We start from the raw sequence: 57,671 nt of genomic DNA, 5'->3' as shown, positions 1-57,671 counted from the left end.
CCAGCGGCGTTGCTACGGTAAGGAACATATTCTGCTGATAATCCGCTACGTCTGCCTCCAGTTCAAAATAGTCCGGAATGTCAATATCCTGCAGCAGTTCTGTCTCGTCCAGCTTCAGGCTTTCTGCCATTCCCGGCATTCCGATGCCGATCACGATGTTCCGCTCCCCGTCCGAGATCGCTCTGCCGTTTTCTACCGAAACATTAGAAAAGGTATCCTGCGGTAGTACGGCTCCGGTGACCATCAGAAACGGCGTATATACGGAACCGGATTTTTCGTGATTTTCAAACTGATACCGGATTTTTACATGTCCGCTTTTGCCCTCAAGCTCCTGCGCAGAAATTTCTTTTCCATCCAGATAATAGGTAACGTGAATGGAGATGGGAAGCGCTTTGTCCGTTGTCCCCTGATAATAAATATCATTTCCCTGCGCGCTCCAGACCAGATCCTCTCCGTCCTGTGAAAAAGTCTCCTCTCCCTTTACATTTTCAATATTGCTTAAAGAGGAGTGATCCGAAAGGCTTTCCTGTCCATCCTCATTTTTCAGCCAGTCGCTGACGATCACCTCCTGCTGTGCGCCGGACGCATCGGTTTTTACATAAACCGTCTCTTCCTTTGCCTGCGCGCTCTCCTGTGCCGCAAAGGCCACTGTGCCAAGGGACTGCACTGCGACAGCGCCTGCTACCGCGATCGCCATTGTTTTCGTCAGATTTCTATTTTTGTTCATGATGAAGTGCCTCCTTAAAATTCTTGCTTGTTTTACAGATCACCCCGTCCAGAAGCATAAACATGGACGGAAGTACACACAGAACCACGACCATACTGATCAGCGCGCCTCTCGCCATCAGATTGCACAGGGCGCTGATCATGTCAATATCCGAATACAGACCTACGCCGAAGGTTGCTGCGAAAAAGCTGATCGCACTGACTATAACAGACTTCATGCTCGTCCGGTGCGCGATCGCTATCGCCTCTTTTTTGCTCTTCCCGCTGCACCGTTCTGTCTCATAGCGTCCGGTCATCAGGATCGCATAATCCACGGTGGAGCCAAGCTGTATCGTCCCGATGACGATCGAGGCAATAAACGGAAGGCTCGTACCCGTCAGATACGGGATACCGAGGTTAATAAAAATAGCAAACTCAATGACAGCGACCAGAACGATCGGTATAAACCACGATTTAAAGACAAACAGAATGATCACAAAGACCGCAAGGATCGATACGCTGTTTACGACCTTAAAATCCTTGTCTGTGATCGTGATCAGATCCTTTGTACAGGGCGCTTCGCCGACCAGCATTCCGGACGGATCATGCTTTTTGAGTATCGCATTAAGCGCCTCAATCTGCCGGTTCACCTCCGGAGAAGCGGTCTTATACTCGTTGCTGATCATCAGGAGCTCATAATTCTCACTTTCCATCACATCCCTGATCGACTCCGGGACCATACTTTCCGGAACCTTGCTGCCAAGGATCGTCTCCATCCCGAGGACCGATTTTACGCCGTCCACCTCTTCCATTTCACTGATCATGTCCCGCACCTCTTTGGAGGGGAGGCTGCTGTCGATCAGCAGCATATGCAGCGCGCCCATCTGATAATCATTCTGAAGTCTTTCATTTGCCTGCGTGCTCGGCAGATAGTCAGGAAGCGTTTCATCCAGGTTATAATAAACAGAAGCGTTCTTCTGGCAATAGGCTGCCGGCACGATCAGGAGCACCAAAAGCAGGGCAAACACCCGATAGTGGCGGGTGATAAAACCCGATAACCGGTCCATATCCGGCAGGAAGGAACGGTGCGAGGTCTTTTCCAGGACGCGGTCAAATATCATGATCATAGACGGAAGCACTGTGACACAGCAGATCACGCCGATGATGACTCCCTTCGCCATGACGATCCCCAGATCCAGACCGAGCGTAAAGCTCATAAAGCAAAGGGCCGCAAAGCCTGCCACAGTTGTCAGGGAGCTTCCGACTACGGATTTTACCGTCTTTTCAATCGCATGAGCCATTGCCTCCTTGTGATCTTCATAGATTCCCATCTGCTCCTGATAGCTGTGCCAGAGGAAAATAGAGTAGTCCATCGTCACTCCAAGCTGCAGCACTGCTGCCAGGGCCTTTGTAATATAAGAAATCTCTCCCATAAAAATATTGGTGCCCAGATTATATACAATGGCAAAACCGATACCGAGCAGGAAAAGGACCGGAATAAAAAACGATTCCATACATACCGACAGCACGATCGCTGACAGGATCACTGCGATCACCACATATGCGAGGACCTCTTTCTCCGCAAGATCCTTTGTATCTGTGACAATGGCAGACATACCGCTTAAAAAGCACTGCTTCCCTGCCAGCGCGCGAAGCTCCCTGATCGCCTGCATCGTCTCATCTGCGGAGGTCGTCGTATCAAAGATAATAAACATCATCGTAGAATCTTCCGAATTGAAAATATCCAGCACCTTTTGCGGGAGCATTTCCATCGGCATGCTCAGATCAAAGAAGGAATCATACCAGATGACCTCGTTTACGTGATCGACCTGCTCCATTTTTTCCTTCAGCCCCGCTACATCCTTGTTGCTCATTCCCTCGCAGACAAACATGGAATAAGCGCCTGTTCCAAACTCATCCGCCAGGATATCCTGCCCTTTCATCGTCTCGATCTCACCCGGGAGGTAGGAAAGGACGTCATAGTTCACGCGCGTATGGATATACCCCCATGCCGCCGGCGCCAGCAGCAAAATACTTAACACAAAGATCGCTGCCCGATATTTCACGACCTTTTTTCCAAATTTCAACATGTTTCTTTCCTCCTAGTCATACTCATTTCTTTTCCTTCTCCGGGTCGTCTGCACCGTGTAAAGCACAACCAGAAGATTCTGGATGCCATCCGCCACGATCGTGACACCGAGCAGGATCATCATCGCTGCCGCACCCTCAAACGGATTGAGCACCAGCAAAAGCCCGAAGCCGCCGGAGACCACCGCAAGCAGCATCACCATCCACCAGGCCTTCAGCCCGAACTGTCTTGCATCCAACGCTGTCTGTATTTTAAATACTCCGTCCAGCATGACAAAAATCCCCATGATCACAGGTACGCATGCGATCAGATTGTACGGGTGGATCGCGATGACCAGGCCAAACAGTACAGAGAGGATCCCGAGTGCGAGATCAAACTGAAAAGCCAGCCGGTAGAGATCCTTTGAAAAATAGCCGAACAGCTTTACCACTCCGAATACAACCATGGCGATCCCTGCTACTGTGCAAAAAACAGCCAGTGAGGTTTTCGGCCAGATGATCAGGCAGCTTCCGATAAGCAGCATCAAAACGGATACCGCGATGTAGGCGTCCTTTGCCCTTTTGATCAGTTCCATAAAGGTTCACCCCCTCTTTTTTACCGTAAACAGTATGCGCCCGATCTGTATTCTTTTCTATGGATAAAAAATACGCAGTGCACAATTTTTGTACACTGCGTAAAAGTTGTCTGGTTTTTTATGATAAATCCTTCTTTGGTACGTCCTGCGGTCGTCTTGCCATCCTTTGTAATATGCTGCTGATATTCCCTTCCATCAGCACCGTGATCCGGCTGACAAACGCTTCCGTCTCTTCCTGCATCCCACGGTCCATCCACTCCAGAAACAGACCGGCAAACGCACATTTATAAAAGTCCGCGATCAGTCGGATGTCCTCCTCGCATGCCTGATCTGCTCCCTCCTGTTTTTGTACAAAGTCCAGCGTGATCTTTCCTATCACATCATAAAGATACTTTTCGATATCCTGACGGTTGATGGAATTGTACAGGTGGTAGGCAGCCTTTTTATTCTGGCGGACAAAATCCGTCGCCTCCAGGATAGCCTCCTGCCATGTGTTATAATCGTGCACACAGGAAGCCGCCCGTTTCATCTCCTCCGCGAGTATCTCCCGGAGCAGCCCGTAGATATCCTGATAATGATAATAAAAGGTATTGCGATTGACTCCGCAGTCCCTGACGATATCCTTCACGGTAATCTTGTCAAAGGCCGTCTGGTTGAGCAATTTCATAAAGGACTGCTGGATTGCTTTTCTGGTTAATTGCGACATAGCTTCTCCCCCCGCAGACGCAAAGCCATACCGTCAAAACTCTCAGATCTGCTTCAGCGCCTTCTTAAACTGGAACGTAAACAGCACTACCGTAAATGACACGGCAAAGAAATCTGCTACCGGCTCTGCCAGATAGACTGCCATAGTCTGATTTGCCTTCCAAAGCTGCGGCATGATATAGATCAGCGGAAGCAGCAGGATAAATTTACGCATAACTGCTACAGCGATCGATGCCTTTGCATTTCCCAGAGAGGTAAATGTCATCTGGCAGGCGATCTGGATACCAAACAGCACCATGCACGCCATGTAGATGCGAAGCGCGTTCTTCGTAAACAGCAAAAGCTGTGCGTCTGAAGTAAACATGCCTGCAAATACCTGCGGGAAAAGCTCCACGCCGGCCCACAAAAGCGCCGCATAGCAGAGGCTGACCTTGAGCAGAAGCTTGAAGGCGTCCTTGACCCGCTCCTTGTTTTTTGCGCCGTAATTGTAGCTGATGATCGGCTGTGCCCCCTGCCCAAGCCCCTGCAGCGGAAGCATCGCAAACTGCATGACGCTTGTGAGGATCGTCATCGCGCCGACTGCCACATCCCCGCCGTATTTCAGAAGGGAAGAATTAAAGCAGATCGAGATAACGCTCTCACTTGCCTGCATGATAAAGGTAGACAGACCAAGTGCAAGACTCGGCAGTATGACCGCCTTCTCCAGTCTCATATTTTTTGCACGTATCTTCAGTGTCGTCCTCTTTCCGAAGAGGAAGGAAACGACCCAGATACAGGACAGAGCCTGAGAAACAATCGTAGCTAAAGCTGCGCCCTGTACTCCCATATTAAACACGAAAATAAAGATCGGGTCAAGTATAATATTGGAAACCGCTCCGATCAGGATCGAGAGCATTCCCGTTTTTGCAAAGCCCTGCGCCGTAATAAACATGTTCATACCGAGTGTGAGCTGTACAAAGATCGTACCAACGGCATAAATGTTCATATATTTTACGCCATACTCGATCGTATTCTCGCTCGCACCGAATGCCAGCAAAAGATCTCTGTTCCACAGAAGCAGCACTGCAGTCAGCACAGCCGAGATGATGATCTGCGTAGAAAAACAGTTTCCAAGCGTCTTTTCTGCGGAATCCCGATCACCCTTTCCCATATAAATAGAAGCTCTCGGCGCTCCGCCGCAGCCGACCAGCGCGGCAAATGCGGACACGATCATAATAAGCGGCATACACACGCCCACACCGGTAAGAGCCAGAGCTCCCACCTTGGGGATACGGCCAATATAGATCCTGTCTACGATATTGTAAAGCATGTTGATGATCTGTGCGGTAACGGTCGGAAGCGCCAGCTTAAGCAGCAGCTTCCCGACTGGTTCCTTCCCCAGTAAATCTTTGTCGTCCTTCATTTCTGTCCTCTCCTTTTTACTGCATGTTCGATATTTTCCTGCATTTTTTCATTGACCCGGATATACACCTCGCGCTCCTGCGGCGATATCCCGGAAAGTATCTCCTGCTCAAACTGCGCCCACTGCTGATCCATCCTGCCGATCACCGGCTGCGCCTGCCCGGTCAGATACAGATGGATCTTCCTGCGGTCCGCCATATCCTGTTTTCGTTCCAGGTATCCTCTGCGGTAAAGCGTCTCAACCGCCTGAGATACGTTGCTCTTTTGCAGCATGCGCAGCTCCACAATGTCAGCCGCCGTATCACGCCCCGGGTTATTGTGCAGAAAACTGATGATCGTAGCCTCTGTCAGCGTAAGCTCATACTCCTGTCCGATATCCCTGAGCATATTTTCGTGCAGCTTGATCATCCTTCTCGTGCTGACAAGAAAATCAGATGCACCTCCCATTCAAAAACCTCCCTCCGTACAAGTGCTTTCTCATACTTCGCAAAATGAATTTCCGGAAGCACTCCGTTTCCTGCAAATAGTTCTATACAAAACAGTTCTAAATATAACTGTTTCTTCAGTGAACTATTATAGATTGTTTTTCTTATTTGTCAAGCTTTTTTTACCGCACCTTCTTTTTTTATGGTATACTTGCAGAGTCAAAAAAGAGAAAAAAAGAGGAGTAGCTTATGTTTCAATTATTATTAGCAATCATCTATCTGTCCTTTATCAGCCTCGGACTTCCGGATTCGCTGCTTGGATCCGCCTGGCCGAGCATATACCGCCAGTTTGACGTGCCTGTCTCCTACGCAGGTATCGTCTCTGTCATCATCGCCGCAGGCACGATCATCTCCAGCCTCCAAAGTGACCGTATGACAAAAAAGCTGGGCGCCGGGAAGGTCACTGCATTCAGTGTTGCCGCCACTGCCATCGCTCTGTTCGGCTTTTCCGTCAGTGATTCCTTCGCTGTCATGTGCCTGTGGGCGATCCCCTATGGTCTGGGCGCCGGCGGTGTGGATGCTGCGCTGAATAATTACGTGGCGCTGCATTACCCCAGCCGTCATATGAGCTGGCTGCACTGCATGTGGGGTGTGGGCGCATCGGTCGGACCGTATATCATGGGATATGCGCTCACCTCGGGGAGCGGCTGGCATATGGGCTACCGTTATATCTCCCTTCTGCAGATCGTACTGACCGCAGCCCTTTTCCTGAGTCTTCCGCTGTGGAAAACGCGCAGCCTGGAAAATGAAAATGCCGCGGGCGTCCCCACGGCACATCTGACCTTAAAACATATTATACGTATCCCCGGAGCCTGCTCCGTCATGACTGCTTTTTTTTGCTACTGCGCACTGGAGGCAACGGCAGGACTTTGGGCGAGCAGCTATCTGGTATTAAACCGCGGCATAGATGCAAAGACGGCGGCTGCCTTTGCCTCGCTCTTTTACATCGGCATCACGGTCGGACGCGCAGTCAGCGGTTTTCTGACGCTGAAGTTTCATGATACACAGATGATCCGCCTCGGGCAGGGGCTGATCCTGCTCGGTATCGTCCTCCTGCTCCTGCCAGGACGGACAGCCTGCCTCGCAGGACTCATTACGGTCGGACTGGGCTGTGCGCCGGTCTATCCGTGCATCATCCATTCCACGCCGGAACACTTCGGAGCAGACCGTTCTCAGGCGCTGATCGGCGTCCAGATGGCAAGCGCCTATACGGGCACCTGTATCATGCCTCCTTTGTTCGGTCTGATCGCCAACCATATCAGCGTTGCCTGGTATCCGCTCTATCTGCTCGTGATCCTTGCTGTGATGATCTTTATGCACGAGAGACTGGTAAAGGAAACAGCCGGAAAATAAAAATCTTACATCGTAACCTGCTGCCTGCGTAAGAACAGGTAGGAGCTGCCAAGCGCCGCTATGCTAAACAGCACGCCAATGATCCCCCACGCGCCTGCCGGAACCGATGAGACCGCTTTGATACAGGCGTTTGCGAGCCTGCCCAGTACTGAATCGGAAGCTGCATTGACCATCTGCGGAAATCCTATGCACACAATGATCCACACAGTGAGCAGCGCGATGCGCGCAGGTCTGCCAAAGCGCAGGATCAGCGCGCCTCCAAACAGCGTCGCGATCACCAGAAGTATCGCAGCCGGAGCACTCCATCGCAGAAGATACGGAAGTATCTCTAATTTTACCGGAAGCTCCGGATGCAGCGCCCCATTCAGTGCATTTTCCGCCATGCAAAACAGGATCACCATACCTGCCGCGAAAAGACTGGCTGCACACACACAGACCGTATACGACAGAAAAAAGTGTTTTCGTATACATCCCATCGACACTTCTACGTTAAAATACAGACCCATCTGCGTGATCGTAAGCGTTGCCGCGAAGATCGCTCCCGTAAATGCCGCCAGGATCGTGCCAAGTGGGACGTATGCCCCTGTATCCTCTGCAAACACAAGAAGTATCTGATATAAAACAAATCCAAATATACCCATTCCCCAGACAATGCCAACGCACAAAGCAAGCCAGTCGCGCCAGAGAACGCGGCACTGTCTTTTTAATGTCTGTACCATATGACTCCCTCCTCACACCTTAACTTCTGTTTTTGCTGTCGCAAATACTGCAAATACTCCTGCTGCCGCATACACGCAGACGCCTGCCGCAGCGACCGGCCAGAAATTCTTTTCTGCCACGTTTTTGATCAAAAACTCCTGCATGTGGATCAGAGAATCCTTTCCAAACATCGCAAAGCCTGCTCCCGCAAATCCGCCAAGGACTCCAAATGCGATCATCATAATGATCACTCCGAGCTTCCCCCAGCGCACCATCACCACGCCAAACAGGATGCCAAATGTAACGCCGACAAAAAGAATGCCCGTAAAAAACGGAAGCAGACCTCTCACTGCATCATCGCCTGCAGACTCCGGCAAGATCATCCAGATACCTCCCGCCAGCAGCAGGATCAGAGCTGACGCAGCTCCCTGCGACAGGACAATGCCGCATACGGCGCCCCGTCTCGTCACATTCACCGATACCAGCACCGGAAAGGTCGCCTGAAACATCGTAATCCCAAAGATCAGTAAAACAAGCGTTCCCATGATCAGCAGATACATCGGAAACAGCGCCAGATATGTCACCCCGTCTCCCTGTACATACGTATTGATCCCAAGGAGCTGGAGCATCCCCATGAAAACCGATACGGCGATGCAGCTTGCCACCCATACGAGCACCTCTCTTCCCCAGTAGCAAAGGCTGCGCCGCAGGCGGCTTTTGCGCACAGCAAAAGCCATCTGTCCCGTCTGCTCCTCCTGCATCTTCCATTCTTCTCTCATACATCATTCCTCCCCGCACAGCGCTACAAATATCTTCTGGAGACTGGGCTTTTGTATACTCACATCATACTGCTCCGGCAGCTTCTGTCCTTTCTCAAGCAGTACCGTCACGCCGCGGCTTCTTCCCAGGCGCTCCTCATGGTGACGCTCCAGTCCGGCGGTCGCCCGCTCCACCTCGTCCTCGTGGCCGCTCACATGGTAGCTGCGCTCCAGAAGCTCCTGCGTATTCTCCTTGAGCAGGATCCTGCCCTGATCTACCATGATCACTTCCTCGAACACATCTGCAGCCTCCTCGATAATATGCGTAGACACGACAAATGTGCGCCCCGTCTCTGACAATTCCTCGACAAGCAGTTCATAAAACCGCTCTCTCGCCACCACGTCAAGCCCCGCTACCGGCTCATCCAGAAATGTAAACTCTGCCTTGCTGGCCAGCGCCACGATGATCGTAACCATCGACAGCATTCCCTTTGACAGCTTGCTGATCCGCTTTTTCACATCCAGATGAAACTCCCCGACAAGCCTCTTTGCCATCTCCTTATCCCAGTACGGGAAAAACGTCTCTGCGATCTTCAGGTATTCCTTCACCTTCATAGGATTCGCATTATTTCCGGTCATGGGATTCAGCTCTCTGGAAAAACACAGATGAGAAAGCACGGACGGGTTTTCCCAGACGGTTTCTCCGTTGTACGTCACGCTCCCCTGCGTCGCAGGATTCTGTGCCGTCAGGATCGACAGAAGCGTAGTCTTTCCCGCTCCATTTCTTCCGATCAGTCCGTAGATCTTTCCGGATTCCAGCGCCAGATCCACCTGGTGCAGTACCTCATTTGTCCCGTATGTTTTTACAATACCCTTCGCTGCCAATTCACTCATTTTTTATCCCTCCATCCTTTGACTCCCGGATCATTGCGATCAGTTCCTTTTTCGTGATCCCCAGACTGCCCGCCTCTGCCAGAAGGCTCTTTACATAATCATCATAAAAATTTTTCTTTCGTTTTTCCATGATCTGTCTCTTCGCTCCCGTCGATACAAACATCCCGATCCCGCGCTTCTTATATAATATCTCCTCATCTACAAGCAGGTTCACACCCTTCGCCGCCGTCGCCGGATTGATCGCATACAGCTTCGCCAGCTCATTGGTACTGGGCACCCGCTCCTCCTCCAGAAGAATATCCCGCAGGATATCATTTTCTATCATTTCCTTGATCTGAATATAAATGGACTTCTCCTGTGTCAGAATCTCATTCACGCGCTATCACTTCCCATCTCCTCCTTATTGTTTCCATTTCCTTATGATCCCATATGGCGCATGACGCCTGTGCAGCTGCCGCGAACACCCGGGTTCACACCGCTCTCCTTGCGGATCACACATTCAGCAGCTCCTCTTACTTATATGGTTCATTACTTGTGTAATTAACCATACTACCATTTAAGTGAAATGTCAAGAGGATTTTTTGCAGTCCGGCATTTATTCAAATTTGCTGCCTCGGAGCAAATCAGAAAATAGATAACACAAAAAAGGGAGAAACAAGAAGCGGATTACTTCTTGCTCTCCCTGGTGTTCAAGATACCGTCAATCGTAAATGCCACATTCAGCCGGACTGGCTGCTCATCTACCGGATTGAGAACGATATGCTGGTGCTGACGCTGGCCGCACCGAAACGCACAGCGACCTGTTCGGTAAACGAGAGTGCTGCCGCCGTATGTGGAAACCTGTACGGCAGTTTTTCTGTGTGCAAAGGGGTGTCATGAAACATTTCCTATACGAAATATTTCCTGTCATAACATTTTCTGATTCTAAGTATACGTCTTTTCCTTCCGTCTTATCGATTGTCCAGTTCTACATATTCTCTGTGGTGTCCCACGTATTTGTATGCCGGGCGGATGATCTTCCCTGCGTTTACAAGCTCCTCGATCCGGTGAGCGCTCCACCCGGCGATCCTGGAGATTGCAAAGATCGGCGTAAACATCTGCTTCGGGATACCGAGCATAGAGTACACAAAGCCGCTGTAGAAATCCACATTACAGCAGATCGGCTTATGCAGCTTTTTTCTGCTTGTCAGAAGCTCAGACGCAATGCGCTCCACACGGTCATACAGCTCAAATTCCTCTACCCTGTCTTTTTCTTCCGAAAGAGAACGCGCATACTCCTTCAGGATGACCGCACGCGGATCAGATAAGGTGTACACCGCATGTCCCATACCATAGATCAGACCACTGCCGTCAAACGCTTCTTTATTGATGATCTTCATCAGATATCCACGCACATCCTCATCGCTGCCCCAGTTATGCACATTTGCCTTAATATCTTCAAACATATTCTCCACTTTCAGGTTAGCGCCGCCATGCTTCGGGCCTTTGAGGGAGCCAAGAGATGCCGCGATCGCTGAATACGTGTCTGTTCCTGTGGAAGACACGACGTGTGTGGTAAAGGAGGAGTTATTTCCGCCGCCGTGCTCGGCATGGATGACCAGAGCGATATCCAGTACCCGTGCCTCCAGTTCCGTATACTGCCCATCCTCGCGCAGGATACGCAGGATATTTTCTGCTGTAGAGAGCTTCGGATCGGGATAGCGGATCACCAGGCTCTTATCATTATGATAATGCTGATAAGAATGATACGCATATACAGAGATCAGCGGGAACGTCGCGATCAGTGACAGACACTGCTTGAGCACGTTCGGTATGGATATATCATCCGGATTCTCATCATAAGAATAAAGCGTCAGTACACTGCGCTGCAATGCGTTCATCACATCCATGCTCGGAGCCTTCATGATCACGTCCCGCACAAATTTGTTCGGCAGTTCTCTGTACTGTCCGAGAATCTCGATAAAAGACTGGAGCTGCTGATGGTTTGGAAGCGCTCCGAACAGCAGCAGATAAACCGTTTCTTCAAAATTAAATTTCCGCTTTGCAAAACCGTTCTTCAGGTCCATGACATTGTAGCCCTGATAGTACAGCTCGCCAAGCTGCGGCTCTTTTTCTCCGTTTACCGTGCGAAACGCCACTACGTCAGAAATTTCCGTAAGCCCGGTCAGCACGCCTTTTCCATCTGATTCACGAAGCCCCCGTTTGACATCGTATTCCTGGTACAGGTTCAGATCCAGCGCCCCTGAAATCATACAATACTTTACCAGCTCTGCCAGCCTGATGTCTCTTATTTTTCTGTCTGTATCACTCTGCAGCATAACCTATTCTCCTTCCTGTGTCTCTGTCTGATCTCCCTCGGGCATTCCCTCTCATGGCTGAAGGTTTTCCCGCTGCATTCTGTGAATGCTATTTCATAAATCTAAACGGGCGCAAAGCCATTTACTGCAGTGCGCTCATCTTATCCAGAAGATACTGGATGTTCTGGCTCTCTGTTGCACTAAAGACACTGCTGTCAAATGCATCCGCCTCTACTGTGCCCTGATACCAGGGCTGACTGTCAAAATAGCTCTGGATATCCGGATCAGAAAACTTTCTCCCATGTCTTGCGTAAATCTCATTAATCGCCATCTGCAGATCGTTGTAGGTCATCCCCTCCACATCGCTCTGAGTCACAGCCCGCTGTGAGCTCTCCGCAATATATCCCGAGCCGGACGGCTGCGTCTGGGGTTGTGTCTGCGGCTGCGTCTGAGGCTGTGTCTGCTGTGTCTCATCCAAAATCTCGATCGGCTCTGTCTCCTTTGGGCCTTCTCCTGATACCAGCATTTTGATATTTGCCCGGATAGTAGCAAGATCGGCTGAAAGCTCCTGATATTCTTTCTTTACTGCTTCGTCATCTGACGGATACTGCACATCTGACGGCAGTTCAAATACAAACGCCGCGCCATTTCCGGTACCGAGCACCTGATAATTCGGCAGACCCGTATAGGAGGTATCCGTGTACCGCGCCACCGTAAAAAGCACGCCTCCGCATCCGCGCGTCTTGGACGCCTGATGGTAAAAGGTGTAATAGTCTGTCCCCTGCGTAATACCATATTTTCCTGTCCAGTCACCTGGCAGTGTCACAGAAAATTCCTGATAATTCAGCACAATATCCGGCTTGGGCGCCTCTGTCGGCGGCTGTGTCTCAGACTGCTTTTGTGTCTCGGACTGTGCCGCAGACTCTGACTGATCCTTTGTCTCATTCTGGCTGGCTGTGTCATCCAGGACTGATATTACGCCTTCACTCTGGCTGCCTGCCACATCTGTCTGTGTCTGCCCCTGAAGCCTGTCTCCTGCATCCCGGTCCTTACTCCTGCCAAATATCCAGAATGCGCCAAATACGATCATCGCGATCAGAAGCACTGCTGTCAGCCCGATCAGCACATACTGCACCGGAGTCATCCGGCTGTCATCCTCCTGCGGCATCTGACGTTCCCACGACTGCTGCCAGTCCTTCTCCAGACGCTCCTCCCGGAATGATCTCCCCGGTTCCTGTACCCGCCTTCCATCCGCCCGCGATGGCCTGCGGATATCCTCCAGATACGTTCTTCCTCCGGCCTGCTCTCTCCTTTGTCCGTCTTTCACACGAACGCTGCCCCGGTCTGACGATGGCCTTCGTCCATCCTCTGTACGGGCATTATTCGGACCTGCCGACGGTCTTCGCCCGCTCTCTGGCCGGACATTATTCGGACCTGCCGACGGTCTTCGCCCGCTCTCTGTACGGACATTGTTCGGACCTGCCGACGGTCTTTGTCCATATTGCGCATAAGGATCGCCCTGTCCTGGCTCCTGTCCGCGACTCTGCCCCCTGCGGCCTCCATTCTCTGTACGCTCTGTCCGGCTGTCTGCCCTGTTCCTGCGATGCTCCTGCGCACGCTCTTCCTGTATATCCGGCAGGACCTCGGCCCCGCAGTTTTCACAAAATCGGCTGTCCGGCAGCAGCAGCTTTCCGCACTGCTGACAAAATCTGATCTTCCCCATATACTCAGCTCCATTTCATTATACTCTCACTGATCTGCGCCAGTCTTTTCCGATTGATCGAGTATATCGACCTTTTTCCTTCTTTTGTACACGTTACAATACCTGCCTCTGTCAACACCTTCATATGGTGCGACAGCGTTGACTGAACAATATCCACAGACTGAAGCAGCTCTGCGGCGCACAGACTTCTGTCTTTCAAAAGATCAAGGATCTTCATCCGGCTTTCGTCTCCAAAGATCCGTAAAAGCATCGCCAGATCTGTACTCGACAGGACCTCCTGCCCGGAGGCTTGCTTTTCCTGCTCTTTCGTCTTATCCCTTTTTGGTTTTTTGTCCTTTTGTCCCTTTTTTACCTGCTTTTCTTCCTGCTGCTTTCGTATCTCCCGCTTTTCTTTCTTTTTGAGCTTTTCCTGCTTTTTCTTTTTTCCCATACTTCACCCACCCACATAATTTTTTATTATATCACGGTATTTTCTCACAGTAAAGTGTTAAATTAATCCTGTTTTTTCTGTTTTTCTGTATGGCTCACTTCTTTTCACTCTACTCATAGACTATGACAGGCGTCCCGATCGAGACCGTATCATAAATGATCTGCACCTGCTCATAGGGGGTATTCACACAGCCATGGGATCCATTGCTCAGATAGATCGTTCCTCCAAAATATGCCCGTTCCTTCAGATCATGGATCCCGACATCTCCGTTAAACGGCATCCAGTAATCTACCGGGGAAGTATATCCCTCCCCTGTCAAAATGGCATCTCTCTTTTTCGCGTCAATCGCCCACACGCCTCCGGTCGGCGTGCCGTTTCCTTTATTTGGATTTCCCGTAACGACAGGCGTATCTACGATCAGCTCCCCATTTTCGTAACACCACATCCGCTGCTGCGAAATACAGATCTCTACATAGGTATAGCCTATCCCGCCGTTTTCATGACTCATTCCAGAATAGAGGTAAACCGGCTCCATTGTGCCGCGATATCCTTCATCCATCGCCTTTCGCAGCGCGGCAAGCGTTGCGTCCTGATCCAGGCACCAGCCGTAATCTCCGCCGGAAAGTGTCACCGTCGTCCCCAGCGATGTCGCAAATTCCACCGGAAGTCCGAATGTATCATATTTCGCTGCCAGAGACTCTACATACTGCTCGACTGAAGCGTCATCTATCGCAAATATCCCATCTCCCGTCTCTGTGATCCACTCCTGCATCAGGGTCGCATCCACCACTTCCTGCGCCACACCAAAATCAAGAGTAATACTGGCGCTTGCCAGCTCATTCATAGAGGCTGCGTCTCTTACCAGCTTCTCATTGTCACTGTAAATCTCCGGGGCAATATAGCAGCCTTCCTCTTCCAAAGAGACACTGTCCGCTCCGGAATCCAGACACGCAAAAATCAGTTTTTCTGTCCTGTCCTTATTCAGAGTCGTTCCCTCTACCTCCTGGATCACCTCAAAGCCATATGCGCCGGCTGCGATATAGGCATCCCGCGGTGGGATCGCCCGGACACTGTCCATGCAGGCAAGCGCATTGATCCTTTCTCTGGCAGCCTCCTTATCATAAGAAAAAGCAACCGAATCTGCCTCCTTTTTCGGCAGCAGCATCATCACCGGCCAGAAATACGGGCGCTGCTGCTTCATAAGCGTATCAATACTTCCATCATCCACAAATCCAAGTCCGATCTCTTTAGCCTGGATCGTCTCTGTCTTTTCCCCGCGCTCCTGAATCTGCAGCTCATACTCTCCAAGCTTCTTCGCTGCTGCCTGTTTCACTTCTTCGCCTGTCATCCTGCCGCAGTCCATTCCCAGGATCACCGTATCATCATAAAAATGAAACCCGTAATAGACTGCCACCGCAATATAAAAAACTGCCAGCAGTCCCGCAATACCGTAAAGTACACGGCGTACCCGGCTGATCCTGTGCTTTCTCAGCTTTTCCTGAAAATCGCGATGCTTTCCCACAGACTCCGTACGCTGCCGGGCTTCTGCCTGCTCTGCCTTTTCTGGAGTTCTCCGCTGCCGGGCTTCTGCCTGCTCTGCCTTCCCTGGAGTCCTCCGCTGCCACGCTTCTGCCTGCTCTGCCTTCCCTGGAGTCCTCCGCTGCCGCGCTTCTGCCTGCTCTGCCTTTCCTGAAGTCCTCCGCTGCCGCGCACTTTCCGCCTGGCTTCTTTGCCAAGGCATGCTCTGCCGCGCCGTCTCCTGCCCCCGGACGCTTCTCTTTGGTCCGCGGGACTGCGCATCCTTCCTGTCTCCCGCCGTATCCAGGCTTCCTCTGCTGCTCCGCCTGTCTGCGGTATGTATTTCCCCCGTATATACGCGGGCCCTTCCATTTCGTCGTTCTCTCCCCTGTTCCTGTTCCTTCGCCTCAGCCATTGTCCCCCAAACTCTCCCTGCTTCTTTTTTATGCGGATCACACCTTCTGCAAAATCTCCTCGCCGATCTCCTGCGCGCATTTCCCGTCTGTTTCTACCGTAATATCTGCCGCGGCAAGATATTTCGGCCGCCTCTCTCTCATAAGGGCTTCAATGTATTCCACATTCATTTTCCCCTCCAGCAGAGGGCGCGTATGACTGTCCCGCACACGCTCCAGTACCGTCTGCGGACGCGCACTCAGATAAACAATCCGCCCGCTCCTTCGCATGGCTTCGATATTGCACGCGCGCATCGGCACACCGCCTCCGCAGGAAACAATGCACCCCTGCTTTCTCTCCATATCGAGCAAAAGCTGCGTCTCCAGAGTCCTGAAATAATCCTCGCCCTTTTTTGCAAAAATCTCCTGGATCGTCATGTGCTCACACGCTTCGATCCTCTCGTCCATCTCTACCAGCTCCATATGGCAGATTTCCTGCAATGCATGCGCTACCGTAGATTTTCCGGCTCCCATAAAGCCGATCAGAAAAATATTGTTTCTCATAATACCCTCCGCGATCTTATCATTATAAGTATAGCGTGCCAACATGCCCCATGCAACTGTTTTATTTCTAAGGATTTCTTAAAAGAAAGTGAGAACCTGTATTATAAAAGCGCCGGTGGTCCTCACCACCGGCGCTGCATGTCAAAACGCTTTGTCACTTTACATAATATACCCAGTTATCTTTTCGCTGCGGCTCTGACGGATATTCCCCGTCTATATATCCCAGCGCACAGTGACCGATCCCTTCGTATTCGCCCTCTATGCCGAGCGAACGCAGAAGTGCTTTCCCCTCTTCGCTTTCAAACTCTTCCTTCGCTCTGTGTATCCAGCAGCTTCCTATACCCTGGTCATGTGCAGCCAGCATCAGGTTTGCCATAACAAGGCTTCCATCATATACCCGGTTCGCACAGGACTTATCTGCCAGCACGACCAGGATCACCGGCGCTTTGTAAAAAGGATCACCGGAGGTTCCCATAATCTGTGCATTGAGACGCGAGATCCGGTCACGCACCTCCTTATTGGTAACTGCAATGATGATCGGCGACTGCCGGTTCATCGCTGTCGGAGCATGTGTACCTGCGTCTATGATCCGCTCCAGAATATCTTCCGGTATCATTTCTTCCTTAAAACGTCTGATACTCCTGCGTGTCCTGATATTTTCCAGTGCTTCCATGATCCTACCTCCTCGCGGTGCGCTTTTTACTGTACAGTGGTCTCGCTTTCTGTCTGCGTCTCGGCCTGTGCAGCAGTCTCGCTTTCTGTCTGCGTTTCTGCCTGTGCAGCAGTCTCACTTTCTGTCTGCATTTCTGCCTGTGCAGCAGTCTCGCTTTCTGTCTGTGTCTCGGCCTGTGCGGCAGTCTCGCTTTCTGCCTGTGTCTGCGCCTCGCTGACAGCTTCTGTCTGAGCCTCTGTCGGCTGTGTCAGATGATAATCAAACGTGATCGTTTCAATTACCTTTTCATCTGCAGAGACTTTCGCTTCTTCCTGCCACTGTGTATAAAGAGAAGAAATCTGCTCCTGTCTGCGCTGTTCTACGATCGTCTCTTTCTTCGCGTCTGTCGCTTCACGGTCAAACTCAGAAACAACTCTGACTACATAATATCCGCTTTCCGTCTTGACTGGAGCCCCAACCAGCGTACCGTCTGCCAGTCCGTCCGTAGCCTCTACAAGCTCTGTAATGGAATAATCCGCGCCAAACGTTGTGCTTGATGCCGTCTTACCCATATCCTCTGCTGCCTTTTCAAACTCTTCCCCGTCTTTAAGCTTTTTCAGCATTTCTTCTGCCTGTACACGGGCTCTCTCCATTGCCTCCACAGCTTCCGGATCTTCTGTTTCTGTTTCCGTCTCTGTCTCGGCGTCTGACTGCGCTTCGCTTTCTGCCTCCGTCTGGGCATCTGTCTGCGCTTCGCTTTCTGTCTCGTCCGCGCTCTGCGTCTTTACGTCTTCCTTCTCTGTCAGCCCTGCAGTTTCACTCTCTGCCTCTGTTGCTGCTTCTGTCTCCGCTGCCGTTTCTGTCTCTGTTTCCGCTGCTGCTTCCGTCTCTGTCTCCACTGCCGCTTCCGTCTCTGTCTCCGCTGCTTCCGTCTCTGTCTCCACTGCCGCTTCCGTCTCCGCTGCTTCTGTCTCTGTCTCCGTCTGAGCCTCCAGCTGCTCATCTGTGATCGGTGTAAACAGGGTGTACTGGATCTTTCTCTGAGCGGCCTCCTCATCGGATACTTCTGTGTCGACGTCTGCGCTCATCTGCTCTTCCATCAGAATGCGCTCCATAGACAGCTCCAGATAACGCTCCACATGCTCCTGTGTAGTTCCGAGCTCTTTAAGCACCTCTTCATCGTTCGCTTCCACAAATGTTTTTGCGGCAGATGTGATGGAGTTCTTCTGCTCATCGGTAAGCGCTACATCATACTCCTCCATTTTCTGCTCGGCCAGCAGCGCCTGGGTCAGTTCCGTCGTCATCAGACTCTTCATATCGTCTCCCAGCGTCGTGCCCGCCCCATACATATCCTGATTAAATGGATCTGTCAGTCCGAGGGACATATACAGAGATTCATAGTTTGCCTGATTGTAGCGGATCGCGAAATTCATGACCCCAACCGGGATCGTATCATCATTTACTGTGATCGCTGTCGCTTCTGCATCAAATTCTGCTTTTTTTGAGCAGCCTGCAAGAGATGTCACTACCAGACCTGTGCACAGTCCCAGCGCAGCCGCTTTCTTTAAACCCTTCATCTTCATATCCTCCATTCTTTGGCCCTTCTGAGAGCGCCAAACAGGCAGGATATGCGAACTCTTACGCATACCCTCCTGAACAAATTCATTTTATCATTATAATCGTTTTTGCGGCATCCCGCAAGAGCTGTTTTCCCTAATCTGCACAGCTACTGCAGCGCTTCTATTCGCAAAGCTTCTTCACCGCCTCAAGAAGCTCTCTGACCGTCCGGAAAATATCGTCGCTCTCGTTTTTGCTGACGCGCGGCCTCGTATACAGAAAGTACGGATTCGTATCTATTTTAAATTTCAGCCGTCCCCTGTACTCCCTGAGCAGGCCGTCGATCTTCGTGGTATCGATCCTTGCTTTCTCATACATGACAAGCCGGATCTCCTCACCCTTTTGCGTAAGCTCTGTGATATACGCATCATGCGCAAGCGCGCGCAGCCTTGCGATCATCAGGAGGTTCTGGACGCTGCGCGGCAGCTCGCCGAAGCGGTCCATCAGTTCCTCCAGCATATCGTCATACTCTTCCTCGTTCTGGATCCCCGCGATGCGCTTATACGTGTCGAGCTTATGGAACTCATTGCTGATATAGCGGTCCGGGATATGTGCATCCACATCCAGGTCGATGACTGTCTCGTACTCCTCCTTCGGCTCTTCCATGCCCTGCAGCTCTTTCACAGATTCATTCAGAAGCTTGCAGTAAAGATCATAGCCGACTGCCGCCATATGGCCGTGCTGCTCGCTTCCAAGCAGATTTCCCGCTCCGCGGATCTCCAGATCCCGCATCGCGATTTTAAATCCGCTGCCAAGCTCTGTAAACTCTCTGATCGCGGACAGGCGTTTTTCCGCAATCTCCTTGAGCATTTTATTGCGGCGGTACATCAAAAACGCATAGGAGGTCCGGTTCGACCGCCCGACACGTCCGCGCAGCTGATACAGCTGGGACAGCCCCATATTGTCCGCGTCGTGGATGATCATCGTATTTACATTGGAAATATCCAGTCCCGTCTCAATGATGGTAGTCGTCACCAGTACGTCAATATCCCCGTTGATAAAGTCGTACATCACAGCCTCCAGCTCGCGCTCCTTCATCTGTCCGTGCGCGAAGCCGACGTGGGCCTGCGGAACGAGATTTGCGATCGTATTTGTCATCTCCACAATGGAATTCACACGATTGTATACATAATACACCTGACCGCCCCGGGAAAGCTCTCTGCAGATCGCCTCGCGCACCATCTCCTCATTATATTCCATGACATACGTCTGTATCGGTACACGCTCCTGCGGCGCTTCCTCCAGTACGCTCATATCACGGATGCCGATCAGGCTCATGTGGAGCGTACGCGGGATCGGGGTCGCTGTCAGTGTGATCACATCAACGTCTTTTTTCAGCTGCTTCAGCTTTTCTTTGTGCGCTACTCCAAACCGCTGCTCCTCATCAATGATCAGCAGCCCGAGATCCTTATACTGCACATCCTTTGACAGAAGCCTGTGCGTCCCGACCACGATGTCGACCATGCCCTTTTTCAGATCCGTGATCGTATGCTTCTGCTCCGCTGCGGTACGGAAGCGGCACATCAGATCCACCCGCACCGGAAAATCCTTCATGCGCTGCACAAAGGTATTATAATGCTGCTGGGCAAGGATCGTGGTCGGCACGAGGTATGCGACCTGCTTTCCGTCCTGCACCGCCTTAAATGCCGCGCGGATCGCGATCTCTGTCTTGCCGTACCCGACGTCGCCGCAGATCAGGCGGTCCATGATCTTCGTACTCTGCATATCCTGCTTGACCGCCTCGATCGCTGTCAGCTGATCCTCCGTCTCCTCAAATGGGAACATCTCTTCAAATTCATGCTGCCATACGGTATCTTCGCTGTAAGCAAAGCCTTTCTGATTCTGCCGCTGCGCATACAGATCCACCAGATCCTGCGCAATGATGCGCACGGCTCCTTTTACACGGGACTTTGTGCGGCTCCACTCCTGTGTCCCCAGCTTATTGAGCTTCGGCGGCTTTGCGTCGCCATCCGCATACTTCTGGATCACATCAAGCTGCGTCGCAGGCACATAGAGATTGCTGCCCCCGGCATACTCGATCTTCATATAGTCCTTTGTGATGCGGTCGACCTCAACCTTTTCTATTCCCCGGTAAACACCGAGTCCGTGATTCTCGTGTACGACAAAATCGCCGACTGACAGCTCGGTAAAGCTGCTGATCCTCTTTCCGTCATATTTTTTGTGCTTTTTCCTCTTTTTCTGACTCTGCCCGAAAATATCACTCTCTGAAATAACGACAAACTTGATCAGCGGATACTCATATCCCTTTTGCGCATGTCCGTACGTGATCAGAATCTCTCCCGGCAGTACCTCCCGCCCGGGATCCTCTGTGTAATAGCTTGTAAGTCCCTCTGCCAGCAGATCTCCCGCCAGGCGGCTTCCTCTTGTCCGCGACGCAGACATCAGGATCACCCGGTATCCCTCCTGCTTCCAGCGTTTCAGATCCTTGACGAGAAATTCAAAGCTGTTGTTGTACGGATTGACTGCATGCACAGTCAGGCTGTATTTGCCGGAAACGTGAAACGGTGCTCTCGCATTTTCCAGCGTGCACAGTCCCAGCGCATTGCCGGCACAGACCGCTGCCGCAAACTCCTGATAAGAAAACAGCAGTCCCGACTGTCCCGGCAAAACATAGCCCTTTTCCAGTCTGTGCTGCATACTCTCGCGAAACTCTGTCTCCACAGCCTGCCCGGCTTCCAGCACACGATTCGGCTCATCTACGAAAAACAGCGTATGTTCCTTATCAAAATAATCAAGAAAGGTTGTCTGTTTTTCAAAAAAGTAATCAATAAATCCTTCCATTGAGAGCGGCTCTGCCAGCTCCTCCAGGCTGTCGCGGCAGTTCTCCAGCAGATCCCGGATGCGCGCTGCTTCCTCGTTCTTTCCTTCTTTTCGAAAAACAGCTGCCGCCCGGTCTGCCTCCTTTTTGATCCGCTCCAGCGCCTGCTGCCTTTGCCGGGCGTCAGGGATCAGCTCTGCTGCCGGATAGATCTGTACCTGATCCATGTTCTCAATCGAACGCTGGCTCTCTGCGTCAAAGCTGCGCAGGGAATCGACCTCCTCGCCCCACAGCTCGATACGCACCGGATTTTCCTCTGTGAGCGGATAAATATCAATGATCCCTCCGCGTACCGCAAACTGTCCGGGGCCCTCGACCTGCCCCGTCCGCTCATAGCCAAGTGCGACCAGCTCTGTCTTGAGTGTTTCAATGTCGAGCTCATCCCCCACTTCGACCGTGCGGATGTGTTTTTTCCACTGCTCAAAGGAGACAAGATGATTCATGCACGCCGCCACTGTCGTCACGACTGTGATCTGACGTTTTTCAATCAGAGCTTTGAGCACCGCGATGCGCTGCTGCTCCAGCAGATTGCTGTGGATATCCGCCTGGAAAAAAATCAGATCCTTTGCCGGAAAGTACAGCACATCACGGTCAAAGAACCTGTAATTCTCATAAATCTCTTTTGCCCGCAGGTCATTGTACGTAAGGATCACAGTGGCAAACCGCGGCTCCGGCTCCTGCTTCAAAAGGACCGTGCGCCGAAACTGCTCCCCCGCGCAGTAAATAAAATGCGGCTTCTGAGAGTCAATGCAGCCGGTAACCTGGATCATTCCACGATTACCGGCCATCCTTGTGCTTATCTCTTCAAATTCACCCAATTGCTGCATGGGCGTCAAAAATGCTTCCATAACGCTCCTTTCCTGCTGCGCCGCCGCTGCCCGCTTCCTCTGCCGCGGTCTTTACCGGCGCTTTTTATTTGCTGACCGCAGCTTCTGTCCACAGATCCTGACGTTACCGTGCGGCCTTGTTAAACTCATTCATCACACTCTGCACATCTTCACAGACCAGACCTGCCGCCGCCCGGGCCGCACGTCCAAATGCTTCCTCCATGACTGCCCATTCCTCCTTTGAGAAATGACCGAGCACGTAATCTGCCAGATCATAGCCCGCCGGCTTTTCTCCGACTCCGATCTTTACCCGTTTAAATACCTGTGTTCCGACATGAGCGATGATGCTTTTGATGCCATTGTGTCCTCCTGCGCTCCCCTTTGCCCGGATGCGGAGCTGTCCTGGCGCAAGACTGATATCGTCATACAAAACGATCAGCTCCTCCTCCGGATCGATCTTATAAAAGTCACAGGCTGCCCGCAGGCTTTCTCCGCTCAGGTTCATATACGTCTGCGGCTTTACGAGCAGCACCTTCTGCCCCTCGATCACGCCGCTTCCGCACAGCGCCTGAAATTTTCTGGTACTGATATCGATCCGGTACCGGTCCGCCAGCCGGTCAATCGCCTCGAATCCGGCATTGTGGCGTGTGTGCGTATAGTTATTTCCTGGATTTCCCAGACCTGCTATTATATACATGCTTTTCTCCTTTTGGTGCATCGTTCCCGAAAGCGTCTCATCACCTGCATTTACATATTTTTCAGACTTTCTACTACCTTTTCAAAATGCATAAAATGAGAAGCCTTTACCAAAACCGTATCTCCCTCCAAAACAAGCCCCGGCAGTCTGCCAAGGAGCTGCTGCAGGTTGTCGAATGACAGAACCTCCATTTTCTGATTGACGCTCTGGATACCGTCTGCCAGTGCCCGGCACAGCGGTCCGACACAGATACAGCAGTCGATCGCAAGCGCTCCGGCAAACATCCCCACACTGCGGTGAAGCTCCGTCTCATTCTCTCCCAGCTCTCCCATATCGCCAAGGATCGCCACCTTGCGTCCCAGACCGTCCTGAAGCACCTCCAGAGAGGCCCGCATAGACACCGGATTGGCATTGTAGCAGTCGTCAATGATCGTACAGCGCTCTGTATGCAGAATGTTAAAACGGCCGCTGACCGGTTTAAGACTCTCGATCCCTGCCCGGATCTGTTCCATACTCAACCCATAATGCAGTCCGACTGCTGTACCTGCCAGCGCATTCATGACCATATGGATCCCCGGGATCGGGATCAGCGTAGTAAAGCTGCCCTGCTTTGTATGGATCCGGCATGAGATCCCGTCAAATCCCCGTTTCTCAATAGAATCTGCAAAGATCTCATTCTCTTTCCCAATGCCAAAGAAAACAGGGGCGATCCCCTTCACCTCCGATATAGATGCCAGCTTATCGTCATCTCCATTTAATATAATATGCCCATCCGGGCGCAAAAAATCAAAAATCTCTGTCTTGGCACGCAAAATCCCATCCCGATCTCCGAGATTTTCCAGATGGCACTGCCCGATATTCGTGATCACGCATGTATCCGGCTGTGCGATCCCCGCCAGGCGATGCATTTCTCCAAAGTCACTGATCCCCATTTCAAGGACAGCGATCTCATCTTCCTCACTCAGACGGAAAACTGTCAGAGGAAGCCCCAGCTCATTATTAAAATTCCCCGCTGTTTTCAGCACGCGGTACTTCTGAGACAGCACGGCCGCTATCATCTCTTTCGTGCTCGTCTTGCCGACGCTTCCGGTGATCCCGACTACCGGAAGCCCAAGCTGATCCAGATACTCCCGGGCGATCGCGCCAAGTGCGGCGAGCGTCTCCTCCACAAGTATGTAGTTTCCTTCCGGCTTCTCCAGCCTGTGCTCTGAGATCACACACAGGGCGCCCTTTTCAAAAACCTGCGGGATGAACGCATGGCCATCCACACGCTCTCCCTTTATCGCTGCAAACAGACACCCCGGCTTTGCCTGGCGGCTGTCTGTCGTAATCCCTGTCACCTCCCGGTCCGCATCCTCCTGCTTTCCGATGTATGTACCGCCGCACACCTGCGCGATACGGCTCAATGTCAAACCTTTCATAGCTTCCTCCAACTCTCTTATAACCGTCCGGTCATCAGCGCACAGATACCTCGATCAGATGTTCACAAAGCTGCGCAAAATCCATCCCCAGCACACGCGCCTCCTGTGGAAGAAGACTTGTCGGCGTCATCCCCGGCAGAGTATTTGCTTCCAGACAGTACAGATTTTCGTCCCTGTCCATCATAAAATCCATGCGTGCATAGCACTCCAGCTTCAGCGCCCGGAACGCCATCTCGGCATACCGCTGCATTTCCTTTGTCTTTGCCTCATCAAGGCTGGCCGGACACGTCTCGATGGTCGCTCCTGCCTTATACTTGTTCGTATAATCATAGAAGCCCTCAAGCGGTGCGATCTCAATGACCGGATAAGCCTCTCCATCCACAACGCCGACTGAAAACTCACGTCCTGCAATGTACTGCTCTACCACCACTTCTTCTTCATACCCAAACGCTACATCGAGCGCATGCGTATACTCCTCTTCTGTGCGTGCGATCTCCACACCCACGCTCGAACCGCCGCAGCACGGCTTCACCACGCACGGAAGTCCGATACCATTCTCAGAAGGTGTCAGCCGCTGCTCCCCGCGTTTGACCGTCATCCCCTTTGCCGTAGGCACTCCCTGCGCCGCAAACAGCCTGCGGGACAGTCCCTTATCCATCGCCACTGCACTGCCAAGCGCACCGGATCCCGTATAGCGGATGCCCATCAGATCAAATACCGCCTGTACCTTTCCGCCTTCTCCATCCTCACCGTGCAGCCCCATAAATACAACCTCTGCCGCTTCACACAGGCGGAGCACATTCGCACCAAAGAACTGCTTTCTCGTCTTTTTCAGCTGCGCGATCTGCTCATTAAAGGAGCGCATGTACGCTGCCGCAGCCTCTACATCATACTCCTTCGGGAACAGCCGCTCCTCATTGGCAAAATCCTCTTCCGTGATCCTCTCATCTCCGCAGTACACATCCAGCAGTACCGCCTGATGCCCCTTTTCACGCAGTCCCTTACAGATCATCGTGCCGGATACGATCGAGACGTCACGCTCTGTACTGATACCGCCTGCCAAAACCACAATTTTCATAATAGATTCCTCCCCTGCCATTTCGGCTTCTATATAAATATAAAATATCCATTTCATTTTGTGTGCCCTATCAGTTTAGAATACTTTCCTTGCAAACGCAAGACCTGATAGGAAGATTCTTGAAGAAAACATTTAAACTATTTTAAAAACTTCTTCCTTATTTGAGTTAATCTGTTTTAATTTTGTTATGAAAAATAATACCAGTAGTATAAATAGAATAGCTGCTATCACCATTACAGGAGATAACAGCTATTACATATACATATTTTCAAAACTTCAAAATAGGAATATTAGCAAACATGGAAGTGTAATAATACTCAATAATGTTGAAATAAAAATTAAACATGAAGCAAATTGTGCATCTGCCTCGTGCTTTTCAGCTAAAATAGCTGTCACCGTACCAGCAGGCATAGCAGACATGAGCACAATCGTATTTCTAACAGATGGATCTATTTTTACTATACTAAAAACAAAAAACATCGTCAAAGGAATTGCAAGTAAACGAATAATGCTAAAGTAATACAACTTCCAATCTAATATAGATTTTAAATTTACTTCTGATAAAATAGATCCAATAATCAACATAGATACTGGCATTACACAAGAACCTAAGTACTCAAGTGCAGCATAAATGCCTGAATAAAGAGGCACTCTAAATAATCCTAAACATATTCCGATGATTACTGAGCAAAAGCATGGATGGAGCAATGTGTTCTTTAAGCCCTCGTATCTATTAATTTTTGTAAATTGTCCCAATGCAACTGTCCAAGTAAATATGGATCCTGGAATCATTGCCATAGACGCAAGAACCAATCCTTCTTCTCCCATAATAGCCTGTATTATGGGAAATCCCATAAACTGAGCATTACTAATAATTGTTGCATATTTTAAAATCCCTTGCTTACTATGCTCGACATTTCTATAAGCCACTTTTCCTATTAGCCAGCAAAATGTAAGGGTACATGTATATGCAGCCGCCATCCATAATCCTTTTTCCAACGTCTCGAAGGAAAAACTTTTTCTAAATGCCGAAATAATACTGCTAGGAATCATAATATCAATAAATATATCAGTCACTGTTTTTCTTCCTATTGCAGTAAAAACCTTTATTTTAGTGCAAATAATCCCTACTGCTAGAATAATAAACATTGTAATTTGTAATTGCAACATAATCCCGGCATTCATCAGATTTTTGCTACACCAGTCCTTCTAGCTGCTGCAGCCACAGCCGTTGCAACTGCTTTTCCTACTCTCAGGTCAAAAGCCTGTGGAATAATATAATCTGCATTGAGTTCTTCCTTTGTAATTAAGCCTGCTAATGCATAAGCTGCAGCTATCTTCATTTCATCATTAATTTCACTCGCCCTTACATCAAATGTTCCACGAAAAATCCCTGGAAATGCTAATACATTATTAATCTGATTAGGAAAATCGCTACGGCCAGTTGCGCATACGCATGCGCCTGCCGCCTTCGCCTCATCTGGGAAAATTTCTGGCGTTGGATTGGCACATGCAAAGATAATTGCATCTTTATTCATCTTACGCACCATCTCTTTTGTTAATACTTTTGGCGCACTGACACCAATGAAAATATCTGCTCCGTTTATAGCATCTTCCAATGAACCTCTACATTGATTTTTATTGGTTAAATGAGCTATTTCTTCTTTTATCGAGTTCATTCCTCTTTGACGCCCCTTATATATTGCTCCAGTCCTATCACACAAGGTAATATCTTGATATCCATCAGCCAAGAGTAATTTCGTAATAGAAATTGCCGCTGCACCTGCTCCACTTACAACAATGTTTACCTCCTCTTTTTTCTTTTTTACTACTTTCAACGCATTAGTGAGCCCTGCCAAAGTAATAATAGCTGTTCCATGCTGATCATCATGAAAAACTGGAATATCACATTTTTCTTTTAATTTTTTTTCAATTTCAAAACATCGAGGTGCAGAAATATCTTCAAGATTAATACCGCCAAAACTTCCTGAAATCATATAGACTGTATTGACAAACTCATCCACATCTTTTGTTTTTACACAAAGTGGAAATGCATCTACACCGCCAAATTCCTTAAATAGCACACATTTTCCTTCCATAACAGGCATTCCAGCTTCTGGCCCTATATCTCCCAGTCCAAGTACTGCAGTTCCATCTGTCACAACAAGACACATATTATTTCTTCTTGTCAATTCATAACTTTTATCAATATCTTTTTGTATTTCGAGGCACGGTTGTGCCACTCCTGGTGTATATGCTAATGACAAATCCTCTCTAGATGCCACTGGCACTCGCGATATGACCTCTATCTTGCCGCCCCATTCCCTATGTAATTTTAATGACTCCTTTGCAAAATCCATATATTTTCTTCCTCCTCCAAAAATACCCTGCAAATCATCCGTTTTCACGTATTGTTTTTGCAGGGCATTTCACAGTCTTATTTATGAAAGTTTTCCAATTTCTTTAAGAATTTTTTTCATTACTTCCATCTCTTCTTCAGTTGCCGGTGCCAATGGGCTTCTTGCTGGACCCAACTTGATGCCAGTAAGCAATTCAATTGTAGGTCTGAGAATAGAATTTGGAAGAATACGACCATTTTGTCCACATGCCTTGCATACCTTGTAAATAGGCATGAATAGTTCTTTTGCTTTCTTATTCTCGCCCTTATCAAACGCATCAAATATCTCTCTGATTTCATGTCCAAAAATATGTGCTCCTCCACTAACGATGCCCATAGCTCCCTGTACAATAGTTGGGAGTAACATAATATCATCACCATTAAATACCACAAAATCCGGATCTACCTTCTCAGTCGCCAAGAAGAAATCTGTTACCTGTGTTGGATTAATACCAGCTTCATCTTTTACACCTACAATATTTTTAATCGCAGCTAAACGACCAACTGTCTCTGGTTCAAGATTAATACCTACAAATACCGGAATATTATACAAAAGAATATCAATATTTACGTTATCTGCTAGTTGTTTATAATGATTATAAACACCCTCCTGTGTTGGTTTATTATAAAATGGAACCACCACAAGTGCCAATTCAATGCCAAGCTCTTCTGCCTTTTTTGTCAGCGCGATTGTCTCTTTTGTAGATGCACACCCTGTGCCCGCTATTACAGGTTTCCTACCTTTTGCGGCCTTTACTGCTGTTTCCATCAATTTTACTCGCTCATCGAATGTCAACAAACTTGCTTCGCCTGTAGTCCCTGTAACAATAAGTGAATCACACACATTCTGATCAATTACATAATTAATTAGTTTTTCATATTGAATATAATCAACTTCCTCGTCCACCCCATACGGCGTAATCAGCGGTAATAAAATCTTCCCATACTTTTCTTCAAATGTCATTGTAAAACCCTCCCTATATTATTTTTTATATAAATATTTTGAATGCTTCTTCTATCTTTCTTTTTTCACTTTCTGGAAGATGTACAATAGGGCTCCTGCAATAGCCACCATCTCTCCCCATAATTTTCAAAGCATACTTTAAGCGAATTGGAAATTGATTTCCACCAAGTGCCTGCCAGGGATAATATAGCAGTCTCTGTAGTTCCTGGGCTCTCTCTCTGTTTCCATTTTGGATACAATGCCACATCTCCACACACTCTTTCGGAAATACTGCCAATGCTGCTGATATAGCTCCGTCTGCTCCTAGTTCGTAACAAGTTGCCAGCATATCATCTGTTGCCGCAAATATCTTACCTTCATCACCACAGCACATCTTCATGGCGTACAGTGCTGATACACCCCCAACGCTTTGTTTTACACCACGCACATACTTAGTTTCTTTTAAAAGACGTTTAAAAAGTGTTGGTTTAATCTCATTTTGTGGAATGACATTATAGATAATAATTGGAATCTGTACTTTTTCCGATATCTGGCTATAAAAGTCAAACATTCCTTCTTCATTTGGCACCAAAGCATTATATGCAGTTGGAGTTACCATAATAGCATCCGCCCCTGCATCTTTCGCTACGAGCCCTGTGCGAATCGCATCTTCCGTACACATTCTCATAATGCCACAAACAACAGGTTGCTCTGGTTTTAAATGCTTCTTTGCCAAACTTATCAAATGAGCCAATTCAGCATCCTTTAGCGTAGGACCTTCTCCAGTACTTCCTCCGACACTGAGTCCATCTACACCAGCTTGTAAACTAATATCCATTTCTTTTTCAATTAATAGATCATTAATAGTTCCTACCTCTGTAAATGGGGTCACAATCGGCGGAATCATCCCTTTAATTTTTTCCATATTGCTCTCCTTTCTTTTGTAATATTGTATGATGTCATTATATATTAATATATGCTGTCTGTCAATATAAAAATAAGCCGATATAGATTTTCTTCTATACCGGCTTGCTATAACACCACTATCTAATTTTCTTAATGTGCCTCTAATGCACTTACCAGATACTCCATATCTGCCTCTGTAATTTCCAAATGACGTTGCATTTCCACTTGTCCCTGTTCTGCATCTTTATTTAAAAAGCAATTATAAATTCGGGTATGTGGTTCGACTGCCTTTTTATATACTTCATCATTCATAAATGATTCACATCTAAATTTCCGATTTGCCACAATCAATTGCTTGTTTAAATTAATCAGCAACTTATTACCAGTAATATTTACGATTTCAGAATGGAACATCTCATCATACATAATAAGCTCTGTTAAATTGTGTCTTTCTATTGCTTCCATGAAAGATTCATGAATCTTTCTTAACTTTTCTACCTGTGACTTTTTAGCTTTTGTAATAGCTAAACGTGTAGAAACAGTTTCAATCGCCATACGAACCTCGATAAAATCGCTTACCGTTAGTCCCTGCACATCGTACCATTTTTCTCTCATATCAATCGGGGTTGTTGATACGAAAGCACCTTTACCAGGAAAAATATCTACAAGATCTAAAGCCTGTAACACGCGAATTGCTTCTCTGACACAAGTTCTACTAACTTTCATAGTCTGACACATTTCATTTTCTGTCGGTAGCTTTTCTCCTGGAGCAAATTGACCTTCTACAATCATTTTTTTTAATTCATTTACTACCATATCCGTAATTGAAACTTTTTGAATTTCCCTCATTTTGTACATACTCCTTTTTAATACTTTTAACTAAAACCAGCACACCTCCCCGACCTTAAAATTTCCGCCTAGTCTAATGATGCTATGTCAGCAGTTATGTACTTATGCTACCATATAATCATATCATTCAAATTGTCAAGCTGATTTTACCATATTCTGTAAAAAACTCTAAAAACCTTTCAAAAATATAAATCAAGGCCCTATATCAGTGCCTGCTTTGTGCATTAATATAGAGCCTCGTTCCAAATATTTTAAATTTCAATTAAATATTCTTTTACTGGAATACCACATTTCATACACAATTTTTCTATTTCTGCATATGTTGCCTCATTTAATGAGATACTATTTTCCCTAAGCGTCATCTGTAAATGTTCCTCTGCTTTATCACCATGAATATAGATTCTATCACATCCTGCTGCTTTTTCAGAATCTCTAATTTCCTGTAAAAATTCCGAAAATCTTTCTTCTATTTCTTTTTTATTTCCAAACATTCCATAATCAATCGCCATAAACATATGGCAACACTTCTCAACGCTTTTATCTTTTCTTACTAACGTACTTGTATAACCGCCTGCCATAATACCTGTCAGAAGTTCAACTGCTAACGAAATCCCATAGCCTTTATGTCCACTATGTGCCTCCCCTATACCCCCAAGCGGAAGCAATCCTCCATTAGATTTTGTAGCACGAATATTCAAAAATTCTACAGGATCAAGATTCTCTGTTCCTTCTTTTCCAACAGACCATCCTGGAAGTAATGGCTTTTTATTTTTCGCATAAACTTCCATTTTTCCTGCCGTTACTACACTTGTAGACATATCTAAATGGAAGCAATGAGGGGTAGCAGGCATTGTAATTGCAATTGGATTCGTTCCCATAATAGGACGTTTTCCGAAAGTTGGAACAACAAGTGCCTCTGTATTAGTCATAGAAATACCTAAGAGTCCTTCTTTCGCAGCCATCATCGAATAATATCCAGCAATTCCATAATGATTCGAATTACGAACCACTGCAATAGCCATACCCGTTTTCTTGGCCTTCTCGATTACAATATCCATTGCCCTGATGCCAGCTAGTTGCCCCATAGCATCATGCGCATCAATTAATACAGACAGCGGGGTCTCTTTTACTATTTCCAATTCTGCATTTACCTTAATTCTTCCAATATCAATTCCATATGGATATAACGCCAAACGTTGTACCCCATGAGACTCAATTCCATAAAGATCACTAGTCAAAAGTACATCTGTAATTTTTGCTGCATCGTCTTTAGAAAAACCATGCCACATAAATACCATTTCTGATAATTCTCTAATTTTGTCATACTGAAACTTCCGATAGCTCATATTGTCACCTCATTTTTTTAATTGTCTTTCGCCTTTTTATGTACGCCATATTCATACCTATATGGCGGTAACCCTCTTAAATTTCCTTTCTCATCAAATGGAAAATCTACTGCCTCTCCACATATTTTTATATTTGGATTTTTCTCAGCTTCTTCCCGCAAATTTTCAGAAATCATAAAATGTTCTAGGCATAAAGTATTTTTCATCCATACAACCCTATGCCCCATTGCTTGATCATATTGTGTACAAGAATGAATAGCCATTTGCACTGCGCATTTATCATTTGGCATAACAGGTGGAATTCTCATACTTCCTGGATCATGGCTCGTCAAACCATTTGGATACGACACAAAAAAATCCATATCTTCATAAAATCTTTGTGTTGTAATATCTGCGGATCCTATTCCACACCCATTATGATGCGACTTTTCCGATAATGCAAAAACAGCAATACGCTCTACGAACGGCTTACTTACGCCCAACATCGCGCTACGTCCTGTGACATTTGGATCCATACCAGATCCGCTGATATCTTTTCCAATTTCATCAAGCAATAATACATCTATCTTTTCAAAGGGAATAACGGGAATTAATTTTTTGGCAATTTCCAACAGTTGTGCTTCTCTCTCTTCGATTTCTTCGCCTGCAATCACCTCCAGATGATATGTATTGTGAAATGCATCTTCAATAATTGCGATTCCGAAAGGAATCTTTTTTTCTTGTAAAACAACACGCGCCACTTTTGTCACATTTTCCGACATAGCTGGGAATCCATGCATATGACAAATATTCGCGCCTTTCTGTTTCCCACATCCGATACAAAGCATCTTCATCAATCCACTTTCTATTCTGCCGCGAAAATCTGTATGTGGCTTTATCCTTCCCACAGGAATAATATAGTCTGCATCATTTGCATTTTTTTCCATATGAACTTCCAGCCCATTGTCTGTCTTTCCTATTAATACCGTATCCATTGTAGCTACTACAGGTACCCCCATTGTCTCCTCTGTCACATGATATCCTGACAGAATCTCCAATTGTCCTTGCGCATTTGCACCTCCATGGCTTCCCATAGCTGCAAATATAAACGGTTTGATTCCTGCTTCTTTTAAAATGGTTATAACGCTACGTTCTATTTCATCTATGTTACGTATCTCGCGACTTCCACATGTAATTGCTACTGTTTTCCCCTGTTCTATTCTTTTCAATAAGCCTGTTTCACATAAAGCCTTATGTAAAATAGGAAATATCTCTTCACGTGCTATTCTTCCCTTTTCAACGGTAAATTCTACTGGAAGCATCTTGGGAAGCTTCACTTCCTGTAAAAGTTGCTCAAAAATGTTCATGCTATCCTCCTTTATCAATAACAATGAGGAATTACCCTATTAGGATGTTGATAATTAAAGAATAAAGTTCCTTCTCTGTGTCCATTTAATTCCGCACAGGTCTTTTTACCACCGCAAACATCCCTTACCTCTTTTTGTAAACGCTCAAATAAAGTTTCCATTGTTTCTCCACCTCCCAACAATCCTGATGCATTAATGTCTTGGTCCTATGTCAAGATTTAGTACAAGTTAAAATGAGGTTTTCCTCATCTTAACCTGCCATCTGCAATTCGCCCTGCTGAAGCCTACGATACAGCTCTTCATAATCATTTGGTGACATATAATCACAGTGACTATGAATTCGTTTCGTATTGTAGAATGCTTCTAAATATTCGAAAATCAAACGATATGCATGATCATAATCTCGAATCTTAAACCGATTCAGCCATTCTCTCTTAATCAGGGAGTGGAACGACTCAATACATGCATTATCCCATGGATATGCCTTTTTAGAATAACTACACTGCATGGTTGCGGTTACACGTTTGTATTCTTTTGATACATACTGGCTTCCGCGGTCTGAATGCAAAATTAAAGGTTTATCGATATTGCGTCTTGCTTTGGCTTTCTTTATTGTTTCAATCACGCAGGATACTTCCAATGTTTTGGAAAGTGTCCAGGCAATGATTTTTCTGGAATATAAGTCCATAATACTGGTCAGATAAACAAATCCGTCTATCGTCCAGATATATGTGATGTCAGAACACCAAACAGCATTTGGTCGTTCTGGATGAAACTGTTCATCAAGGATATTTTTTAATTCGCTGCTGAAGTCAGAATCTTTGGTCGTGATGGTCCATGGCTTGCTCCATTGAGCTTTGATGCCCATTTGTTTCATATACTTACCAACGGTACGCTCGGAGATGATTTCTCCTGATTTACGCAATTCCCTGGTAATTTTAGGGGCACCATAATTCTGTTTAGATTCATCATAAATATCTTTGATTTTAGCTTTTACGGCTTCACGTCTTTTTTCTGTATTAGAAGGAACACGTTTTAGCCATGCATGATAACCAGAACGAGAAACGCCAAGATGTTTCAACATTCCGGAGACAGAAACCCGGCGTTTTGCCTTATGGGCAGTTTCTGCCATCTCCTTAACTTCGAGATAAATGGCTTCCGTCATTTTCCCAGAATGTTGATTGCTTTTTTTAATACTTCAAGGGCATCCTGTGCATCTCGTAATTCTCGTTTTAATCGTGCGATTTCTTTTGCTTCATCAGAAGCATAGTTACCGGAACCACGGCTTTCAATATCACCTGTTTCACGCAGTTCTTTCTGCCAGCGTGATAATGTCTGCTGACTGATTCCTAAGTTTGTAGCACAGCCTTGCAGTCCTAAGTTCTTGTGATCATGATAATACTGGACTGCATCCAGCTTAAATTGTTTGTCATAGTGCTTTGCCATAATGAGTTCCTCCTTCAGTGCGGTACCTACATTGTACCATGATTTTTCTTATAAGGAATTCTCATTTTGACTTGTACTATTTATATTCTAGCACCATCTATATCCTTTCCCATCTTCACATACGTATCCGGATTGGCTGTAATTTTGATTACTGGTGCAATAGGAGTCCCACCAACATGTCCACGCCCACTCACAAACAAGAGTAAATGGCAATCTGACGCAATCTGATCCATCAATCCGCTTGCATCTCCTCCTTGATAAAATCCAGGCTCTACTCGATAATCAGGAATTACATCCAAAATCCAAAGCCCCTTTCTTGGAGGGGACTGAGCAATTTTTAAAATCCCTTGAATTAAACTACTCCCACTTTTTACAACTGCTCCCATACTTTTTTCTTCGATAGTAGTAAGACCACCCTTAAAATTTCCCGGTGAAATAGAAAACTGACCAAACTTTTTACAAAAATCAATTGTCTTATCATAAGTCATTGCGATATCTCTTCCCACTCGACTGTTTACTGCTCTTGATACTAAATAATCTTTAAGTCCGACAGCCTCTCCCATCTCTTCAATCATTACGGTTGCTTGTTGCCTAACCAACCAATCAAAAAATTCTCCTATTAGCGCATTACCTGCTAATCCGGATGTGAAATCACTGCCTCCGCACTTGGCACCAACTATAAGCTCTGAGCAATACATATCACTTTTCGGAACTTTGCATAATTCTCGCAGCATTTTCTCAACAATCTCTATCCCCTTGGTAATGACAGCTTCTGTCCCTCCATTTTTCTGCAAAATTAAATATTCTGCTTCTCGTCCGTGTTCTCTTGCAACTGTAACTAAACGCTCTGGTCGGATATATTCACAGCCATGTCCTATTACTAACACACCGCCAACATTTGGATGTACGCTATACTTCAACAGTCTCCGAATAATAACCTGATTATCTAAACACGCGAGGCTCCCAGTAACATCTACATCTTCATTTTTATTTTGAAAGTGTAGGGCTATGGACGTTGCTACATGCTTGCTACATTCCACTGTATAGATAATCAATATCTTATTTCGGATTCCCTTTTTCCCGTCTTTTCTCTGCCATGCCTTTGTAATTACACATTTTTCCATAAGCACCACCTAATATATGATATATTCCATATCCGTAGAATTTGCTGTTACTGCATCAAAAGTTGCTGCCCTCATATCAAAATTACTTCTCATATTATGAAGATGTACATATTCACCTGCCCGAATATCTTTCGTCGCTGTGCCTATTACAACACCATACTTTATAATCGGCATATCACAGGAAATATCTGTTAATGCAAACTTATGCCCTAAAGTAATTGCTTCCAAAATTTTTATACTTTTACGCTTCTCAGCTTTTCCTGTAAGTGATATACTCCCTTCAGATAAATTTCCTAACGCTGTTGCTACATTATCTGATTGATTCACCACATATCCTATCTGACTAAAAGCTTCCATTTTCCAGCCTCCTTTAACCACCCAGATATGATTTATTCACTTCATCGTTACCAAGTAACTCTTTAGACTCTCCTTCCATTGTCACAAGACCATTCCGCAGTACATAACATCTATCAGAAATACTAATAGCCATAAACGCATTCTGTTCCACAATGATCACTGTTTTTTTCTTTTCTTTATTAATCCTGACAATTGCCTCAAACATTTCATCCACCAAAACAGGTGCTAATCCTAAGGATGGTTCATCAAACATAATCAGTTTAGGATCACTCATCAATCCTCTACTAATCGCCAACATCTGTTGTTCTCCTCCAGACATAGTTCCTGCAAGCTGATTTCTTCTTTCATATAACCTTGGAAACAAATCATACGCTTCCTGCATTTTCTGGTTCATTTGTTCTTTTGTATAGTTCTTTGAAAATGCACCCATCTCTAAATTTTCTATAACAGACATATCCGGAAAAATTTCTCTTCCTTCTGGAACATATACGATTCCTTTTCCTACAATAGAATGAGCTTTTACCGTATCAATACGTTCCCCTTCAAACTCTATTGTTCCTTTTTTTGCATTATTCAATCCCATAATAGTTTTCATAAGTGTAGACTTTCCTGCCCCATTAGATCCAATAATTGAAATCACTTCATTTTGGTGCACTTCAATGCTCACACCAAACAAAGCCTGAACTTTATCATAATACACATCAATATTATTAACTTTCAGCATATTAAGCCTCCCTACTTTCTGTACTTATCTCCGAGATATGCAGAAATTACTTGTGTATCATTCTGTACCTCTTTCGGCGTGCCCTCAGCTATTTTAGTTCCAAAATTAATAACTGTAATCATATTGCTAATATTCATAACTACGTCCATGTTATGTTCAATTAAAAACAGGTCAATTCCTGACTCAAATACTTTTAGCAATATTGAAACGAATTCCACACGCTCCGTTGGATTTAAGCCAGCAGCTGGCTCGTCAAGAAATAATAGTTTAGGATCACACATTAAAGCTCTACCTAATTCTGTAACTTTCTGACGTCCATAAGCAATGTTCCCTATATTTTCATTTCTCAATTCATACATGCCGAGTGTATTAAGAATATCTTCAGCTTTTTCTTTCAACATTTTCTCTTCCTGACGTGCTTTAACCGGATTCACAAGAAAATTTAATATACCTTGCTCTGTTTTTGAATGTCCGCCTACCATTAAATTCTCCAGTACAGTCATAGATTTAAAAAGCTTAAGATTCTGAAAAGTGCGACTAATTCCTTTCCTAGAAATTTCATGAATAGGCCTATCCTGTATTTCCTCTCCATGATATTTTACCGTTCCCTCTGAAGTTTTAAGAAATCCTGTAACGAGGTTTACCGTTGTAGATTTTCCTGATCCATTCGGTCCTATTAGCGCATGGATTGTATGCTTTCTCATTTCAATTGATAAATCATTTACTGCAACAAGACCAGAAAATTTTTTTGTCAAATGATCTATTTTCAATACTGTTTCCACGTTCGCCACCCCTTTCACCAACGTTTCTTTTTGCTCTTATAATATCTCATAATTTTTCCAGGTACGGACACCAAGCCATACGGCATAAAAATCGCAAATATTAACATAATAATACTAAATATCAGCCAATAGTAATTTTCAAGCACTTTCAACATTTCCGGAAGTATTGTAACAAGACCAGCTCCAAGAATATTTCCGGCTACAGAACCAATACCTCCCAACATCATCATAATCAAATAGTTGATTGATAAATCCTGATTAAACGTATTTGAACTAATATATCCCATAAGGCAAGAATACAATGCCCCGCCAATACAGCCATAGACTGCCGCTAATGTAAATGCCAAAATCTTAATCTGGGCAATATTTACACCACACGCTTCTGCCGCATCTGGATTATCCTTAATGGATTGAAACACACGTCCCCATTTAGAGGAAATAATTCGTTTCGCCGTAATTGCCAAAATAGCAGTTAAAACAAGTAGCATATAATAATACTTTTGATCAGTATCTAAAGTATATCCAAAAATAGAAAATTTAGGGATACCTTGAACACCAATCGCGCCACCTGTAAAATCCGACCAATTTGTAAGTAATAATCTCACTACTTCCGCAAATGCAATAGTCGTAAGCGCCAAATAAATTCCTGATATCCTCAAACTTGGATACCCAAGTCCTCTTCCAATTAATAGCCCTAATACTATCGCGAGCAATAGTCCCAACCATGGTGACAAACCTGTTTTTGTCGTAAGAAGCGCCATGCCATACGCACCTAGCGCATAAATACCACCTGTCCCCATATTCATTTGACCTGTCATTCCTGTAATATAATTAAGCCCCATTACTACTATCGCATTTATCAATGTCTGATTAATCAATAATTGATAATATGAATTAGAAATAATTTCAGGCAGAATTAAAAGAACGATAGCAAGTAATGTATACAAGAAAATCTTTAAATATTTTTTATTCTCTTTCATATTCTTCTCCTATCATTTTTTTCGCCTTATCAACGCTCTTAAGCCTCTTGGCTGAATCAATATTACGATAATCATAATAATGTAAGAAACACAGTCCTTATATACTGGTGCAATCACTACCGTGCTTAAGTTTTCAATAACACCTATTAAAAGCCCTCCAATAATCGCACCGGGCAAATATCCAAAACCACCAATAATGCCTGCTGCATATCCTTTCAGTCCAATTGTATTTGACATACTGACATTAATACTGTAAAGCGGTACAACCAGAACACCGATAATCGTACAAATTACTGCACTAATTGCAATCGTAATCATAATGCTCCGAGATACGTTAATCCCCATCAATGTCGCGGCAGTTTTATTCTGATTAACACACCGCATTGCTTTACCTGCTTTAGTCTTCATCATATAAATTTGTAAAATAACAACTACAAGAATGGATACTCCTATAATTACTAAAGTAGCTTTTGAAATTACAATACTTCCAATCCTATATACACCTGTAATAAAACCTGGAACTGTCTTTGCTGTTGCCCCATATATTAGTCTAATTGCCTCACTGATAATTCTTCCAAGCGCAATTGTTCCCATAATCGCAAACAAACGGGACGGCATATTTCTCAGTGGATTAAAGATTCCCACTGCAACAATCACGCCAAACAAAAACATTGTTATAATCGTAGCCAAAACGCCTACAATGGGATTAACACCAATCCCCAAAACAAATGTACCTGCAAAAATATAGGCTCCTAATGTAATAAACTTGTCATGGCTGAAATTCAATAAACCCGTAGAATTATAAATTATGGTATATTCCATACTCACGAGCGCATATATGAATCCCATAGCGACTCCATTAATAATCAGCTGAATAATCTGACTTGCCATTTTCTTCCTCCCTTATCTAATTCGGTTTCTATGAACATTTGGCAGGACAGTAATAGACTTCTTTCTGTATTTTTTAAGGGCAGCATGCCCGGCCTGCGCCGTTTGTCATACTACCCTCTATTCGGTCTTCCTGTACTCGCTTCCTGACGCGTGTAATCTATTCTACTGTAATATTAGAAACAAAAATTTCATTTTTATCTACGTCGTATTGCATAATCGAGCAATTGCTCAACATATCATGGTTTTCTTGATAATTGTAAGCTCCAATAATTCCCGGAAAATCCTTTGTCTCTTTAAGCGCTTTACAAATTGCCTCACTGTCTGTACTTCCAGCACGTTCAATAGCGTCTGCCAACAATTTTGTTGCACCATAAAATGCTGCCGCATAGAGCTCTGGCATCGAATCCTCGTACTCTTTCTTATAAGCTTCAACAAAATCTTCAATCTCTTTTCTCGGTTCATTCATACATTCATCAAGCGCTACATACCATCCGTCAATATAAGTTCCATCAATTGCACTTACTACTTGCGGAAGCGATCCTGATGTAACAATTGGAATTTCAAGTCCAAGCTCATTTACTTGCCTAGCAAGAATGGCAACCTCTGCGTCATGTCCCCAATAAATCATCCCCTCTACGTCTTCAGCCATCATCTTTGTAATCTGACCGGACAAATCTGTATCTCCAGAATTAACCCCCTCTGCTATTAGTTCTACATCTTTATCAGCAAGATATTCTTCGATCACGCCTTTTGCCCCTGTACCAAAATCGTCTGTATTATAAATTAATCCCAGTTTTTTTACCCCTTGTTCTTCACACATAAACTGTGCCGCTGCAGAAGCAGTAATATTATCAGACGGTCTAATGCGGAAAATATATTCATTTCCTAAATCTTCAATCTTAGGACTTGTTCCTCCCACTAATGTTGGCATTTTTGATGAAGCAACTACATCAGACATTGCAATAACATTACTACTCATATTAGGTCCTATAATTGCCACAACTTTTTCACTAATCAGACGATTAACTGCATTCATACCACCTGTCTGATTTCCCTGATCATCTTGAAAACTTACCTTCAACTCTTTTCCAAGTACACCACCCGCTTCATTAATCTCCTTCAGAGCAAGGTTGACACCCTTCTGCGTATTTTCGCCTGCAAGCGGGAAATTTCCGGTAATAGAACAAATAACCCCAAATGTAATTGCATCATCTGCCTCAGCAGACACTGCAACAGGCACAGCGCTTACGAGCATTGCTACAGACAATAATCCAGCTAACATTTTTTTTAATCTCATGGCAAATTCCTCCTTTTACACTATAACTTTACGTTTGCTACTTTTTACATGTTATGTTCGCGCGCTACTTATATTATTGCATGATGTCATTTTATCATTTTTCCATACAGATGTCAATTGTGAATATATGATTTATTTTATAACTTTCTTTTTTATGCACTTTGTCTAAAAATATATTTATTAAAGCTATACATAAAAAGGATAGTTTTGTCTGCTTTTCACATAAACACAACAAAACTATCCTTCGATAATACTCTATTTACATTTCTATCAAATACTTTACTGCTTCATGACGCATTAGTGCTGCATATGCCCTATCGATATCTTCTAACGCAACAGGATGTTCTATATCATACCACACCCTATAATTTATTTTTCCCTCGAGCAGAAGTGCACAAACTGCTCCGTGGGCTTCTTCCTCATCATACCCATTTGCATATATGCGAAAACTTCTTTTAGCTGAAAATGTATGAATTCCACTATTTGCCCGATCATTCCATCCATATATACCTATGACTCCGTTTTCACTCAGTAAATCCAACGTCTCATTAACAGTACTAGAGCTTCCCACCGCATCAATAATACAATCAAATAATTGTCTCTTGCCTAATAGTTCGCATAAAATTGTCTTTCTATTCTCTTCTTTATAATCAATATAGGATACTATCCCCAAATTATTAAAGTGAGTTCTGCGTTGCGCACTTCCAAGCACTATAGCCTGACACTTCGCCATCTGTGCAAACATAGCAAACGCAAGTGCATTCGCCCCCGAACCAATAATGAGTACTTTACTCCCTTCTGGAATCTGCAATCTTTGATAATAAGAAAGCGTCTCTCGTAATGTAATAATTAATGGTGCAATTTTTTCATCTATGCCTGGCCAAATCACCTGATTTACTCGATATTTATCCCATAAATTATTTGGAGCTCCAATCCGACGTAATTCCCAATGATCTCTTGCAATTCCATACTCTGCCATGCCACCCCAACTTACCCCTAACTCTGGTCTTAATCCGTTTGGAGCTCCAACTCGGCTTACCAAATCACCTTTTCTAAAATTTTTCACTTTTTTTCCAACCTCAACAACGCGCCCAACACTTTCATGCCCTAATATAGTTGGATAAGAAATAGGTCTTGGATGTCCACCCTGTATCAAACGCAAATCCGTTCCAGCACATGTTGCTCCATAACAAATTTTACATAAGACTTCATACTCTCCGATGTCTGGTACAGGAACGTCCCAAATTTCCAATTTATGCTCCTGAGTTACTACTGCTGCTTTCATTCTTACCTCCTCTCATATTGCCACGCCTTTCCGTCATCATACAATATTATTGTCATATTACAAAGCAAATGTCAATAGCAATATTCCAAAAAGAGGATTTCTCTCAGTAAATCACCTGCTCCCCATTGTAACTCCCCTCATCCTCTATCACGATCGGAAATTCCGCATTTCCGTAGTACAGCGACTCATCCGCCCAGTCCTCTTCTTCCCTGTCGTCGTCTTCTCTGTCATCCTCTCCAACGATCACTATATCGCCGTTTCCATTTGCCGCATTGTTTCCGCCAGCTCCGGCGTTTCCGCCGCCCGCACTGCTGCCCGTCTGAGCATACCCATAGTTGACAGCAGAGCTGTAGCAAATGACCGGAGTACCCTCCTCGATATTCTCAAAGATGACTGCCGCCTGTGCTGTCGGCGTATTGATGCAGCCATGCGACCCGCTCCACTGGTAGATATCTCCACCGTAAGCTGTACGCCACGTATCGGCATCGTGGATACCTACGCCCTCATAAAACGGCATCCAGTAGTCCACCGGCGTCTTGTAGTCTTCGCCTGTGAGGACTGCATCCTCCTGCTTGCCCACCAGGCAGAATACACCCTCTGGAGAAGCCATACCTGCGCTGACATTTCCTGTCACGACCGGCGTCTCCACCAGAAGCTGTCCGTCCTTATAATACCACATACGCTGATTCGTATAGTCGATCTCCACGTATGTCTCTCCTATATCATTTTCTCCGCGTGTCTGCGCCCCTTCTGCCCACACCGGACTGCGGCTCACAGAGTCGCCCGCAAGAAGGATCTGATAAAGCTCCTGCGCCTCTGCCTCACGATCCATCTGCCATCCATAGGTACGGGACTCCGGATAGACCGTCTCTCCATTTGAAGTGACAAAGGGCAGACAATCCCCGATCGTATCGTACTGATCTGCAAGCTGGTTCACCCATGCCGCCACTGCCTCATAGTCAAACACCGGCTGCATATTTTCATCCAGAGAAAACCACGAAGCGATCGTAGCCTTATCCAGCACCTCCGTAATGCCGCCGCCCATATCATACGTCACTGTGATCGAGCCATAGCGGTTGCGGACTGCCGCTTCTGCCCGCAGCTTTTCATCATCCTGATATACCCCGGGCAGCTTATAGCAGCCCTCTTTTTCCAGATCGACGGCCTTCTGTCCGCTCTCCACCGACTGCTCCAGAAGCGCCATGACCTTTTTTCTGGAGAGCTTATTGCCCACTGTCTCCGGCACGATCACATAGGTTCCGTCTTCCTGCTGCGCAAGCTTCGCGTTCTCTGGCGCAGTGACATTCTCCTTTTGCATGCAGGAAAGAGCCAGAAGAGCAGACTCAAGCTTTTCCCTGTCATACGTCATGGACGTTTCCATCGTATAGCTGCGGCCCGCCCCCAGATACGCCGGAAGCCATGCGTACCCGTTCTGCTCATCCAGAAACTCCCGCACCTCGCCGTGCGACACAAAACGGTATCCGAAATCGCTCCCCTCGATCGTCTCCTGCGCCCCTTCCTTTGTCGTAAGCGTGATGCGGTAATCCTCCGCCTGATCCGCGATCAGCTTCTCTGCCTCCTGCGCAGTCAGATCAGAGACGTCAATCCCGTTGATCGAAACATTCTCAAAAAAATGAGTTTCATAATACGTACCGATCGCAATGTATGCACCTGTCACTCCTGCCACCAGCAAAAGCAGCACGGCCATGATCCATATCGTCTTTTTCCTCATCATAGGTATCTCCTTTTCTTCCCGGCAGATCGCTTTTGTATCACCGTCTGTTCTTCTATTTTAAGCGGATCCGCAGAAAAAGAAAAGAAAGCCCGGGTTAAAACTATCTTGATGTTTTCTTAATTTTCTCTTCGTGTCTTATCCCTTTATGTCATATCCCTTTTTATCAGGACTCTTCTTCCGGATCCTGCCAGACTCCGCCGGTATCCTGCGCCGTATATGCCTGCAGCTCTATCTTCTCTGCTCCCTCAGACAGTCCATCCAGAAGCACTTCCTCCGCTTCAAACTCCCTTCGTCTTTCTTCCAGAGACTCTCCTGCCCCCCGGACCGGGACTGCCTCCTCCGCCACCAGCACGAGTGCGGACGTCGCCTTCATCCGCACGGTGACTTCTCCGGAATAGACCGGATAGATCAGCTCTTCTTCGCAGAAGCCTTCTGCATCTGTCGCAAATACCTGACGCAGCACCTGCTCATTCGTGATGCCTGCCTCCCACACAGAAATACAGAGTTCCTGCTCCTGCTCATGATTGTTAAAAATAACCACGATCTGACTGCTTCTGCTAAATCTCGCATACGCCAGACACTGATAAGCGCCGTACAGAAAGCAAAGCGAACCGTGTATCAGGACCGGGTATCTCCGGTGCAGCGCGATCGCACGTCTATGGAAGGCGAGCATCTGCTGATCCTCCCTCCCCCACGGATAGGTCCGGCGATTGTCCGGGTCTGTAAAGCCGCACACACCCGCTTCATCACCGTAATAAACCGTCGGAGCCCCCGGCCATGTCATCTGCATGACAACCGCCTCCCGCATCACTGCCGGCCGGATCCCCTCGCCGGCCGCCTGCGCTCCGAGCGTATGCAGCCTTCCTACCCTGCCATTCGTCCTTGTCAGGAAACGGGAATGGTCGTGGTTGGACAGCTCATTCATGGCTACCTGCAGGGACGGCGCCATAAAGCTCGCCATATGATACACCATGGCTCCCACAAAGGCGTCTGCATTTCCCACAAGATCCTGCCGGTAGCTGTCGCTGTGTTTCTCCATACCGGTAAAGAACCAGGTCACAGGCTCCATAAAAGCGTCATAATTCATCACAGTATCCCACTGATCTCCCTGCAGCCATGGCGCAGCGTCCCCGTAGTGCTCTGCCAGGATCAGCGCGTCCGGATTCGCCTCCTTGACTGCCAGACGGAACCTGCGCCAGAACGCATGGTTGTACTCTTGACTAAATCCCAGATCTGCCGCCACATCCAGTCTCCATCCATCCACATTGTAGGGAGGAGACACCCATTTTTTCGCGATCCGCAGGATATACTCTTCCAGCTTCGGGGATCCCTCATAATTGAGCTTTGGCAGCGTATCATGGCCCCACCACCCGTCATAGTATGGATTATATGGCCATTCATGCTCATTATAAAATTTGAAGAACGAATGGTACGGGCTGTCCTGCGCAATATACGCGCCCTTCTCATAGCCTTCCTGATGCTCATATATGCGCTCCCGGTCCATCCATTTATTAAAAGAACCGCAGTGATTAAATACTCCGTCCAGAATGATCCGCATCCCGCGCCGGTGCAGCTCCTCTACAAGCCGGATAAACAGTTCATTGCTGGCTTCCAGATTGTCAAGTCCTGTCACTCGGTTGATATAGCGGGACGCGCCCCTGTTGCTCTGCTCCCAGTCCGGCAGCGTATTCCCCTCATCCCGGACAAGCTTTCCGAAATGAGGATCAATATAATCATAATCCTGTATATCGTATTTGTGATTGGACGGAGAGACGAACAGCGGGTTAAAGTACAGTACCTCCACGCCGAGCTCCTGCAGGTAATCCAGCTTGTCAATGACGCCCTGCAGATCTCCGCCGTAAAACTCGCGCACTCCCATCTCCGCCGGGATCTTATCCCAGTCCGCCACACGCTCGGTGTGTGCGCCGATATAGCTGTACTCCCTGTCAAGCACATCGTTCTCCCGATCCCCGTTGCAGAAACGGTCCGTAAAAATCTGGTACATCACAGCGCCCTTTGCCCAGTCCGGGGTGGAAAATCCCGGCGTGATACAAAACGCCCGGCTCTGCTGCAGATCTCTCGAAACACCCAGGCGATTATAAAAACAGCGCGCCTGGCCATTCTGGATCTCAAAATAATAGTGCAGCGGCTCCTCCCCCAGCTCTACCTCTGTCACATAATAATCAAAGCGGCCTTCCTGAAATTCCCGCTCCATTTCTTTCTTTACTGCTCCACTGATAAAATACACCGAATCTGCATTGTCCTTCTGCGTACGGATCCGGATCTTCACCTTATCCCCTGCCGCAGGTTCCATAGGACTGACAAAATTTTCTGTCTCATCGCTAAAGAGCGCCTCAGTATTAAAAACCGGGCGCATAAGAAGAGCATATTTCATTTTCTGGAAAAGTATCTTTGGCTGCTGCTCCATTCTTTCCTCCTGTTTTCCGGCACACGAAACCTGCCGCCTGTCCCATCACCGTTTTCTTTCATTATAACCAACTTTCTCCATTCGCACAACAATGAAAAAAGGCAGCCGTCCGGCTGCCTTTTTCCTTGGAGAAGGTATTTCTTCTAATTGGGGTGTAGCAAAAACTATATAATGTATTGGGGGGTTTTACGATGGTTATTATAGCATCGTCTCCCAATTAAGTGTGCACAAACTTCACAAAAATGCATGTCTGTTTTTGTCAGTATTGCACAATTCCAGTTCTTATGATTTATATACGGAAACTCCTCATTCGCAGACAGGCCCAAACTCAGATTTCTGTAGCTTTGTGCATGGCAAAGCTGTTACTCAAATAATGCTTCAAATTCCTCTCTGCCGATCTTTTCTTTTTCGATCAGGAGCTTTGCGCATGCATGGAGCACATCGATATGCTCGGACACCATCTGTTTCGCTGTCCGATGCGCCTCGTCAATGATACGCTTTACCTCTGCGTCGATCTGTGCGGCAACAGCCTCGCCATACGATCTGGTATGCGCCAGATCCCGCCCGATGAATACCTCGTCGTCCTCATTGTCATAATTGATCAGGCCGATCGTATCCGACATACCGAACTTCGTCACCATCGCGCGCGCCACGCCTGTTGCCTGCTTGATATCCGCAGAAGCGCCGGTCGTAACATCTCCGATCACAAGCTCCTCTGCCACGCGTCCGCCCAGACTCACGATAATATTCTGGAGCATCTTGCCCTTGGTGTTAAACATCTCATCACGCTCCGGCAGCGGCATCGTATAGCCTGCCGCACCGCGTCCGGTCGGAATGATCGAGATCGTATGCACCGGACCGACGTCCGGCAGCAGATGGAACAACAGCGCATGCCCCGCCTCGTGGTATGCAGTGATCCGCTTTTCCTTTTCCGAGATCACGAGACTCTTCTTTTCTGCTCCGATCCCAACCCTGATAAAGGAACGGTTGATATCCTCCTGCTTAATATAAGAACGCTGCTCCTTCGCCGCATGGATCGCAGCTTCGTTCATCAGATTTTCCAGATCGGCGCCTGTAAATCCTGCAGTGGTCCGAGCGACCTCCTGCAGATCCACATCCTCTGCAAGCGGCTTGCCCTTTGCATGCACCTGAAGGATCTCTTCGCGTCCCCGGACATCCGGACGTCCGACTGCCACCTGACGGTCAAAACGCCCCGGACGCAGGATCGCAGGATCCAGAATATCTACCCGGTTCGTCGCAGCCATGACGATCACACCCTCGTTCACGCCAAAGCCATCCATCTCCACAAGCATCTGGTTGAGCGTCTGCTCCCGCTCATCGTGGCCGCCGCCCATGCCGGTGCCTCTGCGTCTTGCCACAGCATCGATCTCATCAATAAATACGATACACGGCTGATGCTTTTTTGCTTCCTCAAATAAATCTCTGACACGGGATGCGCCCACTCCGACGAACATCTCCACAAAGTCAGACCCTGAAATACTGAAAAACGGTACGCCCGCCTCTCCGGCAACTGCCTTTGCCAGAAGCGTCTTTCCTGTTCCCGGAGGTCCGACCAGGATCACACCCTTGGGGATCCTTGCTCCTACCTGCACGAACTTTGACGGCTCTTTCAAAAAGGAAACGATCTCCTCCAGATCCTCCTTTTCCTCCTGCAGCCCTGCCACATCCTTAAAGGTCACGCGGCGTGCATCCGGGCTGATCATACGCGCACGGCTTTTGCCAAAATTCATCATCTTTGCATTGCCGCCGCCTGCCTGACGGTTCATCATGCCAAAAAACAAAAGCAGCAAAAGCCCGGTCAGGAGTACCGGAAGCAGCGTGGTAAGGAACATGCTGTCCCTTTCTACATCCGTTGTACTGATCTCTATGTCATCCTCGTACTGCGCCAGCATTTCCCCGGCCGCATTGACATCCGTGACATTGACGTATTTGATCTCTCCATTGTCAAGCGTCACCCGCAGAACGCCCGTAGGTACTTCTTTGTTCTGTGTGATTACTACTGCCGCTACATCCCCCTGCTCCAGCGCGGTCTCCATCTGACGGTTGTTCCAGGTCTGACTTGCTTCGAGCTTGTCGCGAAACGTCATGACCAGAAGAATGATCATCAGGATCGCGACCGGATAGAGCAGCATACCTCTTGTATTTCTGTTCAAGTTATTCTGCCTCCACTGTTTCTATTCTTCTACAAATTCTACGATTCCGATAAACGGAAGATTTCTGTACTTCTGTGCATAATCCAGTCCATATCCGACTACGAACTCATCCGGGATATTAAAGCAGGTATAATCCACCGCTACATCTGTCACGCGGCGCTCCGGCTTATCAAGGAGCGTACACAGACGAAGTGACTTAGGATTGCGTTTTTCCAGAATGTTGAGCAGATAGCTTAATGTTCTGCCGGAATCAATAATGTCCTCAACAACCAGCACGTCTTTGCCGTCCAGCGGCTCATCGAGATCCTTGACGATCTTTACCACACCGCTTGATTTCGTATCATTGCCATAGCTGGTCACAGACATAAAATCCATAGTCACCGGCACCGTGATGCGCTTTGCCAGCTCGCACATAAAAAATACACTGCCCTTTAATACACAGATCAGATGTACCTCTTTGCCTGCATAATCATCACTGATCTTCTTCGCGATCTCCGCGATCCGCGCATTTACTTCCTGCTCCTGTAAAAAAATCCTGACCTTTTCCTTCATACGCCTCTCTCCTCCAGCTGTATTTTCAAAACTTTCTCTGTGGCGGGGCGTACCTTTGCCGCCTCGCTGATCCGCTGTCCCACCACCCACAAAATATGCGGGCCGTCCGCCAGCAGCAGAACATGATCTCTGTCCTCCTTCGGTATCTTCCGGTCAATAAAATAATCCTTGAGCTTTTTCTGTCCTCCACTCGCATTGACGACCAGATAGTCTCCCGGAAGTCTTGTCCGAAGCATGACACTATTTTTTATTATATCATAAGAAAACCATTTCGTATACTTTTTTTCTTGTACTGCCTGATCCATAATATCATCACAATTGGACAGCAGCCATGCCCGGACGATCCAGCGGCCGGCCGGCGTCTGCCCCGGTACAGCAAGCGGATACTCCCGCGGTATCTCATGCGGCAGGGCGCTGCTCCTGTCATCCTTTTTCACAAACTGCACGGCGCCCTCTTTGCGCACAGCCCGTACGCCGCCCGGCAGGTCAAGCTGCTTTCCGCAGCCCTTTTTGCACAGTCTGAGAATATCCTCGATGTGGACCCGCCCCAGGTCCCTCAGGCTGCCCGCGCACTGCCCGACTGCCGTGCGCACAAGCTCTGTCCGGATCAGCTCCTCTTCTGCCCAAAAAGGCTCCAGCAGCAGGCTGACCGCCCCGTCCTGCGTGACCATGCAGCGCTCCTGTGCCTTTTTCGTCTGTCCATCGAGATACTCCTGCACCTGCTGCAGATGCTGTGCCGCAGATGCGATATGTTCAGATGCCCGGACGTTGAGCTCCTGTTCGATCTGCGGAAGGATCGAGAGCCGGATCCGGTTCCTTGTATACTGCGTCTCAAGATTTGTGCTGTCGGTGCGCCATTCAAGCCCGGCCTCCCGCACAATATCCTCGATCTCCTGGCGGTCCGTAAATAAAAGCGGGCGGATCACCGGTTCCCGTACAGGACGCATCCCGCCAAGTCCTGCCAGAGCGCTTCCACGGACCAGATTCCACAATACTGTTTCCGCCTGATCTCCCCGGTTGTGCGCCACCGCGATACGCGCGCCGCCAGCCAGATCGCACGCCTCTGAAAAGATCCGGTACCGTTCTGCCCTTGCCGTCTCCTCCAGAGAGGTTTTCCGCTCTTTCGCCAGCCCCGGCACATCCGTATGCACCACGCGAAGCGGCACCTCCAGTCTTTTGCAAAGCTGCTCTACGAATGCGGCATCCTCCATACTCTGTCTGCCCCGGATCCCGTGCTCGACATGCACCACACGCAGATCAAACCTCACATCCCTGCGATATCTGCAAAGCGCCAGCAGCAGGCATACGGAGTCCGCGCCTCCTGAAACGCCTGCCACAATGTGCATTCCCTCTTCTATCATATGATATTTCCGTATGGTATCAAAAATACGTTCCATCGCGTCACTGCTGTACACGGCGCCCTCTCCTCCTTCGTATCTGCCTTTTTCTACTTTTCCCACAGGTTTCCTACGAGGATCGTCATATCATCCCGCGCCTGCAGCTTTTGCATCAGATATACCTTTTCCATTAAACGTCTCGCGTACTCTTTTGCATTGCGCGACGCCGTCCTGCCGATCAGCTCTACCATCATCTGCTCCCGGTTTTCCTGTGGAAATGCCTCCAGAGCTCCGTCTGTCATCATAATAATGCTGCTGCCGGATCTCAGCTGCCGGTGCAGGCTCTCATAATCCGACTGCTGCATCACACCGGCCGGAAACGCGTTTGACGAAATCACCTCGATCTCGTCGCCCTGGCACAGAAACGTCGATGCGGCTCCCGATTTTATCAGATCACACCGGGCTGTATACAGATCCACCATGCACAGATCGATCGTAGAAAACATCTGCTCATAATTCTGCAAAAGCATGCAGGAATTGATCATGCGAACGGCTGTCTCCTGCGGAAATCCCGCATCCAGAAACTGCTCCAGAAGCTCTATGACCTTTTCACTCTCCTGGCAGGCTCCCACGCCGGATCCCATGCCATCCGCCAGGCTCATGACCACCTTCCCGGTATCCTTTTGCAAAAATGCGAAATTGTCTCCCGAGACCATCTCTCCTGCCCGCGTGATCCTCGAGATCCCGCAAAAAATCTGATACTTCGTATCCGGCACAAAATGAAAGCTGGCATGCTCCGACGTGACCGCTGCCTGACAGTTCCACGCGGGCCGCATCTTCTGGCCGCAGGCTTCAGATAAAATCTCCGCAACGGATTTTGCGGACACACACACCGCCCTGACTGCACGCAGCAGAAGATAGATCTCCGTACGTTCCTCCTCCCGCTGGAATACGCGGACATGTCCCAGCTCAATCCCCAGAAAGCGCAGTTCTTTTTTCAGCTTCTGCCGAAGCCTCTGCTCCCTCTCCGGCAGATCTGTAAAACCGGCTGCCGATCTGTGCAAAAGCTGCGCAGTCTGAAAAATCTGCTCGCCCGCTGCCATCCGCTGCTCCATCATCCGATTATTCCACAGCAGCGTCTGTCTCGCCTGCGCGTATTCCTGCGCAAGGTGCTGCGCGACCTCCTGAGCCCTGCGGCACTGCATCTGAAGCTGCCCCTCCATCTGCGCCGATACGCTCCCGTCATATTCCAGATCAGAAAGCATCTCATACAGCAGCCGGCACGTCGTAAAATAGTCATTCCCCCAGCAGCGCTGCGCCCGTTCGCAGGAGGCGCATACCTGCTGCCGTACTGCTTCAAAGAGTCCCTCCAGCTGCGCGTCTCCCAGCCGCTCCTTCTGACACGGCATTTTCTGAAATAATTTTGCTAGACCGTAAAACGCATCCGCGTACTGTTCCAGCTGTTCCCGCTCCGGAAGTGAATACAGTCCTCCTGTCTCTCCCCTTCGCGACAGCTGCCCCTTTCCCAGACGCTGCCAAAACGGCAGCCGTATGCCTGTCCGCATCACAGTCGCCAATAATCCGTCCATCTTAATCCCTCCCCATAAGCATTAAGCTAACCATACTAGGGAGAGTATATCTCATCTTTCCTGCAATTTTTGTCAAAACCACAGGACGCTCTTTAGAAAGTAAGAACTTTCCGGATGTATATTGCAAAAAAAGAGACTGCTGCATCATACCTTCCGTCGTCTCAGGTGGCCTTCTCCGAAAACAAAACATATTTTCCGGGAAAACACACCGGTCAGCCGCCGGAATCCGTATTTTGCAACAACCCCTTTAATCCTCTGCCTGAAACAGTATCTCGTCCTCGAACACAAGTCCCAGCTTGTCTCTGGCGATATTCTCAATATACTCGTCTGACTGCACGTACTCCTTCAGATTCTCGATCTCTGCCGCCCGAAGCTCCTCATCCCTGAGCTGCTGCTCCAGACTCTTTTTCTGCGCTTCGTAAGCCGCATTCTGCGTACTCAGCTTCTGGCTCTGCATAAGCAGGCCGACCAGCAGTACCATAACGATCCCTGCGATCGCAACCATACCCCTACGGTTGCCCGTGCTCGGACGTCTTCTCCTTTTTGCCACAGCCTTCGCCCCTTATCTTTTCATTCTTGTTATCATTGTACCTTTTTTTACCTGCAAATTCAATTGTTTTCTTGAAAAAAGACCATATTTTCCGGACTGGCGCGCCTGCCGCGCGTCTCAGAAGCAGGATGACGTCCCGAAGCAGCCCGAACACCGCCGCAAAAAGCCGGAGTACGACAATGCTCACTGTAAAATGATACAGCACCGCTCCGATCGCGATCCCTGCTGCCACATAGCCGCGGATCACACCGTCTGTATAAAAAAAGGCAAATACAAAGGTCAGAAAACCGGCGGTGATCCAGTATACGAAATCCTCTGCTGAAACAGCGAAAAGCCCGTGCGGCACCGCTTTTCGCAGCGCCCGGAACAGATCATACCCAAACGCAAGCAGCACTCCATGAAGGACCGACAGGAAAAATACGATGGTTTCCTGCCGGATCACATTGCTCATCATTGAAACAGCCTCTTCATCATGCTGCCGCGTCTGGCCGGATCGCTGCCGGAATACACCAGACTGTCCACTCTGCCTGTCAGCTCCGCCTCGCCCTGCTCCAGCGTCAGCCGTCCGATATGCAGATCCTTTCCTTTTACCGTCAGCCGTCCCTGCTCTGTCTCCAGGATCACGCAGCTCTCATCAAAGGAAACCACGTCTTTTACTCCGGAAATACTTCCGGCCTTTCTGTCCTTCCATACAATACTGTGCGGTTTTACACTCTTTTTTTCTTCCATGCACACCCCGAAGCCTCGCCTGCGCCATTGCTCTATTCTATGCAGGAGGGCTGTGCATTAGACCAGAAGCATACAAAGGCTACAGATATTTGTACATCTCGGCGGCAGCCTCCTTGCGGACCGTCTCCTGCACAGACAAAACCTCCACCTTTACTGCCTTGCTGCCGAACTGGATCTCGATCTCATCCCCTTCTTTGACTGCCACAGATGCCTTTGCCGGCTTTCCGTTTACAAGCACTCTCCCCGCGTCACATGCCTCGTTCGCCACTGTGCGGCGTTTGATCAGCCGGGATACCTTTAAATATTTGTCAAGACGCATTCGTTCCTCCTTCTGGCTCTCCTGTCAGCCGCTAAAATGCCTGTATCAAAAGAGCTCCGGAATCCCTGCGGGAAATCCGGAGCGCCTGGTTCTTTTCTTTCATTTACAGCAAAGCCACAATTAGTTCATCATATCCTTCAGAGCTTTTCCTGCTTTGAATTTCGGAGACTTGGATGCCGGAATGTGCATAGCCTCTCCTGTCAGCGGGTTTCTGCCGTCTCTTGCTGCGCGCTCGGATACCTCAAATGTACCAAAACCTACAATCTGTACCTTATCACCATTCTTGAGCTGCTCTGCAACTACATCTGTAAAAGCCTTCAGTGCCTTCTCCGCATCTTTCTTAGACAGCTCTGTTTTCTCTGCGATAGCTGCGATTAACTCTGTTTTATTCATCGTAGTTCCTCCTCTGGATTTAGTCTGCAGTACGTCTATCTTCACTGCACCTTACATTTATCTTGAACCAAAAATCTCGTTTTGCGGCTCTTCTAATATTTATATAATGTTACTGTGCGTTTGTCAAGGTTTTCCTTGCTCTGTGTTTTTTCTGTATTTTTTCTCCAGTTTTTTCTCCTTCTCCTGCTCCAGATGGCGCGCCGTCCACTCTGACGCATCGAGAAACGCCTGCGTGTATCTGTCCTCCTGCTCCTGCGTGCGGTTCTTTTTTTCCGCGCGCTTGATCTCCTCCCAGCGTCCCGGGACCTCCTGCGCCTGCACCTCCCCGGCGCTGCTCCCAAAGACGTGCGGATGACGCCGGATCATCTTCTGACTGATACCGCAGACCACATCCTCTATAGAGAACAGTCCCTGCTCCTGCGCGATCTGAGCAAGCAAAACGACCTGGAGCAGGACGTCCCCCAGCTCCTCACAGAGATTCGACGCATCCCCTGTATCCTGCCAGATACGGATCCCCGCGACCGCCTCTGTCATCTCATTTACCATACATGGTCTCAGGCTCTCAAAGGTCTGTGCCCGATCCCACGGGCAGCCGTTCTCACTGCGAAGCTGCTCTACGATCCTGCAAAATCCTGCAAAGCTGTGCTGCCCCTGTTCTTTTTCTTCCATATGCTTCCTCCCGTCTTTCTGACGCGCCTTCCCGCCATCCACGCCTCTGCCATGACAAAAGCCTCCGGGTACAAAAAAGCATTCTCCCGGAGGCAATGCGCCTGACACGGCAGGCGCTTATCTTTATGCAGCTGTCACACTGCCGCAGGGTCTGCGGCAGCCCTTACATCATTGCATGGATCATCGCAAGCACCTGCTCGCCAAGCGCCGCTGACTTTGCATCTGCGTCTGCAAGGGAGGTGCCTTTGACACCGTAGTAGAACTTCACCTTCGGCTCTGTCCCGGACGGGCGCACGCACAGCCATGCGTCATCTGTCAGATCATAGTAAAGCACATTGGAAGCCGGAAGCCCTGTCGGCTTTACTTCCCCGGTCCTGACATCGCGGATCGTATCTGCTTTGTAATCTCTTGCAGACAGCACTGTGTACTCCCCGATCTGTGCCGGTGGATTTTTGCGCAGTGTCTCAAGGATCTCCTGGATCTTCTGAAGTCCCTCGATCCCCTTTAAGGTAATGGACTGAATATCATCCTTATAGTATCCGTAGCGCTCATACAGCTCGATCATCGCATCCCAGAGCGTCTTGCCCTGCGCCTTATAGAAGGCTGCCGCCTCTGCGAGTGCCATCGTAGCCACGATCGCGTCCTTGTCTCTTGCGTGAGTACCGATCAGACAGCCATAGCTCTCCTCGAAGCCGAACAGATACGTCCCTTTTCCGGTCTGCTCAAAGCCAAGGATCTGCTGTCCGATATATTTGAATCCGGTCAGCACCTCGATCAGACCTGTCCCATAATAGTCTGCGATCGCATCTGCCATATTTGTTGTAACGATCGTTTTGATCAGGACGCCGTCCTCCGGCAGACCCTTCAAAGCCTTTCTCTGGCCGATCTCATAGTCCGCAAGCAGACAGCCTGACATATTTCCGGTCAGAGTATGGTATTCTCCTGTTCCGGCATCCTTCACATACACGCCAAGCCTGTCTGCATCCGGGTCAGTAGCCAGAACAAGATCTGCATCCACCTCTTTTGCAAGCTTCAGGCCAAGCGCAAAGGCCTCTGCCGCCTCCGGGTTCGGATAGCTGACCGTCGGGAAATCTCCGTCCGGGAGCTCCTGCTCCTTTACTACGTAGACATGCTCAAAGCCAAGCTCGGAAAGAACTCTTCGCACCGGGATATTTCCTGTACCGTGCAGAGGCGTGTATACGATCCTGAGATTTTTGCTCTCCTGTCTGATCGCCTCAGGATGAAGCACCAGACTCTTCAGCTGCGCAATAAACGCGTCATCGATCGCTTCTCCGATCACCTCGTAAAGGCCCGCTGCGACTGCCGCTTCCTTGTCCATCGTCTTGGCCGCAGTGTAATCTGTGATCGCCTTTACCTCGGCCATAATGCCTGTATCATGCGGCGGCGTGATCTGCGCGCCGTCTTCCCAGTAGACCTTATAGCCATTATACTCCGGCGGATTGTGACTCGCCGTGATGTTGATCCCTGCAATACACCCGAGCGTGCGCACGGCAAAGGAAAGCTCCGGGGTCGGGCGCAGGGATTCAAATACATATGCCTTAATCCCGTTTGCTGCCAGCGTCAGAGCTGCAAAATCTGCGAATTCCGGTGACATTCTTCTGGAATCATAAGCGATCGCCACGCCCTTTTTCGCGCCGCCCTCCCGGATAATATAATTGGCCAGTCCCTGCGTAGCCTTCTGGACTACATACTGGTTCATGCGGTTCGTACCTGCCCCGATGATCCCGCGAAGTCCCGCAGTCCCAAACTCCAGTTCTGTATAAAAACGTTCTTTGATCTCTTTCTCATCATCCGCGATCGCACGAAGCTCCGCCTTTGTCGCCTCGTCGAAATATGGATTGGAAAGCCACTCTTCATATACCTGTCTGTAATTTTCCATTTTTCCCTCCTGTGGTATCCACGGCATACTGCTGCCGTCTGTCCTGTGGTAATAATAGCACAAATACGGATAAAATAAAACTGTATCTACAGCATTTTCACAAAATTCTTTCTTTTTTCCTCCTGCCGGTTCAGGTTTTCCAGTTTTTCCAGATACCGCCCCGAGATCCACGCCTTATTGCTGCCATAATAATGGTTCGCAAGCTTTCGGAATTTCTCCGGATACAGCATCCGTATAGATAAAAGCCTGCGCTCCTGCGCGCTGATCGGACGTTCTGCCGTGTACCGCTCCAGCATGCGCATGCCAAGCCTCTGGTTCCAGTCATGCTTTTCAAGGATCTTGCGCATGAAGCGGTACAGATCATTGATCTGATGATCAAACCTGCAGCATTCAAAATTGGTCGTGGCAATCTCGTACCCTGAGATCAGCACATGATGGTGATTGTAATCGCCGTGACAGACGCATGCGCCCCCGGCGCTCTCCGAAGTCCCTCCGTATCCCTTATCCGAGGACGCCCCCGTGCCTTCCATCTCGTCAAGCCTTCTCTGTGCCTCTGCCGCCTGCTCATAGTACTCTTCAAAGCAGTGCAGAAACAGGCGTTCAAAATCCTGACGCACGGTCCGCTTTCGCATAAAGGAGCGTATTTTCTGGAGCTCTGCATTCTGCGCCGCAATCTCCTGCGCCGGAGGCTGTGCAGTAAAATTTCCCTCAAATCCCTGTTGTGCATCCAGATACATCAGCCGGTGCAGACGCGCCAGATTGGTGACTGCCGTCAGGATCTCATTTTCACTGGACGTATCGCACTCGCGTCCGACATACCAGTCCTTGACCACGTATCTGTTTCCATCCCAGTCCTCGCAGACCAGTGCTCCTTCTTTATTAGGAAGGATCATATCTACTCTCT

The 57,671-nt window shown here is 47.8% G+C and carries 54 protein-coding genes and 1 pseudogene (2 of these 55 cut by a window edge); 2 read left to right on the top strand and 53 right to left on the bottom strand.

Annotated elements, in window-relative coordinates:
* From QOX44_RS07630 to QOX44_RS07605, 6 genes are all read right to left on the bottom strand, one after another.
* Positions 1–727, bottom strand: partial view of a hypothetical protein gene (locus QOX44_RS07630; protein WP_283682429.1) — the 5' portion only. It extends 1,937 nt beyond the left edge of the window; the window shows 727 of its 2,664 coding nt (coding positions 1–727); its start codon is at positions 725–727; the stop codon falls past the left edge of the window.
* Positions 714–2,795, bottom strand: a complete 2,082-nt coding sequence (locus QOX44_RS07625; RefSeq protein ID WP_283682426.1) for an efflux RND transporter permease subunit — start codon at positions 2,793–2,795, stop codon at positions 714–716. The genes QOX44_RS07630 and QOX44_RS07625 overlap by 14 nt, the downstream gene beginning before the upstream one ends.
* A 12-nt stretch (positions 2,796–2,807) precedes the next feature.
* A complete protein-coding gene (locus QOX44_RS07620; RefSeq protein ID WP_283682424.1) occupies positions 2,808–3,368 on the bottom strand; it encodes an HdeD family acid-resistance protein in 561 nt (186 codons plus the stop codon).
* Between the two features lie 118 nt (positions 3,369–3,486).
* Positions 3,487–4,074 (bottom strand): TetR/AcrR family transcriptional regulator, encoded by a 588-nt coding sequence (locus QOX44_RS07615; RefSeq protein ID WP_283682422.1) that lies wholly within the window; start codon positions 4,072–4,074, stop codon positions 3,487–3,489.
* A 42-nt stretch (positions 4,075–4,116) separates the two neighbouring features.
* Positions 4,117–5,475, bottom strand: coding sequence for an MATE family efflux transporter (locus tag QOX44_RS07610; RefSeq protein ID WP_283682420.1), 1,359 nt, complete (start codon positions 5,473–5,475; stop codon positions 4,117–4,119).
* On the bottom strand, positions 5,472–5,921 hold the full coding sequence (locus QOX44_RS07605; protein WP_283682418.1) for a MarR family winged helix-turn-helix transcriptional regulator: 450 nt from the start codon (positions 5,919–5,921) through the stop codon (positions 5,472–5,474). Before QOX44_RS07605 ends, QOX44_RS07610 begins: the two co-directional genes overlap by 4 nt.
* Positions 5,922–6,148: 227 nt before the next feature.
* On the opposite strand from QOX44_RS07605, the gene QOX44_RS07600 reads away from it, so the two are divergent.
* On the top strand, positions 6,149–7,312 hold the full coding sequence (locus QOX44_RS07600; RefSeq protein WP_283682416.1) for an MFS transporter: 1,164 nt from the start codon (positions 6,149–6,151) through the stop codon (positions 7,310–7,312).
* Between the two features lie 5 nt (positions 7,313–7,317).
* Here QOX44_RS07600 and QOX44_RS07595 read toward each other — a convergent pair whose 3' ends face one another.
* From QOX44_RS07595 to QOX44_RS07580, 4 genes are read right to left on the bottom strand one after another with little or no spacing between them, the layout of a single operon-like run.
* A complete protein-coding gene (locus QOX44_RS07595; RefSeq protein WP_283682414.1) occupies positions 7,318–8,031 on the bottom strand; it encodes a hypothetical protein in 714 nt (237 codons plus the stop codon).
* A 12-nt stretch (positions 8,032–8,043) separates the two neighbouring features.
* Positions 8,044–8,790, bottom strand: coding sequence for a hypothetical protein (locus QOX44_RS07590; protein WP_283682412.1), 747 nt, complete (start codon positions 8,788–8,790; stop codon positions 8,044–8,046).
* A gap of 3 nt (positions 8,791–8,793) precedes the next feature.
* A complete protein-coding gene (locus tag QOX44_RS07585) occupies positions 8,794–9,663 on the bottom strand; it encodes an ABC transporter ATP-binding protein (RefSeq protein WP_283682410.1) in 870 nt (289 codons plus the stop codon).
* Positions 9,656–10,039 carry a GntR family transcriptional regulator gene (locus QOX44_RS07580; RefSeq protein WP_283682408.1) on the bottom strand — a complete coding sequence of 128 codons (384 nt, stop codon included), beginning with the start codon at positions 10,037–10,039 and terminating at the stop codon, positions 9,656–9,658. The genes QOX44_RS07585 and QOX44_RS07580 overlap by 8 nt, the downstream gene beginning before the upstream one ends.
* 326 nt (positions 10,040–10,365) lie before the next feature.
* Between QOX44_RS07580 and QOX44_RS07575 the strand changes: the two are divergent.
* Positions 10,366–10,475 (top strand): annotated as a pseudogene (locus tag QOX44_RS07575) (type II toxin-antitoxin system mRNA interferase toxin, RelE/StbE family); the annotation flags it as partial.
* A gap of 138 nt (positions 10,476–10,613) precedes the next feature.
* Here QOX44_RS07575 and QOX44_RS07570 read toward each other — a convergent pair.
* From QOX44_RS07570 to QOX44_RS07360, 43 genes are all read right to left on the bottom strand, one after another.
* Complete coding sequence (locus QOX44_RS07570; protein WP_283682405.1) at positions 10,614–11,981, bottom strand: citrate/2-methylcitrate synthase; 1,368 nt, start codon at positions 11,979–11,981, stop codon at positions 10,614–10,616.
* 121 nt (positions 11,982–12,102) lie between these two features.
* Positions 12,103–13,683: a YARHG domain-containing protein gene (locus QOX44_RS07565; protein ID WP_283682402.1), complete on the bottom strand. Its 1,581-nt coding sequence runs from the start codon at positions 13,681–13,683 to the stop codon at positions 12,103–12,105.
* Positions 13,684–13,687: 4 nt separating this feature from the next.
* Complete coding sequence (locus QOX44_RS07560; protein WP_283682400.1) at positions 13,688–14,113, bottom strand: ArsR/SmtB family transcription factor; 426 nt, start codon at positions 14,111–14,113, stop codon at positions 13,688–13,690.
* Between the two features lie 109 nt (positions 14,114–14,222).
* Positions 14,223–16,046 (bottom strand): L,D-transpeptidase family protein, encoded by a 1,824-nt coding sequence (locus QOX44_RS07555; RefSeq protein ID WP_283682398.1) that lies wholly within the window; start codon positions 16,044–16,046, stop codon positions 14,223–14,225.
* A gap of 37 nt (positions 16,047–16,083) precedes the next feature.
* Complete coding sequence (locus QOX44_RS07550) at positions 16,084–16,587, bottom strand: shikimate kinase (RefSeq protein ID WP_283682397.1); 504 nt, start codon at positions 16,585–16,587, stop codon at positions 16,084–16,086.
* Positions 16,588–16,741: 154 nt separating this feature from the next.
* The gene (locus QOX44_RS07545) at positions 16,742–17,260 is read right to left on the bottom strand and encodes a nitroreductase (protein WP_331488350.1); all 519 of its coding nucleotides are present in this window, start codon (positions 17,258–17,260) and stop codon (positions 16,742–16,744) included.
* 26 nt (positions 17,261–17,286) lie between these two features.
* The gene (locus QOX44_RS07540; RefSeq protein ID WP_283682395.1) at positions 17,287–18,816 is read right to left on the bottom strand and encodes a peptidylprolyl isomerase; all 1,530 of its coding nucleotides are present in this window, start codon (positions 18,814–18,816) and stop codon (positions 17,287–17,289) included.
* A gap of 163 nt (positions 18,817–18,979) precedes the next feature.
* The gene (mfd, locus tag QOX44_RS07535; protein ID WP_283682394.1) at positions 18,980–22,543 is read right to left on the bottom strand and encodes a transcription-repair coupling factor; all 3,564 of its coding nucleotides are present in this window, start codon (positions 22,541–22,543) and stop codon (positions 18,980–18,982) included.
* Between the two features lie 103 nt (positions 22,544–22,646).
* Positions 22,647–23,219 carry an aminoacyl-tRNA hydrolase gene (gene pth / locus QOX44_RS07530; protein WP_283682392.1) on the bottom strand — a complete coding sequence of 191 codons (573 nt, stop codon included), beginning with the start codon at positions 23,217–23,219 and terminating at the stop codon, positions 22,647–22,649.
* Between the two features lie 50 nt (positions 23,220–23,269).
* A complete protein-coding gene (locus QOX44_RS07525) occupies positions 23,270–24,640 on the bottom strand; it encodes a UDP-N-acetylmuramoyl-tripeptide--D-alanyl-D-alanine ligase (RefSeq protein WP_283682391.1) in 1,371 nt (456 codons plus the stop codon).
* A gap of 34 nt (positions 24,641–24,674) precedes the next feature.
* Entirely contained in the window at positions 24,675–25,718 is a 1,044-nt protein-coding gene (locus QOX44_RS07520) for a D-alanine--D-alanine ligase family protein (RefSeq protein ID WP_283682389.1), read from the bottom strand.
* 276 nt (positions 25,719–25,994) lie between these two features.
* Complete coding sequence (locus QOX44_RS07515; RefSeq protein WP_283682387.1) at positions 25,995–26,903, bottom strand: AEC family transporter; 909 nt, start codon at positions 26,901–26,903, stop codon at positions 25,995–25,997.
* A complete protein-coding gene (locus QOX44_RS07510) occupies positions 26,903–28,078 on the bottom strand; it encodes an NAD(P)-dependent malic enzyme (protein WP_283682385.1) in 1,176 nt (391 codons plus the stop codon). The genes QOX44_RS07515 and QOX44_RS07510 overlap by 1 nt, the downstream gene beginning before the upstream one ends.
* 81 nt (positions 28,079–28,159) lie before the next feature.
* On the bottom strand, positions 28,160–29,080 hold the full coding sequence (dapA, locus tag QOX44_RS07505) for a 4-hydroxy-tetrahydrodipicolinate synthase (protein WP_283682384.1): 921 nt from the start codon (positions 29,078–29,080) through the stop codon (positions 28,160–28,162).
* 25 nt (positions 29,081–29,105) lie between these two features.
* The gene (locus QOX44_RS07500) at positions 29,106–29,984 is read right to left on the bottom strand and encodes a dihydrodipicolinate synthase family protein (protein ID WP_283682383.1); all 879 of its coding nucleotides are present in this window, start codon (positions 29,982–29,984) and stop codon (positions 29,106–29,108) included.
* Between the two features lie 131 nt (positions 29,985–30,115).
* A complete protein-coding gene (locus QOX44_RS07495) occupies positions 30,116–30,814 on the bottom strand; it encodes a FadR/GntR family transcriptional regulator (RefSeq protein WP_283682382.1) in 699 nt (232 codons plus the stop codon).
* 251 nt (positions 30,815–31,065) lie between these two features.
* Positions 31,066–32,160 (bottom strand): Ldh family oxidoreductase, encoded by a 1,095-nt coding sequence (locus QOX44_RS07490; RefSeq protein WP_283682381.1) that lies wholly within the window; start codon positions 32,158–32,160, stop codon positions 31,066–31,068.
* Between the two features lie 17 nt (positions 32,161–32,177).
* Entirely contained in the window at positions 32,178–33,506 is a 1,329-nt protein-coding gene (locus QOX44_RS07485) for a lactate racemase domain-containing protein (RefSeq protein ID WP_283682380.1), read from the bottom strand.
* A gap of 14 nt (positions 33,507–33,520) precedes the next feature.
* Complete coding sequence (locus QOX44_RS07480; RefSeq protein ID WP_283682486.1) at positions 33,521–33,703, bottom strand: UxaA family hydrolase; 183 nt, start codon at positions 33,701–33,703, stop codon at positions 33,521–33,523.
* A 53-nt stretch (positions 33,704–33,756) separates the two neighbouring features.
* Positions 33,757–34,671, bottom strand: coding sequence for an IS3 family transposase (locus QOX44_RS07475; protein WP_283682379.1), 915 nt, complete (start codon positions 34,669–34,671; stop codon positions 33,757–33,759).
* Positions 34,668–34,952 (bottom strand): transposase, encoded by a 285-nt coding sequence (locus tag QOX44_RS07470; protein ID WP_009261811.1) that lies wholly within the window; start codon positions 34,950–34,952, stop codon positions 34,668–34,670. Before QOX44_RS07470 ends, QOX44_RS07475 begins: the two co-directional genes overlap by 4 nt.
* Before the next feature lie 80 nt (positions 34,953–35,032).
* Positions 35,033–36,076, bottom strand: a complete 1,044-nt coding sequence (locus QOX44_RS07465) for a UxaA family hydrolase (RefSeq protein WP_283682378.1) — start codon at positions 36,074–36,076, stop codon at positions 35,033–35,035.
* A 9-nt stretch (positions 36,077–36,085) separates the two neighbouring features.
* Positions 36,086–36,433 carry a UxaA family hydrolase gene (locus QOX44_RS07460; protein WP_283682377.1) on the bottom strand — a complete coding sequence of 116 codons (348 nt, stop codon included), beginning with the start codon at positions 36,431–36,433 and terminating at the stop codon, positions 36,086–36,088.
* 13 nt (positions 36,434–36,446) lie between these two features.
* Positions 36,447–37,157, bottom strand: coding sequence for an ABC transporter ATP-binding protein (locus QOX44_RS07455; protein ID WP_283682376.1), 711 nt, complete (start codon positions 37,155–37,157; stop codon positions 36,447–36,449).
* An 11-nt stretch (positions 37,158–37,168) separates the two neighbouring features.
* Entirely contained in the window at positions 37,169–37,939 is a 771-nt protein-coding gene (locus tag QOX44_RS07450) for an ABC transporter ATP-binding protein (RefSeq protein WP_283682375.1), read from the bottom strand.
* Between the two features lie 14 nt (positions 37,940–37,953).
* Entirely contained in the window at positions 37,954–38,919 is a 966-nt protein-coding gene (locus tag QOX44_RS07445) for a branched-chain amino acid ABC transporter permease (protein ID WP_283682374.1), read from the bottom strand.
* Between the two features lie 12 nt (positions 38,920–38,931).
* Positions 38,932–39,810 (bottom strand): branched-chain amino acid ABC transporter permease, encoded by an 879-nt coding sequence (locus tag QOX44_RS07440; RefSeq protein ID WP_283682373.1) that lies wholly within the window; start codon positions 39,808–39,810, stop codon positions 38,932–38,934.
* A gap of 157 nt (positions 39,811–39,967) precedes the next feature.
* Complete coding sequence (locus tag QOX44_RS07435; RefSeq protein ID WP_283682372.1) at positions 39,968–41,107, bottom strand: ABC transporter substrate-binding protein; 1,140 nt, start codon at positions 41,105–41,107, stop codon at positions 39,968–39,970.
* A 259-nt stretch (positions 41,108–41,366) separates the two neighbouring features.
* Complete coding sequence (locus QOX44_RS07430; protein WP_283682371.1) at positions 41,367–42,392, bottom strand: alcohol dehydrogenase catalytic domain-containing protein; 1,026 nt, start codon at positions 42,390–42,392, stop codon at positions 41,367–41,369.
* Between the two features lie 103 nt (positions 42,393–42,495).
* The gene (locus QOX44_RS07425; RefSeq protein WP_283682370.1) at positions 42,496–44,127 is read right to left on the bottom strand and encodes a L,D-transpeptidase family protein; all 1,632 of its coding nucleotides are present in this window, start codon (positions 44,125–44,127) and stop codon (positions 42,496–42,498) included.
* Between the two features lie 163 nt (positions 44,128–44,290).
* On the bottom strand, positions 44,291–46,555 hold the full coding sequence (locus tag QOX44_RS07420) for a glycoside hydrolase family 13 protein (RefSeq protein WP_283682369.1): 2,265 nt from the start codon (positions 46,553–46,555) through the stop codon (positions 44,291–44,293).
* A gap of 362 nt (positions 46,556–46,917) precedes the next feature.
* On the bottom strand, positions 46,918–48,681 hold the full coding sequence (gene ftsH / locus QOX44_RS07415; RefSeq protein ID WP_442955390.1) for an ATP-dependent zinc metalloprotease FtsH: 1,764 nt from the start codon (positions 48,679–48,681) through the stop codon (positions 46,918–46,920).
* 69 nt (positions 48,682–48,750) lie between these two features.
* Positions 48,751–49,281, bottom strand: coding sequence for a hypoxanthine phosphoribosyltransferase (hpt, locus tag QOX44_RS07410; protein WP_283682368.1), 531 nt, complete (start codon positions 49,279–49,281; stop codon positions 48,751–48,753).
* Entirely contained in the window at positions 49,278–50,741 is a 1,464-nt protein-coding gene (gene tilS / locus QOX44_RS07405; RefSeq protein WP_283682367.1) for a tRNA lysidine(34) synthetase TilS, read from the bottom strand. The genes hpt and tilS overlap by 4 nt, the downstream gene beginning before the upstream one ends.
* Positions 50,729–52,207 carry a SpoIIE family protein phosphatase gene (locus QOX44_RS07400; RefSeq protein WP_283682366.1) on the bottom strand — a complete coding sequence of 493 codons (1,479 nt, stop codon included), beginning with the start codon at positions 52,205–52,207 and terminating at the stop codon, positions 50,729–50,731. The genes tilS and QOX44_RS07400 overlap by 13 nt, the downstream gene beginning before the upstream one ends.
* Before the next feature lie 247 nt (positions 52,208–52,454).
* Positions 52,455–52,757, bottom strand: a complete 303-nt coding sequence (locus QOX44_RS07395) for an FtsB family cell division protein (protein WP_283682365.1) — start codon at positions 52,755–52,757, stop codon at positions 52,455–52,457.
* Positions 52,717–53,211: a spore cortex biosynthesis protein YabQ gene (gene yabQ / locus QOX44_RS07390; RefSeq protein ID WP_283682364.1), complete on the bottom strand. Its 495-nt coding sequence runs from the start codon at positions 53,209–53,211 to the stop codon at positions 52,717–52,719. The genes QOX44_RS07395 and yabQ overlap by 41 nt, the downstream gene beginning before the upstream one ends.
* On the bottom strand, positions 53,208–53,486 hold the full coding sequence (locus QOX44_RS07385) for a YabP/YqfC family sporulation protein (RefSeq protein WP_283682363.1): 279 nt from the start codon (positions 53,484–53,486) through the stop codon (positions 53,208–53,210). Before QOX44_RS07385 ends, yabQ begins: the two co-directional genes overlap by 4 nt.
* A gap of 79 nt (positions 53,487–53,565) precedes the next feature.
* Complete coding sequence (locus tag QOX44_RS07380; RefSeq protein WP_283682362.1) at positions 53,566–53,805, bottom strand: RNA-binding S4 domain-containing protein; 240 nt, start codon at positions 53,803–53,805, stop codon at positions 53,566–53,568.
* 120 nt (positions 53,806–53,925) lie between these two features.
* Positions 53,926–54,198 (bottom strand): HU family DNA-binding protein, encoded by a 273-nt coding sequence (locus QOX44_RS07375; protein ID WP_283682361.1) that lies wholly within the window; start codon positions 54,196–54,198, stop codon positions 53,926–53,928.
* Between the two features lie 123 nt (positions 54,199–54,321).
* On the bottom strand, positions 54,322–54,867 hold the full coding sequence (locus QOX44_RS07370; protein WP_283682360.1) for a MazG nucleotide pyrophosphohydrolase domain-containing protein: 546 nt from the start codon (positions 54,865–54,867) through the stop codon (positions 54,322–54,324).
* 163 nt (positions 54,868–55,030) lie between these two features.
* Positions 55,031–56,767, bottom strand: a complete 1,737-nt coding sequence (locus QOX44_RS07365; protein WP_283682359.1) for a phospho-sugar mutase — start codon at positions 56,765–56,767, stop codon at positions 55,031–55,033.
* 86 nt (positions 56,768–56,853) lie between these two features.
* Positions 56,854–57,671: the 3' portion of a phosphotransferase gene (locus tag QOX44_RS07360; protein WP_283682358.1), read on the bottom strand. The gene runs 187 nt beyond the window's last position; only the last 818 of its 1,005 coding nucleotides appear in the window; the start codon falls outside the window, past its right edge — the gene reads right to left on this strand; it ends in the stop codon at positions 56,854–56,856.

It is taken from the genome of Parablautia sp. Marseille-Q6255 (genome assembly GCF_951230155.1).
Classification (GTDB): Bacteria; Bacillota; Clostridia; order Lachnospirales; family Lachnospiraceae; genus Choladousia.
Note: the sequence above shows the minus strand (reverse complement) of the source record. Positions and strands in the feature narration are given on the sequence as shown.

Bases quoted from the DNA above. Each gene is read 5' to 3' on its own strand.
- QOX44_RS07625 (WP_283682426.1), bottom strand. From the start codon at position 2,795: ATGTTGAAATTTGGAAAAAAGGTCGTGAAATATCGGGCAGCGATCTTT.
- QOX44_RS07620 (WP_283682424.1), bottom strand. From the start codon at position 3,368: ATGGAACTGATCAAAAGGGCAAAGGACGCCTACATCGCGGTATCCGTT.
- QOX44_RS07615 (WP_283682422.1), bottom strand. From the start codon at position 4,074: ATGTCGCAATTAACCAGAAAAGCAATCCAGCAGTCCTTTATGAAATTG.
- QOX44_RS07610 (WP_283682420.1), bottom strand. From the start codon at position 5,475: ATGAAGGACGACAAAGATTTACTGGGGAAGGAACCAGTCGGGAAGCTG.
- QOX44_RS07605 (WP_283682418.1), bottom strand. From the start codon at position 5,921: ATGGGAGGTGCATCTGATTTTCTTGTCAGCACGAGAAGGATGATCAAG.
- QOX44_RS07600 (WP_283682416.1), top strand. From the start codon at position 6,149: ATGTTTCAATTATTATTAGCAATCATCTATCTGTCCTTTATCAGCCTC.
- QOX44_RS07595 (WP_283682414.1), bottom strand. From the start codon at position 8,031: ATGGTACAGACATTAAAAAGACAGTGCCGCGTTCTCTGGCGCGACTGG.
- QOX44_RS07590 (WP_283682412.1), bottom strand. From the start codon at position 8,790: ATGAGAGAAGAATGGAAGATGCAGGAGGAGCAGACGGGACAGATGGCT.
- QOX44_RS07585 (WP_283682410.1), bottom strand. From the start codon at position 9,663: ATGAGTGAATTGGCAGCGAAGGGTATTGTAAAAACATACGGGACAAAT.
- QOX44_RS07570 (WP_283682405.1), bottom strand. From the start codon at position 11,981: ATGCTGCAGAGTGATACAGACAGAAAAATAAGAGACATCAGGCTGGCA.
- QOX44_RS07565 (WP_283682402.1), bottom strand. From the start codon at position 13,683: ATGGGGAAGATCAGATTTTGTCAGCAGTGCGGAAAGCTGCTGCTGCCG.
- QOX44_RS07560 (WP_283682400.1), bottom strand. From the start codon at position 14,113: ATGGGAAAAAAGAAAAAGCAGGAAAAGCTCAAAAAGAAAGAAAAGCGG.
- QOX44_RS07555 (WP_283682398.1), bottom strand. From the start codon at position 16,046: ATGGCTGAGGCGAAGGAACAGGAACAGGGGAGAGAACGACGAAATGGA.
- QOX44_RS07550 (WP_283682397.1), bottom strand. From the start codon at position 16,587: ATGAGAAACAATATTTTTCTGATCGGCTTTATGGGAGCCGGAAAATCT.
- QOX44_RS07545 (WP_331488350.1), bottom strand. From the start codon at position 17,260: ATGGAAGCACTGGAAAATATCAGGACACGCAGGAGTATCAGACGTTTT.
- QOX44_RS07540 (WP_283682395.1), bottom strand. From the start codon at position 18,816: ATGAAGGGTTTAAAGAAAGCGGCTGCGCTGGGACTGTGCACAGGTCTG.
- mfd (WP_283682394.1), bottom strand. From the start codon at position 22,543: ATGGAAGCATTTTTGACGCCCATGCAGCAATTGGGTGAATTTGAAGAG.
- pth (WP_283682392.1), bottom strand. From the start codon at position 23,219: ATGTATATAATAGCAGGTCTGGGAAATCCAGGAAATAACTATACGCAC.
- QOX44_RS07525 (WP_283682391.1), bottom strand. From the start codon at position 24,640: ATGAAAGGTTTGACATTGAGCCGTATCGCGCAGGTGTGCGGCGGTACA.
- QOX44_RS07520 (WP_283682389.1), bottom strand. From the start codon at position 25,718: ATGAAAATTGTGGTTTTGGCAGGCGGTATCAGTACAGAGCGTGACGTC.
- QOX44_RS07515 (WP_283682387.1), bottom strand. From the start codon at position 26,903: ATGAATGCCGGGATTATGTTGCAATTACAAATTACAATGTTTATTATT.
- QOX44_RS07510 (WP_283682385.1), bottom strand. From the start codon at position 28,078: ATGGATTTTGCAAAGGAGTCATTAAAATTACATAGGGAATGGGGCGGC.
- dapA (WP_283682384.1), bottom strand. From the start codon at position 29,080: ATGACATTTGAAGAAAAGTATGGGAAGATTTTATTACCGCTGATTACG.
- QOX44_RS07500 (WP_283682383.1), bottom strand. From the start codon at position 29,984: ATGGAAAAAATTAAAGGGATGATTCCGCCGATTGTGACCCCATTTACA.
- QOX44_RS07495 (WP_283682382.1), bottom strand. From the start codon at position 30,814: ATGAGGGAAATTCAAAAAGTTTCAATTACGGATATGGTAGTAAATGAA.
- QOX44_RS07490 (WP_283682381.1), bottom strand. From the start codon at position 32,160: ATGAGCTATCGGAAGTTTCAGTATGACAAAATTAGAGAATTATCAGAA.
- QOX44_RS07485 (WP_283682380.1), bottom strand. From the start codon at position 33,506: ATGAACATTTTTGAGCAACTTTTACAGGAAGTGAAGCTTCCCAAGATG.
- QOX44_RS07475 (WP_283682379.1), bottom strand. From the start codon at position 34,671: ATGACGGAAGCCATTTATCTCGAAGTTAAGGAGATGGCAGAAACTGCC.
- QOX44_RS07470 (WP_009261811.1), bottom strand. From the start codon at position 34,952: ATGGCAAAGCACTATGACAAACAATTTAAGCTGGATGCAGTCCAGTAT.
- QOX44_RS07465 (WP_283682378.1), bottom strand. From the start codon at position 36,076: ATGGAAAAATGTGTAATTACAAAGGCATGGCAGAGAAAAGACGGGAAA.
- QOX44_RS07460 (WP_283682377.1), bottom strand. From the start codon at position 36,433: ATGGAAGCTTTTAGTCAGATAGGATATGTGGTGAATCAATCAGATAAT.
- QOX44_RS07455 (WP_283682376.1), bottom strand. From the start codon at position 37,157: ATGCTGAAAGTTAATAATATTGATGTGTATTATGATAAAGTTCAGGCT.
- QOX44_RS07445 (WP_283682374.1), bottom strand. From the start codon at position 38,919: ATGAAAGAGAATAAAAAATATTTAAAGATTTTCTTGTATACATTACTT.
- QOX44_RS07440 (WP_283682373.1), bottom strand. From the start codon at position 39,810: ATGGCAAGTCAGATTATTCAGCTGATTATTAATGGAGTCGCTATGGGA.
- QOX44_RS07435 (WP_283682372.1), bottom strand. From the start codon at position 41,107: ATGAGATTAAAAAAAATGTTAGCTGGATTATTGTCTGTAGCAATGCTC.
- QOX44_RS07430 (WP_283682371.1), bottom strand. From the start codon at position 42,392: ATGAAAGCAGCAGTAGTAACTCAGGAGCATAAATTGGAAATTTGGGAC.
- QOX44_RS07425 (WP_283682370.1), bottom strand. From the start codon at position 44,127: ATGATGAGGAAAAAGACGATATGGATCATGGCCGTGCTGCTTTTGCTG.
- QOX44_RS07420 (WP_283682369.1), bottom strand. From the start codon at position 46,555: ATGGAGCAGCAGCCAAAGATACTTTTCCAGAAAATGAAATATGCTCTT.
- ftsH (WP_442955390.1), bottom strand. From the start codon at position 48,681: ATGATCATTCTTCTGGTCATGACGTTTCGCGACAAGCTCGAAGCAAGT.
- hpt (WP_283682368.1), bottom strand. From the start codon at position 49,281: ATGAAGGAAAAGGTCAGGATTTTTTTACAGGAGCAGGAAGTAAATGCG.
- QOX44_RS07400 (WP_283682366.1), bottom strand. From the start codon at position 52,207: ATGGACGGATTATTGGCGACTGTGATGCGGACAGGCATACGGCTGCCG.
- yabQ (WP_283682364.1), bottom strand. From the start codon at position 53,211: ATGATGAGCAATGTGATCCGGCAGGAAACCATCGTATTTTTCCTGTCG.
- QOX44_RS07385 (WP_283682363.1), bottom strand. From the start codon at position 53,486: ATGGAAGAAAAAAAGAGTGTAAAACCGCACAGTATTGTATGGAAGGAC.
- QOX44_RS07380 (WP_283682362.1), bottom strand. From the start codon at position 53,805: ATGCGTCTTGACAAATATTTAAAGGTATCCCGGCTGATCAAACGCCGC.
- QOX44_RS07375 (WP_283682361.1), bottom strand. From the start codon at position 54,198: ATGAATAAAACAGAGTTAATCGCAGCTATCGCAGAGAAAACAGAGCTG.
- QOX44_RS07370 (WP_283682360.1), bottom strand. From the start codon at position 54,867: ATGGAAGAAAAAGAACAGGGGCAGCACAGCTTTGCAGGATTTTGCAGG.
- QOX44_RS07365 (WP_283682359.1), bottom strand. From the start codon at position 56,767: ATGGAAAATTACAGACAGGTATATGAAGAGTGGCTTTCCAATCCATAT.